The organism is Oribacterium sp. C9 (assembly GCF_002007235.1).
GTDB lineage: Bacteria > Bacillota > Clostridia > Lachnospirales > Lachnospiraceae > Oribacterium.
Genome location: NZ_MUHW01000007.1, coordinates 1 through 57,671 on the forward strand (window position 1 = coordinate 1; position 57,671 = coordinate 57,671).

A 57,671-nucleotide genomic window follows, 5' to 3' on the forward strand; every position below is an offset into this window, starting at 1 on the left:
ATTCGGCAAATCGTTCTATAGCATATGTTTTACCTGTCTGACGAGCACCCTGAAGTACAAGGCATTTTTTATCTTTGTGTTCTGCCCAAAATTCAAGCTGTTTGAAAATCTTTCTTCTTAACATGATTTATACCCCGGAAATATTAGGATATAAAAATTATACACACCAATCAACATTTTGAAAAGGAATAATATGCTTTAAATCAACATTTTGGAACGGCGTAATGTAGGTGTATCAACATTTTGAACATAATAGCTTATTTTATATGTCTTTCAGCCTCTTCTTCATCCTATAGAATGTAGCTCTCCCGATTTGTAATTGTTCTGTGATTTCTTTCTCTCCAAGGCCATGATCGAGAAGCTCCTTAACCTTCGCAGCTTGTGCATCAAGCTTTTTTAGAATCAATTCAAACTATATCCCATCATGAGAGGAAGCCATGTAGTAAGGGGCTCATAAACCGAAATAGCTATGAGTACAAATACGTTACAGGCTATGTAAGGAACCGCATGTTTAAATATCTCTATGACAGGCATACCGTTTATCTTATTGCAGGCGTTGAGACACATACCTACCGGCGGAGTTACCAGTCCTATAGCGAGACCTGTTATCATCATCGCTCCGAACTGAAGTGTGGAAAAACCATATGCATGCATGACCGGAAGAAGTATCGGCGTAAGAAGCAGGATCGCCGGAGATACATCTATAAATGTTCCAATCATAAGTATCATTATTACAAAGATAAGTGCAATTCCATATCTGGGCCAGTTCAGATCCTGGAAAAATGCTGCAACTATCTGCGGCACTCCCTGCATTGTCAGAACCCATGTAAAGATGGTTGTAAATCCTATGATAAGCATGATCGATGAGCTTGAAATAAAGCTCTTTTTTAGTGCTTCCCAAACCTGTTTCCAGCTTAATTCATGGTAAATGAAAAATCCTACCAAAAGCGAATATAGAACAGCTACTCCGGCACTTTCAGAGGCCGTGCATACTCCGCCTGATACACATATTATTATAAAGAGCGGTAAAATCAGTGCAGGCAATCCGCCTAACACCGCTTCTTTAACTTCTTTTCCTGACAACTTTGTCCTTTTTGGATGCCAATGATTCTTTTCCGAAAAAACATACACCAGTATCAGCTGTGTAATACCTATAAGTACTCCCGGAATCGCTCCTGCCATGAATAAAGCTCCTACTGACCCTCCTGAGATCATGGAGTAAACGATCATGGGTGTTGAAGGCGGTATGATCATGCCCATAGTTGAAGATGCAACAGTGATACCTGTAGCTGTACCACTTGGATATCCTGCATCTTCCATTGCCGGAATCTCAATGGATCCAAGTGCAGATGTATCTGCGACCGAAGAACCTGAAATTCCGCCAAAAATCATGGATGCAACAACATTGACTTCTCCGAGTCCTCCGTTTATGGGATGAATGAGTACGGTACAGAAGCGCATAAGGCGTTCTGTCATGCCGCCTACATTCATAAGCTCTCCTGCCAGCATGAAAAGCGGCATCGCAATCATTAATTCGGAAAAAGCACCGTTCCAGATTCTCTGAGGAATCATGCTGAGAAAATTCGGTGAAAATGTTTCTATATAAGTCACACAGGCAGCCCCGATGGCAAATGCCAGTGGAACGCCTATTATGGCGAAGAAAATCAACAATAAAAGTAATATCAACATTGCCATAGTTTAGTTCCCCCTTACTTGTCATCTGTCTCATCAGGCAGAAATACTTCTATCAGCTTTACTATGATGCATACTGCACAGATCACTCCGCTGACAGGCATGATTCCATACATATATTTCATCGGAATCTCCATACCCATACTGATCTGTTTTCCTGCCATACCGACATACTTGAAGCCCTGAACTACAAAAACCATGTCTACAACGAACATGATTATGAGATTTATAACATTAAGTACTCGTTTCACCCCCGGCTTAAGCACGTTGTAGAGAATGTCTATCATTACGTGCTCACCCTTTATAACATTTATCCCCATTCCCCAGAAGGTTGTAAATGCAAAAAGAGTAACATTGAATTCAGACAGTTCTTTCCAGCTTATGGAAAAGAAATATCTCATAATAACAGCAAAACATACCAGCACAGCAAGAAACGCAAGCGCCAAAACTCCTATGTCAAAATATATCGTAAATAAACATTGTCCTATTTTCCGTATTTTTTTCACCGCGATCTCCTCACATAAATAGCGCACATAAATAGTGCGCTATTTCAATGAATTGTATGGATGTTTAATTGTTACTTTGCGTTGGCTACGATATCCTTCATCTTTGCCATCTCTTCCTGTGTGCAGATGCCCTCACTGATCATCTTGTCATATACAGGCTCAACTGCGTTTTTGAATGCCTCAAGCTCTTCAGCAGTCGGAACATATACTTCTGCACCTGAATCTATGATCTGCTGCTTTGCAGCCTCGGAATTCTCGTCAATAAGCTTATCGTTATACTCACCCATTTCAGTAGCGCACTCACTTATAACAGTACGGTACTCCTCAGGAAGAGTGTTCCACCATGCAGCGTTTACATAAAATGGATCCGGGTGGAACTGATAATTAACCTCTGTGAAATACTTCTGTACCTCATAGAACTTCATACCGAGAACATTGACCCATGGGTTCTCCTGTCCGTCAGCTACACCTGTCTTTAATCCCATATAAAGGTCTGCGTATGGAACTGAAACTGTTGAAGCACCCATCTGCTGAAATGTAAGATCTATGGTCTTCATACCGTTTGTACGCATCTTAAGTCCCTTTAAGTCATCTGGAGTCTTGATAGGATGATTGTTGTTTGAGAACTGACGGTAACCGCCCGCATCACAAAGATTGATGATAACTGTTCCTGTGGATTCCTCCGCCTCTGCACAAACGCTCTTTGCAAGATCTGACTGTAGCAATGCTGTCACCTCTGCTCTTGTATGTGTAAGGAAAGGTGCCGTAAACATAAGAAGTCTGGGTGAGAAATCAAACTGACCTCCACGCATACCCTGAACGGTTCCCTGAACCACCTGCTCAAGCATCTCCTTTTCTGTTCCCAACTGACCGTTGCCATATACTGTTACCTTCACATGTCCACCGGTCTTTTCTGCAACATCAGCAGCAAACTTTTCCATAGAAACATATCTTGGATTTCCCTCCGGCTGAGCATGTCCTACTATCATTTCAAAATCACCAAGATCTGCTGAAGCCTTATCACCGGACTCCTTGGCTGCTGTTGTTTCTGCTGCTGAAGCTGCCGGAGCTGCAGTTGTTGATTCTGTTTTAGTTCCTGAACCACATCCTGTAATCATGACAACAGACATGGTTGCTGTAAGTAATGCTGCTAAAAATCTTTTTTTCATTTCTTTTTCTCCCCTTCCATTTGTATAAAACACGAACCAGCTTGTATACAAGCTCTTATGATTCAATTCTAGATCGCAAGCTTTTTCTTGTCAATATGACATATATGCACAGTATTTTAAATTCTTATTTGTGCACTAATGACTATAGAATTATATCTATAATGAATTATGATGGATAAAGCAGATCCAATATACTTGTATACATACTCCTGTTTCTTATGAAGAGAAATGCCTGCGTCTAAAAAAGACATTAGCCTGCAAATTAATTTTGTACTGTTTTGTGTTCATTTTTTTAAGGAAATCAGCGCTATGACAAAATATAGCTCAGAAGAAATTTATAATATTCTCGAAAGAGAACTTGTGACATTACAGATAAAGCCTAACGAAATACTTAGCGAAAACACCTTGTGTACAAGATTTGATGTATCCAGAACTATCGTAAGAAGCGCACTTCAAAGACTTTCACAGACAGGCTTTGTAGAGATCATTCCTCATGTTGGAACCAGAGTTACCCCCATAGATCTTGAAGAAGTAAATCAATTTATTTATATGAGAATTGCAGTAGAAGCAAGAGTGCTCAGAGATTTCATAAATACCATGACACCACCCCAAGTCGAGCGGCTCAGGTTCTGCAAAAATGCAATGGAAGAAGCCGTAAAAAACGCCGGGGACCTTTCGACCCTTACAGCCGAGCAGTCCAATACTCTGCTCACAAAGGATCTGGCATTCCATGAGGTATATTTTGACTGTATGGGCAAGCGTATATTATGGGATATTTTAACCCAGCCAAAGCCCGGCTATTCACGTTTTATACGTCTCGATATGCTCGGTGGCAAAAATCTTCCGGACGTAATAAATGAGCATGCAGAACTCATGAACGTTATAGATAAAGCAGACCTAAGTGCCGTAGAAGAAGTAGTTTCCCGCCACCTCTACGGAGGTATTCGGCGGCTTGGATCAAAAATCTATTCAGATCAGTTTGAAAGATATATAAAAATCAAGTAGGGTAAAGCACCCTACTTGATCCACGTTATCCATTGTATATGCCTTTTTGCAAGCACGATGCTTACGTTACGGTTTTATCTCATGTATTAAGCAAACACTACCATCCCGAATATCGCAGATAACACTATAAGCTGAATTGGTGATATTCCTTTTTTAATTATCTTAGCTGAGCCGAAATAGCAGATCGCCAGAAAGACGGTTAAAAACATATTCAGGTGATTCACCTGAAAGGCAGATAATGCTGTATTCAGGCTGTTCAACTGAACGACTGTATTTCCTTCCTGACAGTTTTTGCCGATAAACATAACACCGGTAGCAAGTATTATCCCGATCATACATGGTTTAAGTCCGCCCAGTATGACTTTTATATATCTGTTATTTTCCACTTTTTTGAACAAAGCAGCAAGCAGAAGTATGATAAAAAACGACGGAAGGACCACTGCTGATGCCGCCAAGATGGCACCTGCTATGCCGGCCTGAGAAGCGCCGACATAAGTCGCCATATTTACCATGATTGGTCCCGGGGTACTTTCACTTAGTGCCACCATGTATGAAATCATCTCATCATCCAACCATCCATGTGACATCACCACATCTCGTATCAGAGGGATGACAGCATATCCGCCGCCAAAGGCAAAAAAACCAACCTTAAGAAATCCCAAAAAGAGTTCCAGGTAAATCATTTTCCCTTACCTCCGTTTTTTATCAGAAATACCATAAGGTTCACCACGGCACCTGTGAGCATCACTGCTATAGATGAGATTCTTACCGCAGTAATTCCTGAAGTAAGCATTATCAAAAAGGAACCTGCAACTAACATGCGCTGTAGTGGTTTGAATGTTTTTTTCCTGAGCATCTTGATCGCTGCATCAACCATCAGTATACCTACTGCGATCTTTATGCCCCTGAATGCATCGGCAACGATTTTTATTTTTAAAAAATCACTGAGAAAAGCCGATAGTAATAAGATGATACAAAAAGATGGTATGATAAGTCCAAGTGTTGAAACAACTGCTCCTATCATACCGCTCTGCCTGTAACCGACATAGGTCGCACAGTTAATGGCGATAGGACCGGGTGTGGATTCAGCCATAACAGTCACATTCATAAGCTCTTCATCCGACACCCATTTTTTCCTGTTAACACATTCCTCCTGCATAACGGATATCATGGCATATCCGCCCCCGAAGGTGAACAGTCCTATCTTTGCAAAAGTCAGGAAAAGATCTGTCAGCTTATTCATGATATCAGTGGTGGCATCCGCCGTGACCGCAGGAATGTCCCTCACCATGCTCATGATGGCTGCAGTTTGCTTCACTTCCTGCTTCAAGAGTTCCCTTTATAAAAGCTTCTACCGCTTCATCAGTGTTACCGCTGACACCTGCGCAGAGTCTGATTCCGGCTTCCTGAAGTGCTCTCTGAGCTCCTCCGCCGATACCGCCGCAGATAAGTACATCTACCTGTGCAACATTGAGTATACCTGCAAGGGCTCCGCATCCCTCACCGTTTGTTCCGACTACCTGAGAACTGATGACCTTTCCATCCTCGATGTCATAGACCTTGAACTCTTCTGTTCTTCCGAAGTGTTCAAAAACGTTTCCATTGTCATAGGTAACTGCTACTCTCATTATCTTTTCTCCCTTTTCATCCATTTCGATGCCAAAGTGGTTCTTATTTCTGTCTATCTGAACATGTCCGCCTTCGATGCTTAGCCTTTTTCCTTCGACTATAGCCGTTGCCAGCTTTTTCCTGGCGCTCTCATATATGGCTGTAACTGTTGTTCTTGCAACTCCCATGCTCCCGGCACATTCTTCCTGATTCATTCCTTTATAATCAAGAAGCTTTATAGTCTCATATTCATCCAGAGACATGCTTATATTTTCAATGTCTACCACGTCAGTATCTTCTGGAGAAAAGATGAAATAATCCGGAAACCTGCATATCTTACGATATTTTGGGGATCTTGGCATTTGGAACCTCCTTTGTTTAATTGACATATGTCAGTAACATTTTACAAAGCATTATGACATATGTCAATTAATATCGGATGCAAAGATGATTTCAATATTATCTTTCCTTTCCATAACTCATTTTCAGCCTATAATCTCATCACCTACTGTCGAAATCATATTTTTTATTTCGTGAACCATACTTAAGCATTATCCCCGAAAAACAGCTTGAGATCATCGTCAACACTTCCAATTCCGGCGATGCCGAAGTTCTCAACAAGTACCTTCGCTACATTAGGTGACAGGAATGCAGGAAGTGTAGGTCCAAGATGAATGTTCTTAACCCCAAGATAAAGAAGTGCAAGGAGCACTATAACCGCCTTCTGCTCATACCATGAAATGTTATAAACGATAGGAAGGTCATTTATATCATCGAGACCGAATACCTCTTTCAGCTTCAGGGCGATAAGTGCCAGAGAATATGAGTCGTTACACTGTCCTGCATCAAGAACTCTCGGTATTCCTGCGATGTCTCCAAGATTCAGCTTGTTGTACTTGTACTTTGCACATCCCGCTGTAAGGATCACTGCGTCCTGTGGGAGTCGTGATGCAAATTCTGTATAGTAGTTTCTTGATTTCATTCTGCCGTCACAGCCTGCCATGACAACGAACTTCTTTATGGCACCGGACTTTACAGCATCAACTATTTTATCTGCAAGGGCAAATACCTGCTCATGGGCAAAACCTCCTACTATACTTCCGGTCTCGATTTCCTTCGGAGCCTCGCAGTTCTTTGCCTGTTCGATGATTGCAGAGAAATCCTTTACCTCACCATACTTGCCATCTATGTGGCGGCATCCCGGAAAACCTGCAGCACCTGTAGTCCACAATCTGTTCCTATAGCTTTCAGATGGAGGAACGATACAGTTAGTGGTCATAAGAACAGGACCATTGAAGGACTCAAACTCTTCCTTCTGCTTCCACCATGCATTTCCGTAGTTACCGGCAAAATGAGGATACTTTTTAAATGCCGGGTAATAATGTGCAGGAAGCATCTCAGAGTGGGTATAAACATCAACTCCTGTTCCTGCGGTCTGCTCCAGAAGCTGCTCCAAATCCTTTAAATCATGTCCTGAGATAAGGATACCCGGATTGCTTCTTACTCCGATGTCAACAGTAGTGATCTCCGGGTTACCGTATGCGCCTGTATTGGCGGCATCAAGAAGAGCCATTCCATCTACGCCAAACTTACCTGTTTCCAGAGTAAGTGCCACAAGATCGTCAACAGACATGCTGTCATCCAGAGTCTTACTGAGGGCTTCCTGCATAAATGAGTCGATTTCAGCATTGTCCTTGAGAAGAGCATTGGCATGCTTTGAATATGCAGCAAGTCCCTTTAGTCCGTAAGTGATGAGCTCGCGGAGAGAACGTATATCTTCGTTTTCTGTAGCGAGAACACCTATACGATGGGAGGCTGCAAATGTTTCAAACTCGCCTTCCTCACCACTCCATAAAGCTGCTCCAGGAATAGCTTCCCTGTTTTCAAGCTGACCAAGAAGCTGATTCTTCACCTTAAGTGTTTCTTTTATTTTAGAAACTATCGCAGTCTTGTCGAAATTCGCATTAGTTATAGTTGTGAAAAGGTTAATGCTCACAAGATGATTTACATCTTCACTGACCTCTTTTCCTTCCTTACGAAGTTCTGTAGTTACTGCAGAAAGTCCCTTTGTCACATAAATAAGTAGATCCTGCATAGCGGCAACATCTGCGGTCTTACCGCATACACCCGCCTTAGTGCAACCTGTTCCGCAGGCTGTTTCCTGACACTGATAACAAAACATCTGATTCTCCATTCTACATATCCTTTCGAAATAGTATAAGACTCTTTCTATTGTTCTCTCGGATCTGCTCTCTCACAGCCTTCTCTTTCACATATCTCGCAGGCTGTAAGGGGGAACTGATCCGACGAATGATGCCGTTCTATACAGGCATCACAGTTTTGATAAAGATCACATTCTGTATTCAGGCATGGACATGTCTCTTTGCAATAAAGCATATTTACTCTCCTTGTCTCATAAAGTGTTCTCTCGATCAACAGGACAGATGATACTATGTCAAAAAAAGAAATCGTGTTGCGCAGGCAACACATCCACTTTCCCATTTTTCCTATATGCTTTGGCGTGTTCAAAACAAATAACAAGGAACCATGATGCACCAAATCATATTTAACATAAGAAGGTCTCCGACTATGAAACCGAAACTGAGAAACGTGGCATACAGAAACATTATCAGGATATGATAGCTGCCATGCGAGAGAAGTATGGTGAAATTGAAGATCAACATGACATCAATAGCTGATTTTTTTATCTTTGTATGTCATAAAACAACCGTACTGACGGATGCTTCAATTTCTCTTGTTACCCCCCCTCAAAATGATAACTTATAAAAGTCCCTGTACTATGTCCAGACATAGTACAGGGACTTTTTTCTATTGCTCCGCGGATTGAAATTTTCTGGTATCTTCAAGATGGAAGAATGATAATATTAGCTTATACTGATGTTTTAATTTATCATCATCGACAGTGAGCTCTTTCTTTGAGAAAGTTTTCAAATCATCTGCACTCTCGAATACATGAACTGCAAATTCATGCAGATCCTTCTTTAAAGATTCTGTTTCCGCAGGACTTACATTTGATAGATTATTGAATATCTCCTTCTCCTTCCGTGTAACATTCCTGTCAGGGTCCAGCATCTTAAGAAGGATACGAATCATTTTTCTTCTTGAGAACTTTTCAAAAACTATGTTTCTTCTTTCCCTGCACCATGCAGTAACGAGGACAATAAGCAGCAATGTACCCATGTACCCGAGAACCGGATACATAATTCCTATGAGCTGACTGAATCCTCCAAAACTGAAAGCATACCCTATAAGGACAACAAAAATCATGATGATTCTCATTCTTTTGGTACTACTTCCGGAGAATCTTCGTGCAATAGAATAAAAAAGTGAAAATGCTGTATTAAATATCAGAGCGAATACTGTAACCGCGTAAAGAAGTGAAAATGCAGGATGAATATCACTTACTATTTTAAGCATTGGCATTTCTGAATCCCTGACATAATCTATGTTTAAAAATAAAGATACTGAAGCAGCCATGATGATAATACCGATAAGAATTCCTCCTATGAGCCCCCCTTTTTCAGCAGTATCAATACGTACCAAAGAGCCGCCTAGTATAAATGCCATAGAAACACCGGACATGGCACAGAGCGCGTAGTAATTTATTACCGATAACCACACATTGCCCATGACAGGTTTGACGGTCCTGGCCGAGGCATCAAGTGCTTCCATGTCATGCGATCCTGTTAAAAATGAATATACTGTAATAAGCATGATCATGACAATCATAATAGGTGTAAATATTCCAAGAACACCGGTGATCTTTTCAAAATCAAAAAAGGCAACGATAACTATCAGGACCGAGCAGATCAGTGCACCAAGCCAGGGAGCAATACCAAACTGCTGATTAAGATTTGAACCGGCACCCGCCAGCATAACAAAGCCCATGCAAAAACTTCCAATGTTAAGAACGACATCCAGAAGTTTGGATAAAACCGGATGCGTGATCTCTGAGAAAACCATTTCATGATTATACGCACGATAATAACTTCCCAAAGTCACCATAATCTTTCCAAAAACAGCATTTAATATACCTAAAAGGAAAACACCTATCAGTCCAAGTTTTCCGAAACCAAGGAAATATTGCAGTAAATCCTGACCGCTGGATAGACCGGCTCCTATGATTACTCCGATATAAGCAAACGCAATTTTCAAATAAGCATACTTCAATAAATGCCTCCTTTCAGACAAGACAATAGTTACAAAAACAATAATGGTGATCTTTGAATGATTTTTTTGATTAGTTGATGAACAATCCGTATTTGATGCAGATTAAGAAGTTCTGCGATGTTGAACACTATATCACACATAGGGTAATAAATCAACACCTGTTTATTTTTGTATCAAGAATGATCATACCACAATTTTGTAATTGTATTTCTGAAGTATACTTGAACTTAGATGTAATCAAAGTACCATGGCAACTATAAAATTGTACAGTGCACAGCAAAGTACACTTATTGGAACAGCTACCATAAGTAGTCTGTTGAAAAGCGTATTTCTGTCCTCTTCCTTAGGGGTAGATCCAAGGATAAGTGATCCTCCTGAAGAAAACGGACTGATAGCGCTGGACTGGGCTCCCAGTACTGTGCATGCAAAAAGTACAGGGGCGGAAAGACCTGTTGATGCTGCAAGCGCCGGAATAAGGGGAAAAAGTGCCGGCGCTACAACACCTGTTGTTGAGCTGAAGAAGCTCATGATTGCAGCGATGATTGAGAAGGCGATCGGGATGAGAGGTTTTGGAACATTTGAGCCAACCCAATTACTAAGCATATCTATAGTTCCTGCCTCAACAGCGACTGCAATGAGCATTCCCGCACCTGCTATCATAATGATAGTGTTCCATGGAATTCTGGCGATTGCCTCCTTCTGAGGTGCAAGCTTCAGTAACAATGCTATAACCGCGAAAATGATGGCTACGAGACCTACGTCTACCTTACCGGCAATGTATTTGATCGCTGCATTACCCGGCATAATCATCTTAAGAAGCGGAAAAATGAGTACGACCACCATCATAAGGATCATGAGATTCAATGTGGTCTTCTGCTCCTTTGAAAATGCTTCCGGCTTATTAAATACAACACCCTTTCCGATGTTTCTGTTCTCCTTGAAGCCAAATCTGAAGATGGCTACAAGAATGAGTGAGAACATCATTGAAAAAAGGAAGATCTGCATTTCCATTCCGAAACTTTCAACAGCTTCGAGGTTAGGATTTGCTTCGTAAGCTGTATCCGCAAGACCTCTGAAAACAACTCCAAGATTTGATGTAGGAAAGTTTCCTCCGCATAGAGCACCGCAGTTAATGGCTACAGCGCCTGTTAACTTATCCATCTTTGACTCATCACAGATAACCAGCGTGATAGGTGCAAGAAAAGCAAGAACTGTAAAATAGGTAGCTCCCATTACGGAAAGAATGACTGCTACCGCAAAAAGTGCGAAGGGAAGAAGTCCCGGAAATTTACGACAGGCATAGAGAAGGGCTCCAGACATCTTTTCAAGTGTTCCGTTGATTGCGGCAACATTATAAAAAAGTGACACTGAAAGAATAACGAACATGGTATTCGTTGGCCAGAAAGCAATAACTTCTTTAGGCTTCATACCCATAACAAAGCATCCGATGATATAAGCAAAAACTATACAAAAAAGACCGGTATTGATCTTGGTCCTGTATCCGAGAAAAATCGCCACCGCTATGGCGAGTATAATAAATGCACTTAACATGTTTTTATCTCCTGAAATTAATTATTCTTCACTTCCTTCAGTTATTCCGAGAAGTCTATATGGAATGGTCTTTGTCATATGATATATGTGTTCTATAGGAATCCCATATTCCAGAAGATAATGCATATATTCATACATCTCTGTCTCCCAGTCTGGATTCTCTGTCTGACCGCCATCTGTATCTACCATCACATGCTCGTAGCCCACTTCCTTAATAAGCTCTGCATTCTCTTTAAGGTTTAGATGATATGGCTTACCCTTACCCATGTTCTGAGCATAACAGCGTTCCAGAATTACATCATAATCCTTGACCAGCCTTATCTGATCTTCTATGGAATAGTCACATACCCACCATTCAGGATGTGTGATGACTATCTTCTTAACACCTGCATCTCTTGCAGCTTCAACTATGACAAATGCCTCCTCCGGTGATACATGTGCTGTACCGAGCGCCACATCATAGTCTCTGATAAGATTAAATACATCTTTTAACTCCGGAATGACCTTTCCGTCTCTTACAAGTTCTATACCATCAAGCGGGTTCTGACCCATTTTCTCAAGATGTCTCCTTGCGGACTGGGTCGGAAGCCAGATCTCCTTTGCCCCAAGCTTAAGTCCCTTTTCCACAGCTTCAGGATTTACTCCGCCTATGACTTTGTTCATTACAACTCCGCCATACATAGTAAAGCCTGTGTTTTCGCCATAAACTTTCCGAACGTATTCATTGGCAATTTCAGCACGATTTACGGTAAATCCCATATGAGACTTGATAACTATGGCTCTTGCTCCCACTCTTACGGCTGCATCCGCTAGCTCCAGGTCACTGTACGCCCGTAGTCTCAGATCAGGATTCGTATGTACATGCATGTCGCATATGCCCTTCAGTGAAACTCTGCTCATTTTCCCTCCTTCAATTTTTTTACTCTTTTCAAAACTCTTCGAAATAAAGTATAATGGGTCGGAAGCTATCGCAGAATGCATTAAATCGATATATGTCGTATCGGTTTTTCCGATATCAATCGATAAAACGATGTGTTTTGATAAAATCAATACTGATTATTATTTTGTTACTTATTTATCATTTTTTCGCTGCATTACACATTATTATGACAGCTATATTCATGATATATGGATGAATTATAGAGGTAAAAATGGAAATTAAAGAATTGAATTATCTGATCGCAATTGCAGAAGAAAAAAGTATTTCAAAAGCGGCAGAACGCCTATATATGGCCCAGTCAAGTTTATCTCAGTTCCTTACAAACTATGAGAGTAATCTGGGTTACAGACTTTTTGTACGAACTTCAAACGGGGTACGCCCAACAGAATCCGGACAGCTGCTACTTGAATATGCATACCACACCATTTCCGAATATCACAGAGTACAGGATAAGATGCAGGATGTATCAAAGCTTAATGCCGGGCATGTCATCCTTGGTATCAGTTCATTCCGTGGCTCATATCTGCTCCCTCCTGTTCTGAACGCATTTCACATGACCTATCCAAATATACATGTACAGATAGTTGAGAAGAATTCCATGGCCCTTGAACAGTATCTGATGAACGGAGACATTGACCTCGCACTTCTTGCGCGTCCGGAAAAAGGAAGCAGGCTTCACATCTTCAATTTGCTAAAAGACGAAATATGCCTGGTTGCAAGTCCTAACCATCCTGTTTTGAACAAGGCTAAAGATAATACGAAACATGCTTTTTCGCAGATTCCTAAATGTGTAAACATAAAAGATACAGAAAATTATGAATTTCTGCTTAGTGACTATGACACCATCCTTGGTCGTGAAGCCAGGAAGCTTTTTATGAAAAACAAGATGACACCGTTGGCTTACAACAACACCCTTTCCGCACTCTTCGCCGCGTCCCTTGCTGCAAGCGGTCAGGGACTGGCTTTCACCTACTACAGCTCCAGACACTACTTTCGAAATGCAGAGTTTCTTTCACTGGGAAAAGATGCCCCAAGCATCGAACTGGTCACGGCCATGTCTCCGGAAAGATATCATTCCAAGGCTGCCATAGCCCTTAACGATGTCATACATCAAATACTGAATACAGACGCATCATGAAGTAATATTGAGGTATCAACTCTGTTCAAACCGGATGGTCTGTTAAAACCCTGTTGACCTTATGATGATCAATATAAGTAACATATACAGTCAAATGTGCCTGATTAGCTGGTTTTTGTAATAAAGGTTTCAGCCTCCTTCATGATATTTTCAACATCAGCCCCGTAGATGTCCAGTCCTTTTGCTTCTATCTTCCTGATATCATTTATGCCGTAAAAATTCTGTGCCAATGCTTTTATATATCCGAAACCAAATTCTTCCGGAACATATTGTCCCCCGGCAGTAGTAACATAATAGAGCCGGTCAGCCTTGCACAGTCCAACCGGAACTCCATCTTCCGAATATCTGAATGTGATCTCCACGACATTTATCTGCTCGATATACTGTTTTAATGCCGCAGGAAATGAAAGGTCCCAGTAAGGGGCTGCAATCACTATGATCTCTGCCTCGGAAAAATCACGGGCCAGATCAAACATAGGATCCTGAAAATCACGTTCTGCAATAAGCCGGTCACGTTTTTTCAGGAAATCCTCATTAACCGCCGGGAAATCAATATCGCCGATACGTATTTCCTTAAAGGGTCTGTCTAACTTATGCAGTAGTTTTTCAGCAAGCTTCCCGGTTCTGGAATCTTTCCGAACACAAGCATTTATATACAATACTGATTTTTCCATATTGCACCTCTACTGATCTTATTTATCAGCCTATTATCTCATATTGCAGCATCTCATACTTGAGTTTAGTCCCTACCTTGATATCTTCCGGCAGTAGTGCTCTGGCAACAAGCAAAAGGTCGTCCACCTCTTTATCAGTTCTTTTAAGATTCGCATAATCGCCGTCTATTGAATCGACAACGTAGTACATGGTTTCCATAAAGATATATACCTCCAATTATTTGATGTGAGTGTAAAAAGCGAATTTCGAACCGTTTCGCCTTCCTCCCACATTATATTTCGTCTGCTATTCTTAAAAATATACCATTCGTTTGTTAATGTTCCATAAAACCGGGTATAACATGAGTCACGCAGGATTCGATCTCAACCAGATTTGTATGCTGAGGATTTCCGTTGCAGAGCGGTGTCGGGTATGCAGTGGAGGTTAGAACATTGATACAGCCTCTTGTATCCACGCCATTCTTGTCAGGTGTGTACCAGGCTCCCTGAGCCATGGATACAACTCCCTGCCGTATTCTTCCTGTAACCACCGCCGGAATCCTTACACGGCCTCTGTCATTAAATATCTCCACCAGATCACCATTCTTGATGCCTCTTTCTCCGGCATCCTCAGGATGGATCCACACTCCCGGTTTTTCAACCTCATCCTGCCACTCATTGTTATCATGGATGGAATGGGTGCGACGTCTGGTATGCCAGCCTATAAGCTGTAAAGGATAAACTCTTCGCATAGGGTCTTCAGGTCCTTCAGGGCATGGCACATACCCCGGTATCGCCGGCACTCCGGGGCGGTTCATATCATAAAGCCTTTGAGAGAAGATCTCTATCTTTCCGGACGGTGTCGGGAAGGGATGATTCTCAGGGTCGGAAATCTCCTTTTCATAGGCAACACACTTTATCTGTTTTTTATACTGCCAGCCCCCCTCTTTACAGAATGTCTCATAGTCCGGAAGCTCAGGCTCCTTACTTCTGATAAAGTTGTAGTTTTCTTTAAGCCAGTCTGAAAGCTCGGATCTTCCGGCCGTAAAGCTCTCATAAACACCGAGCTTCTCTGCCACTTCCTTCATCCAGTCCCACTCGAATCTGCATCCGAATATAGGACGTATAACTTTATTATGCCTAAGGTAATAGTTAGTGCCTGCCCAGGAGCCTATGATATTTTCGCCTTCAAGGAAGGAAGTTGCCGGAAGCACCAGGTCGGAATGACGGGCACTGGGAGTCATAAAGACATCCGAACATATTATCATCTCACACTTGCTGTCGTCCCCGAGGATCCGCAGAGTATCATTAACATTACTGTGCTGGTTGATGAGAACATCGCTGGCCATACTGAATAGGAGCTTTATATTGCTGCGAAGTTTCTGAACTTCCTTTAACCCGTCCTTTACAGGATCCATATCGGTTCCCTTCTCAACGGCCTTTGTCCACAGGAAGGTTGGTATCCTTCCGGGATATGGATTTTGCACAGGATCAAGATAATTCTTCATCGCAGTATGTTCCATGATCCTGCTGGTGTTGCCGCAGCTGCTTCCGCCGCTAATGCCTACATTACCCGTAAGACATGAAAGCATCATCATGGCTCTTGCTGACTGTTCGCCATTTCCGTGTCTCTGAGCTCCAAAACCTGCATCTATGCAGGCAGGCTTCGTGGTGGCATATTCACGGGCAAGCTTCCTTATGCGTTCTGCTTCTATTCCTGTGATCTCCTCAGCCCATTCAGGTGTTTTTGCGATGCCGTCCTTTTGACCGGACAAATAGGAACGATAGCTTTCTTCCTTAGGAACACCCTCCGGCATGTGATCCTCATCAAAACCTATACAATATTTGTCCATGAACTTCTGATCCTGCAGACCTTCTTCAAAGATAACATAAGCCATGGCATCCGCAAGAGCAGCATCTGTTGAAGGCCGCAGTGCAAACCACTCGTCTGCATAGCTTGCTCCGGTCTGGCTGAGTCTCGGGTCTATAACGATGATACTGACTCCCTTTTTTTTCAACTGAGAAAGGTAGTAGTTTCTCTCAGGACCGAAAATGGTTTCGGCCGGATTGCTTGACCAGAGGATCATGAGCTTTGTATCCAGCTGACATGCCGCGCTGTGCCCTCCTGTGGCATTACCGTATACATATTCGGAAATGCTGGTAACACAGGCTGAACTGTAGGAATTGTAGGCATCCAGAAAACCTCCGGTGAGACTCAGAAGTCTCGTCATCATCTGCCCCGGGTTCATGATTCCGCATACACCGGTTCCGTAAAGAAGAAAACGGCTTTCCGGACCGTATAGCTTCTGTGTTCTCTCAATGCTTTCCGCCACAAGATCAGTGGCCTCCTCCCAGCTTATTCTTTCGAACTTTCCGCTGCCTCTTTTTCCTATTCTTCTCATAGGATAATGAAGTCTTTCAGGGTTCAGATAGGTCTTTCTGTAGCCTCTTCCTCTCACACAGGCGCGAATCTGCGGTGAATGTTCTTCACAACAGTCAGATTCGATCTGAAGAAGGCAGTTTTCCTTCACATGTGGACGGATAACACAGATTCCTCCGCAGTTATTCATTCCGCCTGTGGGAACGATCCTTTCGGCTTCATTTTCTATAGGTGAATTAAGCTCATGGCTTCCCTCACCGAAATCCTCCGCCACCGGTTCCCAATTGCTAAGCATTGACAGAAGATCTTCAAAAAATGTCCTGATTCCTGAAAATGCTTCGGAATAATCACATAGACTTCTATACAGCGCACGAAGACCAAAAAGCAGGTAGTTATCGAGAAAATCCACAACCTCTTCTATACGAGATGAGACTTCACCCTTTGCTCCGATAAGATACTCAAGGAATCGAAGCTGTTCTCCGAGATAATCCGGTGGATTTCCTTCAAACCATTCGGGTTCATAGCCGAAGCGGTGATAAATCTCTATGATTTCAAGAGTCGTATGATTCAGAAGAACCTTTTCCCCTATATATACAGATGCCCATAAAGGAGCATGAAAATCCGCATCGGTCCCACGAAAACAGAAATCATAGACAAGTTCCCACTCTCTTTTACTGTGAAGAGACCAGTCAGAGAAACTGCTGCATATTTCCATGGCCTTATCGCGACTTTCCAGAAAATCCGCGCCGGTTCTTATTTTGTTAAGTATGTTAGTTTTAGTCATTGCATAACCTCTTTAAAGATTAACTGGAACAGTACGCATTTCGCTAATGTCTCCCATCAGCACAATACCGCACAGCTTTCCGTCCCTGTAAAAACGTTTCTGATAATTCTGTGAACCGCACCGGTTGTGATTGACCCTGAACATGTAATTCTCATCCCCGAAGGGTGTACTATGACTGACTTCTGTTGTGATTCCGGGTTCTTCCTGAGTAGTACCGCTTGCAAACATTCCCATACCCATGGCTGTAAGTATAACAGGAAAATTCCCCACCCGGAAAGAACGCATACTTTCAGAGTGAACCGCATTATATCCTGCTGTATCGCCGGAAACCTTGGCGTATTTCCATAGCCCCGGATTTGGAATGCTGCACTGCACGCAGTCACCGGCAGCAAGTATATCAGGATCACTGGTCACAAGATAATCGTCTGCCATAACTCCACGGTCACAACTTAGTCCTGCCTCCTTTGCGGGAGCAACTACCGGACGTACACCGGTGGAAAGGACCACGAGATCAGCGGAAAAACGACGACCATCCGAAAGAATGACTCCGGTAACATTTTCATCACCTGTCAGCTCCCGGATCTGCACAGCTGTATGGATTTCTATCCCCTGTTTTTCAATGCTTATTCGGAGTATATCAGAGGATTCCTCATCAAGCTGGCGTGCCATAACACGAGGTGCTGACTCCAGAATAGTGCAGTGAATGCCCATTTCATGAAGCTCCCAGGCCATTTCCATGCCTATGATTCCACCACCGATAAATACAGCTTTTTTTGCAGTCATGGTCTTACGTCTAAGCTCATGAAAATCCTGTACTGTACGAAGTGTCAAAACACCCCTCTTATCTTTTCCGGGTATGGGTGGAACAAAACAGGTGGCACCCAGAGCATAGATACATTTCCTGTAGCTTAGGACGGTGCTGCCATCCAGTATCACCCTGTGATTTTCACGGTCAATTCCTGATACTGTCCTTCCCTTTAAAACTGTGATACGATTCTCCTCATACCAGCTGTCTTTCGCTGTATATATCTTATTCTTTCTGAATCTGGAAAAATCAGTTTTACTTAGAAGGGGGCGAAGATACGTACTCTCTTTTTCTTCTCCTATCATGATGATCTCACAATCGGTATCCTCACGACGTATGGAACGTGCTGCTGAAAAACCCGCAATTCCGGTTCCGAGTATCACATATGTGTCAGTCATCATTCTCCTCCTTTTTAAGTATCATAAGGTGAGGTCTAGTCATGGAAGGATCCGGCAGGAATGGAAGTGCACTGGTATACTTACTTTTTTCCTCTTCCGTCAGAGTATCGAGATCCACGAATTTAAGGCAATGGGTAATGCAGGCTTCCACACACAGTGGCTCTTTTCCCTCCTGTCTTCTGTCAAAGCAGGCATCACACTTCATGGATCTTCCGGTCACATGGCTCAGCTTAGGAGCTCCGTATGGGCATACCCATGTACAGGTCCCGCATCCGATACACATCTCGGGATCCGGGGCGATGGTCCCGTCACTTTGTTTATGCATGGCACCCGTCGGACAGTTGGCGGCGCAAAGAGCGGATGAACAATGATTACATGCACCGGAATAATGAACTGTCCGGAAATTTCCTTTTTCATCTGTATATTCTATTGACTCAACACGTCGGAAAAACAGTCCCAATTCCAGATCATGCCCGTCCTTACATGCCATCTGACAGGCATTACAGCCGATACATCTGGTTTGGTCATAGAGGAAACCGTAGGTTGCCATAACTTTTAAACTCCTTGCTTAATTGATAAAAAGGCACCTGCATATAACAGGTGCCCGAATGATGATCAGTACAATGTCTTTTTATGCCGTTTTTTTAATTATGTTCTTCTTCTCAGCCTTTACTGCACGCTCATCCTTTTCGATGCTCTCATCAAGACCTACAGCATATGATACTGCGGCAGAAACAACGAATGAGATTGCAAGTCCGATCAGCATGGTAGGTATACTTCCGGTATATGCAGGCAGTGAAATAATTGCCGGCATCGCAAAAGTAATTGCCTTTGCACCTGAAGCTGCAACAAATGCACCGGATACGGCTCCTCCTATGATAGCACCAAGAAGAGGTTTCTTAAAGCGGAATCCAACGGCATACAGAGCCGGCTCGGTTATTCCGATGAAAGCAGAAATAAATGCAGACATGGTTGAAGTCTTGTTCTCAGCTTTCTTTGCTCTTAAGAATACACCGAAAGCCATTCCGGCAACAGCCATTGTGGCAACACAGTTTACAGGAGCGATCATATCATATCCAAGAGTAGCAAAGTTGTTCATCATGATAGGTGACATTGAGAAGTGCATACCTGCAAAAACCAGGAACTGTCTGGTTCCTCCAACGAACAGACCGGCAAGGAGCGGTGAGAAGTTAAAGAGAGCCTTGATCACTTCACCTACATATATACCGATGTAATAACCGATAGGTCCAAGTACAACTATTGCAACAGGAGCCATGACTGTCAATGTAAGCAGAGGTACAACAACGATCCTAAGGAAGTCAGGAACGATCTTGCTGAAGAACTTGTGTACGTGATTCATTACATAGACACTCATAAGAATAGGAATAACCGATCCTGAATACTTAACCATGGTAAACGGTATTCCAAGGAATGAGCTTGACTCACCTGCACCTGCAATGATCGTAGGATATATCAGGATTCCCGCAAGGACCATAGCCATTCCGATATCGGCCTTAAGCTTCTTTGCTGCAGTGTAGGCGAGAAGCATTGGCAGGAAATAAAAGATAGCGTCGGAAGCTGCATTCATAACGGTGTAGAAACCGGTCTCTGTACTGATCCAGCTATAGGTTGAAGCCATTACAAGTAAGCCCTTAAGGACACCGGCACCGGCCAGTGGCGCAAGGATCGGTGCAAAGCAGGAAACCATGAAATCCATAAGACGGTTTCCGAGACTTACCTTACTTGCAGCTTTCTTGTCCTCTTTGGTATCTGCATCATCTTCTACTGCAGCCTGTGCTGCGATGCCTGCAGCAGTACAAACATCAGGATAAACCTTATTAACGTGGTTTCCGATAATGATCTGAAGCTGACCTATTTTTTTGATGCATCCCAGCACTCCCGGGATCTTTTTGATCTCAGATTCATCTGCCTTATCCTGATCAACCAGTGTAAATCTGAGACGTGTAGAACAATGAATCACTGTGTTGATGTTCTCTTTGCCTCCTACGGCAGCAACAATGGCCTCTGCCAGTTCCGTATAATTTGCCATTTTTTTATCTCCTTTTTTCTTTTTATCATTCAGTCAAACCTTGTTGACCTAATGTTCGTCAGAATTGCATTAATTCAGATCCTCGCCGTTAGATGCTATGACTTTCTTATACCAGTAGAAGGAATCCTTTCGTTCCCGGCTGAGATCCCCTGTTCCGTCATCAAACTTATTTACATAGATAAAGCCGTAGCGCTTTGCCATCTCACCGGTGGATGCCGCCACCAGATCTATGCATCCCCAGGGGGTATAGCCGCGAAGATCAACACCGTCTTTGACAGCCTCTCTCATCTGTTCGATATGCTGACGCAGGTACTCGATACGATATGGATCATGTATCTTTCCGTCCGCACTTTTTATGTCGTACGCCCCAAGTCCGTTTTCTACCACCATCATGGGAAGTCCGTATCTGGAATAGATTTCATTAAGAGTATATCTTAAACCTACAGGATCTATCTGCCATCCCCAATCACTGGATTTAAGATAAGGATTTTTGGTTCCTCCTATCATATTGCCTGCTACCTGCTCTACATCCTTGTGTGTTGTTACACAGGTACTCAGATAATAACTGAAGGTGTACAGATCTACTGTTCCATTTTTGAGAAGCTCCGTATCTCCCGGTTCCATCTTAATGTTTATATCATGCTCTTCGAAAAAGCGTCTGGAGTAGTATGGATATTCTCCGCGACACATTACATCTGAGCAGAACCAGTTCATATTGTTCATGTTCTGCTGATTTGCCAGTACATCTGCAGGGTCACAGGTAAGGGGATAGCTTGTTGCCATCAGTATCATATTACCCATGATAAACTTAGGATAATGCTCATGGGCATATATTACAGCCTTTGCAGATGCAACAAACTGGTGATGCAGTGCCTGATAACGTATCTCTTCATTATCCGGCATCAGATTTCTGGGACCTTCGTAACCGCGGCAGGTACTAAGGGCAACCAGATTACCGTTTGGCTTTGTTCCGCAGTTTATTTCATTAAAGGTCAGCCAGTATTTTACGAGATCCTTATATCTTTCGAAAATCGTTCTGCAGAAGTTCATGTAGAATTCTATACATTCACGTCCCTGCCAGCCGTTGTATTTTTCAACAAGCGCATAGGGCATCTCATAGTGAGATATGGTGACCAGGGGTTCAATGCCATATTTTTTGCAGCAGCTGAACACCCTGTCATAAAATTCCAGGCCCTTTTCATTAGGCTCCTCTTCCATACCTGTAGGAAATATCCTGGTCCAGGCGATGGAGGTACGAAAAGTCTTGAAGCCCATCTCTGCAAAGAGAGCAATGTCTTCTTCATAATGATGATAAAAATCTATGGATTCGTGGCTTGGATAAAACTTGTCCGGTCTCTGTGCTGTGGTAATCCACTTCGGAACCTTGAGGCTTCCGTTAGTACACATATCCGGAACTGAAGGTCCTTTCCCGTCCACATCCCAGGCACCTTCAAACTGGTTGGCTGCACAGGCGCCGCCCCAGAGGAAATCATTGCGAAATACACTCATATCGGTTCTCCTTAAAACTTAACTGTCTCCGCGTGATCTATCGCATATTGTGACAGATCCTGACCGATACCCGGAAGTTCCGGTACCGAGAAGTATCCGTTTTCCGGCTGATAGTCATACAGGCATTCTCTTATGGTACCTGAAGTAGTATTTGCGATGTGATGCTCATGAATGATAAAGTTCGGAATTGCTGCCTCAAGGTGAAGGGCAATGGCAACACTTATAGGACTTGAGCATACATGCATCTGAGCTCCCACATCAAAGATATGAGCCATATCACATATCTTCTTTGCTTCAGTGATTCCGCCACAGTTTCCTATATCCGGCTGTATCAGTGAAAGGCTGTGATTCTCCAGAAATGGGAGGAATCCCCATCTTGTGTAGGTTCTTTCTCCCGTTGCAAGTGGAATGGAGGTTTTGTCTGCGATTTTACGCATAACAGCAGGATTCAGCGGTGTACACCCCTCCTCCAGAAACATAATGTCATAGGGCTCTGCCATATGAGCGAACTGAATCGCTGTATTGGCATCGGTCATGGCGTGATTCTCTATAAGAATGTCCATATCAGGTCCCACTGCTTCACGTACTGCCCTAAGTCTTGCTTCAGCAGTTTTCATAGTTTCACGACTGAGATGGCTTGTTGTATCAAGATGAGAAAGCATCTTTCCATTCTTATCGAATCTGAGGAAGTTGATCTTGATGGCTGTGTAGCCCTGTTCCTTAGCCTTAAGTGCTGCTTCTGCATACTCCTGAGGATCGTGAAGTGCATCCGCAGGATTGAAGGAATCAACTCCCCAGCCGAACTGAAGCTGACTTGCATAGGTCCTGAGCTTTTCTCTCTGCTTTCCGCCAAGAAGCTGATAAAGAGGCATATTTGCAGCTTTTCCCTTTATATCCCAAAGGGCAGTATCTATTGCAGAGATGGCAGCCATCATAACCGCACCGTTCCCCTGTGCCCAGAAGGAACACTTAAAGAGCTTTTCCCATATAACCTCATGTGCCATGGCATCCATGCCTATGATCATAGGCGCAAAATCCTTCAACACTTCGAAAGCACCCCGGGAACCACAGGCAATAGCGATAGCCGCTTCACCAATTCCGTAAATACCTTCATCAGTATATATCTTGCAGATAATAGGACGTGAACCTCCGCAGCCCAGATCCTTTTCCAGTGCCATTATGTCAATGTTGGTAATCTTCATTTAAGTTTCACCCAGTATCTTTCTCGTAATATTCTGTAAGCTGTATTACAACTTACAGGTTACAGATTATATTTGTGCATATAGTATGTCAACATAAATATAAAAAAAGTATAAACTTTAGCGATATGCATATGTTTTCACACGATAATATGTGAAAAAAGCCACTAGACACAACGCTTCAAAGCTATTCTTGATTGTAAGCTGTATTACAGCTATAATGGTCACATAGCATAAACTGATATCCAGTTATAGCCATAGACTTTATTACACCATATGGATATGGAGATTACTTTACATGGAAAATTTGGCAAAAATAAAAAAAACAAATATATCTGAGCAGGTCTTCGATCTTCTCAAGACACATATAGCACAGGGCAAACTCAAGGCCGGCGAAAAACTCCCCTCTGAAAATGAACTGTGTGCCATGCTAGGTGTCAGTCGTCCTCCTGTAAACGCTGCAGTGAACCGACTAAGAGCCATGGGGCTCGTTGAAGTACGTCCCGGTGACGGAAGTTATGTAAAAGAATTCAGCAGCAGTGACTATTTCAAGACTTATGCTGATATGGTAATGGATATACAGGATATCCCGGAGATTCTGGAAGTACGACGGGCGCTTGAAATCGAGAGCTTCCGGCTTGCCATGGAACGTGCGGAAGAATCAGATATAACAAAGCTGGAAGAAATGACTGAAAGGATCATTAAGGCCAGGAAGTCAAAGGATTATAAGAAGCTTGCAAAAAATGATTATCTGTTCCATCTGCACATCTGTGAGTGTTCCAAAAACAGGTATTTCCCCATGATGTTCAACATGCTGGAGGGCTTGATCTATAAGCAGGTGGAGATGTTTGCCATCTCCATAGAAAAACGCACTGCCATCGATGAAAAAACCATCGATGATCATACTCTTATCTGCAAAGCACTCCGTGAAAAAGATTTTGATACCTATATTCGTATCATTTCAGAACATACCAATTATGAAGCCCACATGAAGGAAGTATAAATATCATGAAAGATGTAGCTCAGGTCTGTACCGATACACCTGTTTTCCCTTTTACTCAAAGGAGATTTAACATCATTTCTGAAATAATAAAGGCCGCGGATCATCTCCGCGACCTTTATTTTATGACGTGAATGTCAAAATTCTATATCAAATCGTTATAGCTTCTGACTTACATCTTGGTTTTTACTCTTTTATATGCTGTGATACAGCGAGAATATATCCGGATTCAGACACCATGATATTGAATCTGGAGGATCCGGTATCTACGGTTTCTTTTGCAGCTTCATGTCTCGCTTTATGGAATCCATGATCCTCGAGAAATTTCACAGTTTCATCCAGATCTTCAACATTCATACGAATCATCGTCCAGTCTTTTTCACCCTCAGCTATATCTACGTGAAAGCCGTTCGCATCCTTCATCCTGACACTGGTGCGATTACTAATGCTTATGCCCTCTTTTGTATGGCGTTTCTCAAAGCCTAATTCCTCAAACAGCTTGATTGCTGACTCCGGGTCTGTGGTCACGATCAGCGGATTAAAACTTGTAATTTTCATTCTAATTCCTCCTAAACATGTTATGTAATCTTTCTGTTACATCGACAGTTATAGGATTACTATAAGTATATAATTTTAATTATTTACAACACTTGATAGTATGTCGGAACATGTATTGATGTGCTATGATATCACTAAAATTCAGATGCAGGAAGTAAGTATGAAAGCAGAATATAAGACAAAAGCAAGAACAGCCTTATTGGATTTCTTGCAGAAAAATTCAGATAAAAGTTTCAGTGCAGTTGAACTGTTGGCTCACTTACAGCAGAACGTAGGTGGAATAAATGTAACCACCGTTTATAGAAATCTGGACAGACTCTGTGATCAGGGCGTAATTTTTAAATTCAGAGAACCGGATCATGACGCCTGGTTCTATCAGTATTCTGCCGAACACGAACACTGTGATTCACATATGCACGGACAGTGTTCAGAATGCGGCAGGGTCTTTCATCTGGAGAATGACTTTGTGGAAGCATTTGAAAAGCTTGTAAAATCTTCATACGGTCTGGATGTAGATCCCGGAAAAACGGTTATAGTAGGGAAATGCGAAAAATGTAAGAAGAAATAAACAACAAAACAACATCTTACTATAAGCTGATTCCCTGTAAATTGGAGGTACTGTATGAAATTACTGATCATTCGACATGGAGATCCCGATTATGAACATGATTCACTTACGGAAACAGGATGGGCAGAAGCCACTCTGCTTGCGGAGCGTCTGTATAAAACAGAACGCATAAGTGAGTTTTATGTATCCCCCATGGGCCGTGCCCGGGATACCGCTTCTCTTACATTGAAAAAATATGAAAAAACAGCAGTGATGATGCCATGGCTACGAGAATTCAATGAAGCTTTGATATCCCGACCTGATGTGGCAGAACGCAAAATGATCTCATGGGACTGGTTGCCACAGGACTGGACAAAGGAACCTCTTTTTTATGATGCGGACCATTGGATGGATGCTGGTGTCTTCAAAGAAAGCTCTGTTCCTGAGACATTTCTTAAAGTAACATCCGGTCTCGATGAATTACTTCTGAATCATGGGTATCGTCATGACGGAAACTTATTCAAAGTTGAACATGCCAACTCAGATACCATTGCTTTATTCTGTCACTTCGGAGTTGAATGTGTCCTTTTATCACACCTTCTACACATCTCTCCTATGCAGCTTTGGCACGGATTTTGCGCCGCACCATCTTCTGTAACCACGATATATACAGAAGAACGAAGAAAAGGTATCGCTCAATTCAGAGTATCTTCCTTTGGTGATATATCACATCTTTATGCCGGTGGTCGCGAGTCTTCCTTTGCCGCCAGATTTGCAGAAGTACACGGTAACGGAGATCGTATAGACTGATGATGGGATGGCAAACTACAGATTCTTAATTCCAAACTTTTTATTAAGCCATTTAATTATTGACGATAATTTTTAAGTGATTTTATAAGTCAATGATAATTTTCGCAGTAGTCTGCATACATCAACCTTTGCTAAACTACCCGAGCAAAAAACGAAGGGAAATGTATAGAGAAATGGGAAGAGAAACTGAAAGAAAATGTGATACCTGCAAATACTGTATGAGCAACTACTCAGGAACATTCTGTGGATGTGTACAGAGCTCTGAGTATGGATTATTTTCTGTTTACGGTTGGTGTGAACAGTATGAGCGCGACGTTAAATACGGCGGTGTTGACAAAACAAGTCTCCGTAAGGAATTCTACATTAACGATATGAGTATAACTTTCAAGGAGTCGATGACTCATCAGCAGATGAGCGAGTTATTTGAAAAGGCACTTAAAAGTATCGGCGTAGTCAACCAGATCGGATCACCTGCTTAAATATTGATTCCAGAGAAAAACCCATTATATCAGCATTGAAATAAACGAGTAGGGAAAAGTACCCTACTCGTTTTTGTGTTGGCTGTCAAATTCAGTTTACAAAATATTGTGATGTAGGTGTCAAAAGTCTATCCTCCTTTTGTGCAAGCACAAATGAAGAAATACTTATGACACTTATATCATATTATTCTCAGATCTTCAGTGATCCGCTGCAGATCAGCTTTCCTGACCTTCTGTCAAAGAGCAGGATATCTTTTCCTGTTATATTGATCTTTTCTTCCTGTCCGATCTGATAGATCACACCGCCGAAGATAACGCTGGTGAGAAGAAAATCACCGACTCTCAGCTTAAGTGTGGATTCCATACCTGTAGGCATGGCACCGTAAATAGTAGTGTCAATGCTTCCGTTGTCATCTATGTCGATGGCTTCAGGTCTTATACCGATAACATAATCCTCATCAGTGATGACAGGCTCATCCAGCAGGCTGTCGTCCTCTTCATTGACCTTCTGGATATGGTACTTGAAGACTTCATCCTTGTTGGTCTTTTCAACAGCACCCTTCTGGCTTAATCTCTGGCGTTCAAACTCAAGCTTCTTCTGCTCTTCATCATCACGATTTCTACGCCACTCGACTATATCCATCTTATCATTAGGAACAAAGCTTCCCTTTATTCCATCAAGCATAGTCACAGAAAAGCTTCCGTCACTCTGCTGAGTGCCCTTGGCATCTATGAAATTCATAGATGGATTTCCAACGAAATCGGCAACGAAAAGATTGGAAGGTCTGTTATAAACTTCAAGTGGAGGTGCATACTGCTGAAGTACACCATTGTTAACGAGACAGATCTTTGTAGCAAGAGTCATGGCCTCCATCTGATCATGAGTTACATAAACAAAGGTACTTCCTGTTTCTACATGAAGTCTCTGAAGCTCATATCTCATCTCGAGTCTCAGCTTTGCATCAAGGTTTGACAGAGGCTCATCCATGAAGAGAACCTGCGGCTGAGGTGCCAGGGTCCTTGCGATGGCAACTCTCTGCTGCTGACCTCCGGAAAGCTCTGCCGGATATCTGTCCATGAACATACCGATCTTAACGATTCTGGAACATGCTCTGACTCTTGAATCTATCTCTTCCTTTGTGAGCTTTCTCTTCTCTTCAAGAACCTTGCCATTCTTGGTCACCTCACACTTATCATTGAGAGCCTTACCCTCGTTCGCATATTTGTTCTTTATGGTTTCCAGCTTTTTCTCATACTCACTAAGCTTACTCTTGGCAGAAACATTGGGATCAGATGACTCATGTATCTTCATCTCGAAAAGCTCCTTTGCGGAGTAAATGGATAATCCAAAATTATCGATGAGTTTGATATAGGCTTTTTTCTCATCAAGCTTTCGATTCTTGTCGAAGCACTCTTCTACAACTTCCTTTACCTTATTTCCGTTCTGAAGAGCTTTTATAAGATCAACCGTCTGCTTTGCTTCAACATCCAGAATCGGCATCTCTTCGTTGATATTCTTAAGTCCGAAGGATATATTCTCATAAACGGTCATGTTAGGCCAGAGTGCGTAGTTCTGGAAGAGAAATCCTACCTTACGCTTATTTGGAGGTACGTTGATTCCGGCATTTGAATCAAATACAACTGTATCTCCTATTTTGATCCTTCCTTCTGTAGGTGTTTCAAGACCTGCGATCATTCTGAGGATCGTAGTTTTACCACATCCTGAAGGTCCAAGTAAAGTAATGAATGAATTATTCGGGATGTTGAGACTTACATTGTCCACACCGAAAAACTTCCCCCATCTTTTTGTGACATTTTCCAAAATAATCTCAGGCATGATTATTTACCTCCAATTCCACTGTCCAGGCTAGCTCCTGTCAGCTTATTTACAAGTGTATTAAATACTAAGATAGTGACGATCAAAATCAGGTTGATGGCACTTGAGAATGCATAAAGTCCCATTTCATCGAAGTAATCAAGGGTCGTTGAAAGGATGAAGCCCTGAGTACACAGAAGCAGGAACAGTGAAAGCTCACGAAGACATGTCATGAACGGAAGCAGATATCCGCTGATGATAGATGACTTCTGAATAGGAATGATGATCCTCAGCATTCTCTTGATCCATGGTGTGTCCTGAATGATCGCTGCTTCTTCCAGCTCATTACTGATCTGAAGCATGGAGTTCAGTGAACTTCTGGAAGCAAACGGAATATATTTAACTACACCTGCGATGATCAAAAGTGTGTAAGTATTGAAAAGATTGATGTGCTCGTTTGAGAACAGGATGAAGAACGCAGCGCCAACTGCAATTGACGGCATAAGATACGGAAGGAATGCTACATTGTTCACATAGTTCGCCCACTTGTTTCTTCTGTTCTTTGCAACCGCATATCCGATAAGTGTTCCTATGGTTCCTGCTATAAGTGCGCAGACAACTGCAAGGAACAGTGTTCCGAAGAAGGCATGCCAGATAGTGTTATTGTATAGGATTCCTGACTGTCCGTACATACCGTTTTCGGTAATGTTTTCATTAGTCACCCACCATTTAGTTGTGAGATGCGCAAAGTTTCCTGTGTAAAGGAAGCTGTAATCTCCGGGGTTCGGAAGGAAGGTTTCCAGCGCGAACAACAGAATAGGCCAGATACTTGTAAAGAATGTAATGATGATAAATATGATTCCTACTATATACTTTCCGGCATTTCCTATGGAAAGCTTCGTAAGCTGTCCTGACTTACCTGTTACGGTGGTGTAGTTCTTTCTGCTCTTAAGACTCATCTGATTCATACCAAGTATCAGTACACCAAATACCATCATGATGATTGCAAGGATACTTGCCTCACCGGTATAGGTACTGTTCATGGAAATGTACTTCGTGGAAAGAGTCGTAAGATTCAGATAGTGTGGAACCGGGTAACTTCCCATGGCGCTTCCGAATACCAGAAGTATGGTTGAAAGGATCGCCGGCTTGATCATAGGAAGTGTTACCTTAAACATTATCTTCCACTTAGGTGTATCGAGAATTGTTGCCGCCTCCTCCAGGTTCGCATCCATGTTTTTAAAGATGCCTCCGATGAGGATGTATGCAAACGGTGCATAATGAAGTCCAAGTACCATGGCACTCGGAAATGCGCCCTGACACCACCAGTTTGGAAAATAGATATTGAATATAGCTGCCAGAAGTCCGTCTGCTGTTCCTGTTACCTTGTTGCTGTAAAACATGTGCTGCCAGACAACGGCCAGTGTCCACTGTGGCATGATGTATGGGAAAATGAAGATGGAACTTAGATATTTCTTGAATTTCATGTTTGTTCTTGTTACCAAGAACGCGAACAATCCGCCGAATAAGATGGAGATCACACAAGTGAGAACCGACAGAATGATGGTATTTAAGAGCGGTGTCCACAGATTAGCTTTTGCAAGTCTGCTGGTAAATAAGTCTGTATAATTTACGATTGTATATCCGTCTACCCTGCCGGTCAGATGCTGGTCGATGGTACCCGGATGTATCTGGAATGTATCTTTTACTATCGCCACAATGGGGGCAACAGTACTGAATGTCAAAACTATGCCAAATAAGAGCAATATTATGTTTTGAGGCTGAGAAAACCAGGTTTTCAGCTTGTTTCTGAATATTGCACCGTTATCCGGTTGAATGCTTCTATCCATTACCTACCTCACTGTATAGTCATCCTTCCATATGCTGCATAGGATAATGTCTCCGCCGCGAGCACCTGTGAAGATGATCTTTCAATATTTTTTAATCCTATTCATAATGTGTTTTCATTAATAAAGGATGCCGCTTAAAAGGATATATATTTCTCTATCAAGCGACATCCTGTAGTTTATCTCTATAAGTCCTGTGCAGTTCTGATATATATGTCTCTTTCCTTGTACGTTGACTTATATTTTTGATTGTGCCAAATTATAGTATTTATGAATTAGGCGCCCGGTGTGTACTTATCAAGTACATCGATCCAGCTTCCTACTGAGAATGAAACCTCTGCGCAATATGCAGGATCCTCGAGAACCAGCTCGCCCTGGCCTTCGCCTGTCCACCAGTCATAACCACGGTCGTTCTTTGCAGGGAACTCATCTCCGCCGCCTGTGCTGTGGCTGTACTTGGCCTCAACGTCAGCTGCTACCTTAGGATTTGCTGAATATCCGCCCATATCCTTGCCCCATGCATCGAAGCCTTCTTCTGTACATGTCATATAAGCGATAAATGCACATGCTGTCCATGGAAGCGGGCTGTTCTTTGTGAGGAAGAGATAGTGGCAATATCCGTATCCGCCGATACCTGTGTAGCCATCCTCGTAAGCTGCAACCTTGATGTTGTTTACAGAAACAGTAGCTGACTCTTCAACTGAACGAAGCTTTGAATATACAAGGAGACCTGCCTGATCCTTTGCTGAAGCATCAACAAGTGTGTTACAGATAGGACCGTCATCAGTCTGCTCGTTGTAGTTGTTTACCCAGAGCTTGATCCATGCAAGTGCATAAGCACCGTTTGCACCGAGACCTAAATCTGAAGCATCTGACTGCATAGCCTGAATTGTAGGCTCGAAGTATGCCTTCTTTGTATCGTCAAGCTTGTCGAAAGCCTCCTTAAGCCATGTAGCGTACTTGTCTGATGTGAGCATCATAAGGAAGTTCTTTCCAACGATCTCGGAATCAACGCCCATGAACAGAGGATGTGAACCTTCATATACGAAATCCCAGCAGTTTGTGTATGCAGCGCTGCCTGTGCAGTTGTACATAAATACCTTGTTAAGTGTCTGAAGTGGAAGGAATCCCTTATAATCAGCCGGTGTTGTACCATTAGCCTCTGCCCACTCCTTAGGAACGAACTTCTTCAGGATGTTTGTTTCCACCATCTTGGACTGAATCTGGTTACCGTCCTGAATGAGAGTCATGGCAAATGTTCCCTCACTCTTAAGTGAATCAGATGTGAGCTGCTCAAAGATCTTGTTGTTCTTTGGCTGCTGCCACTCGAACTCCATGTTGTAGGATGGATCGATTGTCTTCAGGTACTCGATGAATACCGGAAGAGCTGATTTTCCTCGGCTGGAGTTACCTACGCCGTAAAATGTCTTGCCGTTTGACTCTTCGATAGCCTTCTTTGCAAGTTCTTCAAGTGACATGGTCTGAGCTTCAGCTATGATAGCGTCGATACCTGTAAGCTCCTCAGCCTTTTCTTCCTTGGGACTTTCCTGCAGTGCAGCTGTTTCAGCAGCTGATTTTGTCTCTGCAGCAGCACTTGTTGTAGCTGTACTTGACCCGCCGCAGCCTGCCAGTGAGGCAACTACCATAGAAACAGTCAAAATTGTTGATAAAACTCTTCTCACGTTTACCCTCCTTTGATTTACATCACGTAAACTGATCTAATGATGTGTTTAATGTTTAGATCGCGACAATATGTGAGATTTTCGCGCAATCACATCATTTATTACTTATACACATATTTTAGTTGTGCAGTTTGATGTTTAAAATAGGGCAATTCTGATATTTGTTGTAAAAAAGCGACATCATTTTCGCAAAGAAAACGATGTCGCTTGGTTAATATTATACATGATCATTTCTTGAGACCGTATGCCTGATAGTCCGATGGTGATGTGCCCACCAGCTTTTTAAATGTGTTGGAAAAGTATGCTATATCCTGATACCCTACCATTTCCGCTACTTCATAGACCTTTATCTTTACATCCTTAAGCTCATCCATGGCCCTTTTTATACGGTACTTCACCAGATAGTTGTTGATGCTGTTGTTTGTCTCTCCCTTGAAAAGTCTGCTTATATGACCTTCACTTACACCTATGGATTCGGCAAGAGCTGTAAGTGAGAAGTCCATATTCATATAATGCTTCTCTATATACTCTATGGCACTTTGCACATACCTGTTGGAGACCTCTGATCTCTTTTTGAGACCTAACAGTTTTTCCTCCTCCGATTCTTCCTGCTCACCCTTTTCCTCAAGTGGATTCAGATGTATGAGTCTCTGTATCGATGCCTCCAGTTCTCCGTCCTCGAAGGGTTTCAGAAGGTAATCGGAAACGCCTATACGAAGAGCTTGTCTCGCATACTCGAAATCACTGTAGGCAGTCAGGAGAATAAGCTTTATATCAGGAAACATCTCAACCAGATTCTGTGATAGCTCAAGTCCGTCCATTTCAGGCATACGTATATCGGAAACAACAAGATCGGGATGAACTTCCCTTGCCTTTTCCAGAGCCTCAACGCCGTTTGTGGCCTCTGCCACAACTTCACAGCCTATAAGCTCCCAGTCTGTTTCCTGTATGATTCCTCTTCTGACAAATCTTTCGTCATCAACTATCATTACCTTAATCATTAAATCATCTCCTCTGTTACAGGTATTTCTCCGTCTGAATTTCAGACTTGATCAGACCGCTCTTTTCATCACTGTGTACCGGATTTCGGCTCCTCAAAAGAAAGTGGCAGCTTCACTGTGATAAGGGTGCCTCTTTCAGTAAGTCTTGAAGCATGAATTCCATAATCCTTTCCGTAATACATGCGGATGATGGTATTGACATTATTCATTCCCAGATGTCCTTTCAATGTCTCCACATCATCATTTTCAAGCGCCCGTATGTATTCGTCTGTGATGCCCTTTCCATTATCCCGGATCTCTATGTAGAGATCACCCTGTTCATAAGCTCTTACATCTATGTGTCCGTTTTTCTGTCCATCGAGTCCGTGTATGATGGAGTTTTCTATAAGGGGCTGGAGTATCAGCTTAGGGACTATGGCATCCAGCAGCTTTTCTTCCACCTTTATCTCTATGTCAAAACAATCGTCGAACCTTATCCTTTGGATGTCACAGTAGTTCCTGATCATCTGTATTTCCTGCGAAAGCTTGCAGAACTGCTTCTCGGAAATACTGCTTCTGAGTATTCCGGCAAGTGAAGCTGACAATGTTGCGATCTCAGGAACCTGATTGGCTTTACCCACCCACTTGATGGTGTCCAGTGTATTGTACAGAAAATGCGGGTTAAGCTGCGCCTGCATCATAGCTATACGGGTCTCGTTGACCTTCCTTTCAGACTTGACCTGATCTTCCATGGTCTGTTTAAGCTGACTGGTCATCTTGTTGAAACCGACAGCAAGCTGCTCGAACTCGTCCTCACGGTTCAGCTCTATCTTCGTATCAAAATCACCCTTTCTGAATCTCTTCATGGCCTGATAGAGTTCGCTTATAGGCTTGGAAAACGCGATACTGAATCGGGATGCGACCAGAAGACAGACAAGTACACTGAGCACCGCCAGAAGCATTATCACGCGATAGCCCGCATTGATGGCACTCTGCTCTAGGACAGGCGGAGTGATGTAAATGCTCAGGATATCCGTGCCGGGAAGCTCTGACATGTATATGTTGTCTTTAAGATCGTGATTGTAATTCTTTGCTGTCAGAAGATTTTCTCTTATGGACGAAAGGACCTTGCCGTCAACTGCAGTTCCAAGGAGGCAGAATGGTCTCAGATATCTGTTCACAAGTATGAACCCGTCTCTTGCATTTATACCGTCCTTTATCTGATTTTCTATTTCGGTCTGTCCTATCCTGACAACTACAAATCCAGGTTCTGATGCGGAAACTATCTCACGAACCATCAAAAGCTCAGAACCTGAAATGCTGGCATGTCCGGGATTCAAAGAATATATGGTCGTGCCGGCTCTTCTTGACGCTTCACTGAGTGCTGAGTAATAATCAGGAAGTGAATCAGAGCTGTTGCCGCTTTTCGTGCTGTATCTGCAGTTACCGCCTCTGTACAGCTCGATCACTGAAAAGTTTCTTATATCGTTGGTGATCTCATACAGATCCGCATAGACATTGAAAGAATTACGTCTTCCTGTAGTCAGAGCTTCAATTATGGCATCGCTTTTCTGTATTTCATCGATAGCTGCATCTGCAAGACCGATCATATCCGATATGCGACCGGTCACATATTTCTGCTGTTCCAGATCCCTGTTCTCATAGTCCAGCACTACTCTCGCCTGGAATGTCTGAACCGTCACCATTCCGCCAATTATAACAAGAAAAAGAGAAACAGAAAGGAACACCGCAAATATCTGTCGTTTGAAGGATTGTCTGATAAATCCCATATTAGTTTCCTTCCTTTTTTGTGACTTCACGCCAGATTCCTATGGCTTTCTTTTCTTCTGCAGCAGATTTTTTTATATCGAAATCCATGAGATCGATTCTTCCGTATTCACTTAGAAGCTCGACATCTGTTCTGACAGGACGTCTGTGAAATTCTTCCATGGCAAATTTCTGTGTATCGAGACTCACGATGAAATCTATAAACTTTCCTGCATTGTAGCTGTGAGGCGCATTCTTAACTATGGCACATGCATCAGGAATTGCGCAGGTACCGTCGGAAGGATAGATCATGGCTATATCATGACCGCTCTCGATATATTTTTTTGCAGTTTCCTCCAGAGTTATCCCCACAAGATATTTTCCTGACTCTACAGATGGAAGTATGTCACCTGATGATGAGAGAATGTTTCCGTTCAACTGCTCATAAAACCTCGGAATGAGGCTCTCCGCACCTTCATCAAAAAGCTGCTCCATGGTAGATATGATGGTATAGCTGGTTCCTGATACTTCCATATCTGCAAATGCTATAAGTCCTTTCCATTTTCGGAGAAACAGATCATGCCAGCTTTTGGGAGCATCTGTTACTGAGACAAGCTTTGGGTTGTAAACAAACACGATGGGAAGCTCTGTAAAAGGAGTCCAAAGATTTTCCTGAGACAGGTATGCCTGATTCAGTTTTTCATTTTCGGATGAACTGTAAGGTACGAAAAGCTCTTTTCTTGCTTCGTAGCTTTCCGCACCGCCTCCAAACATGATGTCACATTCACCCTTTTCCAGACCGGATTCGATCTTGTCCATCATCTCGGCAGTTCCGCCGGTCCTGATCTCTACCCAGATACCGGTTCTTACTTCAAATTCCCTTATGATGGGAAGATACACTTCCTCTTTATGTGAGGTGCAGATGACCAGCTGCTTTTCTTTAGGAACACTGTACTTTTTTGAAAGCTGCTCTATTTCAGTTCCCCTTGCATCCTTTCCGCACCCCGAGATCACGATCATAAAACAGAATGCTGCAAGTAGAAACGAAGTTATCCTTTTGGAGAAATTCTTTCCTTTGGTTTTTTCAGCTTTCAAGTGTGCCATATCACGCTCCCGAATGTTAAATATCTCTCAACATTATGCTTCAAAATATTTCAGCCTTTCTTTTTGCTCCGCTATGGAACTTTATGAGATGTGCCTTTCCGAGAGCAACCATTATTACAGGAATAAGAACCAGCTGTAAAACAACTCCCGGAAGTGTGTTTACAAAATATCCGGTCATAAAAGCAGCAAGACTATACTGTCCTCCCAGTAATACAGCCTGTACAGCACCGCCTACGATACGTCCGATGATCATGGCAGGGATCAGAGCCTTATATACAGCGATGATGCACTTATATTTTGATCTCGTGTAGAGATAGCCTGTGACCAGACCATATGTCAGAAGCTCAAAGGCCATGGCGATGGCTCCGGGAAAAAGCTTTGGCATCCCAAAGGTAACTGAACGTAAAAGAGGAACTACAAAACCGACTATGGCACCATAAACAGGACCGCATATAAGTCCGCACAAAAGTACAGGCAGATGCATAGGCGAAAGCAGCTGGCCTAAAGATTTAAGCTGCATAGTAGCAAATGGAAGAACCATACCCAGCGCTATAAACATTGCCGATAGAACAATTTTCTGAATATCAATCTTTTTCATACCCCATCCTCCGAATATATAGTAGCTGACCCGATGTCTCTTTTCACGCTGCTGCGTGGTTGAAAACATCAAACGAGAGTGGAAAATTTTATTCCACTCTCATTATAAGATATCAAATCAAAGATATGTATTCAATTAATTGCTAACAATCTATTTTAAAAAACAGATTTCTTATTGCTTCCGGTCTGATATATCTTTCCTCCAACCATCACTTCCACAACATTCATATCTCTGTCCATCAACACCATATCTGCCTGTTTTCCGGCTTCGATACTGCCGCATCGGTCATATATCCCTATAGCCTTTGCCGGATTTTCAGAAGCGCATCTCACTGCATCTTCAAGAGAGATACCCATATTTTTTACAGCATTTTTCATGCATGCCATAAGATTTGTCACAGAACCTGCTATGGTGCCATCCGAAAGTGTGGCGAGAGAGCCTTTTACCGTGACCTCCTGTCCTCCCAGAGTATACTGACCATCCTGAAGTCCTGCTGCTCTCATGCTGTCACTGATGAGGCATATCTTTTCAGCTGTGAAAAGCTTAAACATCGCTCTCACCATGGATGGATGAATATGTATGCCATCACATATCATCTCGACATAAGCTCCCATATCCGCGGCGGCGCCTATAACTCCCGGTTCCCGGTGATAAAGCGGCGGCATGGCATTGCAAAGATGTGTCACATGCCTTGCACCTCTTTTAAATGCTTCCACAGCCACATCATAATCAGCATCCGTATGGGCTATGGATATCGTCACTTCGGCCTTCATCTCGTCTATAAATTCCATGGCTCCGGGTTCCTCCGGCGCGATATCCACGAGACGTATCCTCCCCCTCGCTTCCACCTGAAGCTGTCTGAAAAGTCCTATATCACAGGGGATGATATTCTTTTCTGCCTGGGCACCCTTCTTCTTTCTGCTTATAAAAGGACCTTCCATATTTATCCCCGCAAAATGTGCTCCGGACTTTTCTTCATATTCACCTGCGTTTTTCATTATTCCATGAAGCTCTTCCGGAGACATGGTCATACTTGCCGGACAGATAGTAGTCACTCCCTGTGATGCCTCGTATTCTGCCATGGTTCTCAGGCTGTCAGGATCCCCATCACAAAGATCCACTCCCATGCATCCGTGAAAATGTATGTCCACAAGTCCCGGTATCACATAGTACCGGCACTCATCAGAGCTTTTCCCTGAAGGAATCACCTGATGTATGATACCGTCTGAAATCTCTATGTCCGATGGATGAAAGTGATGATCCGGGCTATATACCAGCATATTCTTTAAATACATATCTTGACACCCTTTCTGTCTTATGAAATAAACATTATCCTATAAGCGATAACGCAGCTTCATCAGCCACAAGTGTTACATCATTATGCATTTGAAGTATGGAGGCAGGTATCTTCGGTGTCACAGGTCCCCAGAATGCCTTTTTTACGATCTCAGCCTTTTCCTCACCGCTGACTATCACAACTATCTTTCTTGCCTGCATGATGGTCTTTATACCCATGGTATATGCCTGTTTCGGAACGTCATCAGCAGAAGCAAAAAATCTTTTATTAGCCTCTATGGTTCTCTCCTGAAGATCAACGCAATGAACCTCTTTTTCAAATGCCTCGTCAGGCTCATTAAAACCTATATGTCCGTTATGACCGAGCCCCAGAAGCTGCATATCAACACCTCCCAGCCTGTTTATAAGCCTTGCATATCTACTGCATTCCTTTTCGGGATCCTCTTCCATCCCGTCAGGTAGATATGTATTTCCTTCTTTTATGTTTACACGATCGAATAAATGCTTATGCATGAAATAGTGATAGCTCTGATCATTATCCGCAGGAAGCCCCTTATATTCATCAAGATTCACTGTGGTCACTTCTGAAAAATCCAGATCTCCCTTTCTGTACCACTCAACAAGCTGATCATAAGTACCTATAGGTGTGGAACCTGTTGCAAGTCCCAGAACGCACCATGGCTTCATGATGATCTGCGCCGAAAGAAGATTTGCCGCTTTTCTGCTTAAATCATTATAGTCCTTTGCTGTATATAATCTCATCGTTGTCCTCCATGCCCAATGCTTTAAGTGTGCTGTCATGCAATGTTTCTTTCATGTATTGATTCTGTTCCATATACTTCGTATAGATGATGTCCGACACCACAAGAAACGGGAACTGCGGAGAAATACTGTTGCCCTGATCCATTCTGTTGGTTGCCGGTACCAGAACAACCTCATCACAAAATGACTCGTTTCTTTCATTCCTGTAGGAGGTTATCAGCACTGTTTTCGCCCCGTTCTTATGAGCCATTTCCAGCATATAAAGAACATCCTTTGCAGTACCGCTCATACTCATACCTATGACGAGACATTTTTTATCCATAAATACAGACTGCATCCTCATACGATCTGAGTTGACCACAGAGTCCACATTTACGCCGACTCTCATGAGTCTTATCTCCATTTCTTCTGCAGCAAAGCCTGAGCTTCCTTTTCCGCAGATCATGACTCTCTCATATTTTCCTATGTAGTCCACTATACGGTCTATCTGCTTTTCATCTATCAGATTGTATTCCTTGTCGAGAAGATCATCATACACAGACAGTACCTTCTTGACTGAACATGTCACGGACTGTCTCGGCTTCAAAGTCTGATTTTTATATCTGTAGGCGAACTCTCTGTATCCCTTGAAACCGCATTTCTTTGCAAATCTGGAAAGAGTCGGTTCTGAAATGAACAGCTTCTCTGAGATCGTATGTGCAGAGAGATCCGCAGAATCATCACGATTTGATATAAAAAAGTCTGCCACCCTTCTCTCTGCCGGGGAAAGTTTCTGATAGTTGACCTCTATCATAGGAATAATCGAAACATTACTATCTGCCATAATCTGCCTTCCTGTTTGATGATATACGTTTAATTAGTATCTGCACCATTAGTTATCTGAACCATGTTTTTGCCTGAAATTGTAAAACGCTCCAAGCATCCCGGCGTCGTTTCCATTTTCTGCAAATTGAAGCTTCGTATGCTTTCTGATACCCGGTACGAGATAGATATCGAGATATCTTTCCAGAATTCCCCGTATCTTTTCACCCTGAGCCATGATTCCACCGCCCAGAACGACCATTTCCGGATTTACCACATAGCATATATTGGCGATACCCTTTGCTATCTCATGACACATGATGTCAATGTTTCTCTTACATACTTCATCACCTGCCAGAGCCTTTTCGAATACCTTCCTGCCGTTCCATGAATCAGGAGATTCATTTTTTTCAGCCGCCACATTTTTCACAAGCACACTTGCGGCACCTTTACGCTCATAATTATCACCGTCTATTCTCATGTATCCTACCTCACAGGCTGCATTTGAAAAACCGTGATATATACGGTCATTTATGATGAGACAACCGCCGATTCCGGTACCTACCGTGAGCATGACGGAACTGCCGGTCCCCTTCGCAGCACCCGAGATGCTCTCCGCAAGCCCCGCACAGTTAACATCATTTTCCACTTCACAGGGCAGATCAAATTTCTCTTTTATCTCTTTTTTATAATTGATTCCTTCATAGCCCGGTATCAGATCCGATGCATAAAAAATCTCTCCCGAGTCAGGATTCACCATCCCAGCTGTGGATATGGCAACCCCTGTTATCTCTTCCTCATGTATTTTTTCTTCTACGATATCAAGTACCTTCAGTAGTATCTTTTCTCCTCCCTGAAAGCTGTTTGTTGCTGTTTCTTCTCTGCTTAAAATGCGGGCATCCTCATCTATGATCCCATACTTTATAGCTGTGCCGCCTATATCGATAGCCAGATATCTCTTCATTTGTCCACTTCTCCAACTAAGAAAAAGGTAAGATGCCATCCTGTCTCATCCCACCTTTTTCTATAATTACACCTCTTGATCCATCAGGCAATTCTTATCTTGAATATAGCCTTTTTAATTTTTTCCGGCTGATCGACCGCTACCGCCGTACGATGTGCATCATTGGGGTAGCACACCAGAAAGTCACCATTCGTAAGTATAACAGAGGAATTCTTCTCTCCCTTCATAGGAAGAAAATCATCCTTTTCGACATATTCCTCTGTGGACATACTGTGAACAAAACCGAGATCTATCTGTTCATTTCCATCAAGCATCAGATGAAGGTCCAGATACTTTTTATGGGCTTCCCAGAAACGATCTTCTGCATTTGTCGTACTGTACTCAACGATATTGACGAAGAGCTCATCTCCATCTATTTCATGAGTCCCTTTTTCAAACCCTGACAGATCATGCTCTTTCGCATAGGACAGACATTCCCGTATCCTGTCCGTAAGATATTCTCCTCCGTCAAGGTGATCTACATTACCAAAAATCATAATACTCTCCCGTTTTATGTGATTCAGTGCAAATAGTCTTTACGGCTATTTGCACTTACATCATCATACCTGTAATTTATAAATTGTGGTATTTGCTGCCACTTCTTCACTATGTCCCTTCATGCCTGACCACAGTATACTTGCAGGAATTCCTACAACAAGTGATACAGTGATTGAAATGATGGAATATGACCAGATAGAAACTGCACCTGCTGGAAGACCATACTTGATGACTATCATAACGACAGAAGCTGCGATAAATGCTGCAGTAACGCCGAAAGCATTAGCCTTCTTTGTAAAAGCGCCAAGGATGAAAGAGCCTACGAGGATACCGAGAACGAGACCCATGAATCCGTTGAACCACTCATATGCAGACTTGATACCTCCGTTTGCAAGTACCATGGAAACCACTATTGAAAAGATACCAACGATGAGTGAAACAGCCTGACCTATCTTTGTCTGCTTCTCGAAAGAGATCTCCTTCCTGGAAAGTGAATTCTGGATATCAAGTGTCCAGCTGGATGCCACTGAATTGAGTCCTGTTGATAATGTTGACTGTGCCGCTGCATAGATGGCTGCCAGAAGCAGTCCTGAAACACCTACAGGAAGCTGGAATGCGATGTATGAAGCGAAAATCTGATCCTGAGCTGCAGCAGGCGGAAGTGCATTGACCTGATAAAACTTGTACAAGCCTGTTCCGATGAAATAGAAAACTGTAGCGATAAATAATGAAAGTACACCGTTTGTGAGCATCATCTTGTTGAGCTTCTTTGTATCTGTTGTTGTAGAGAATCTCTGAACGATATCCTGGCTTGATACGTAGGAGCTCATGGTGTTCAATCCTGCTCCGACTACCATGATAAATACACTGTCCTTGAAGATGTTGATATCAAAGATAGGCTGATTAGCTGCGAGGAACTTCTGCTCTGTCGTAAAAGCTGAAAAGATGGTGCCGATTCCGTTATCAAGATGGAGAAGGAGATATACAAATGCAAATGTTACACCGATGATAAGTACCGAACCCTGAATGAAATCAGTCCAAAGCACTGACTTAAGTCCACCTGTATAGGAATAAATGATGGCGATGATTCCCATTATGATAATGAGGAGATTAACGCTGATTCCTGTGAGACTTCCCAGTACCATACATGGAAGATACATGATTATGGACATTCTTCCGATCTGATAAATGATGAACATGGCAGCACCGAGAACTCTCAGTCCCTTGCTGTTGAATCTCAGTTCCAGATAATGGTAGGCTGTATCGATATCCAGCTTACTGTATATAGGCAGGAAGAAACGTATTGTCAGCGGAATGGCGATCAGCATACCGAGCTGGGCAAACCACATGAGCCATGTGCCGGCATAAGAGTTTCCGGCCAAAGAAAGAAAAGAAATAGGGCTTAACAATGTTGCAAAGATGGACACCGATGTTACCCACCATGGAATGGTACCGTCACCCTTGAAATACTCTTTTCCCTTCATTTCCTTCTTTGCAAAATGAAGACCTACGAACAGAACTGCCGCAAGGTACACTATAAGAACTATTAAATCTATCACTGTAAATCCCTGCATGAAAAACCTCCTTTCAGATTAGAGAAATTTTTGTTTTGCTTCCTGTACCATTTTTGCCGCTTCCGAAACTACAGAGCAGTCTTCCTCGGACAATGGTGCAAGAGGCAGTCTTACACTTCCCAGTTCCAGACCTTCATTGATCTTGAGAATAGCTTTTATCACAGCGTACATGTTTCCGTGTGCGGAACACATCTTATATATGATCTCATTGACAGCATACTGGATCTCCATAGCCTCTGCCATCTTTCCTTCTTTCACAAGCTCGTTCATCTTCAGGAAAAGCTCAGGCATGACACCATAGGTTCCGCCAATGCCTCCGCCGGCACCTATGACCCTTCCGCTGATAAACTGTTCATCCGGACCGTTAAAAATGATATAATCCTCACCTGCCGCTGCCTTGAACATCTGTATATCCTGAACCGGCATGGATGAATTTTTGACACCTATTACCTTCGGATTCTTTCTCATGGTCTCAAACAGACTGCCTGTAAGTGCCACACCTGCAAGCTGAGGTATGTTGTAAATGATGAAATCCGTATTCGGCGCAGCTGAACTGATATCATTCCAGTACTGAGCGATAGCATGCTCCGGAAGATGGAAATATATAGGAGGTATAGCCGCTATAGCATCGACCTGAAGACTTTCCGCATGGGCTGCAAGCTCCATACTGTCTTTGGTATTGTTACATGCAACATGGGCGATGACCGTTAACTTCCCCTTTGCGATCTTCATTACATTTTCAAGTATTATCTTTTTGTCTTCCACGCTCTGATAGATGCATTCACCGGAAGAACCGTTCACATATACTCCCTTTACACCCTTGTCTACGAAGTACTGTGTGAGCTTCTGAACTCTCTCCGGGCTCACTTCTCCGTCATCATCGTAACAGGCGTAAAACGCAGGAATAACTCCCTTGTACTTCTCCAAATCTCTCATGTTCACTCTCCTTATAGCCTTAATGTTTTTCCAGTACCTGTGTGAATCTTTTTGTGATGAACTGTGGTCTGGTTATGATTGATCCAATTACTGCGCAGTATGCACCAAGATCGATTACTCTCTTTAATTTTTCAGGAGTATCGATATTTCCTTCCGCAATGACCCTTTTGTTCACTTTGGAAAGGATCTCTCTTAAAATGGCAAAATCCCCTTCATCGATCTTGTCATTTTCGCTTTGTCTCGTGTAGCCCACCATGGTAGTACCGATAAAATCAAATCCGATCTCATCTGCGTGAACTGCTTCCGAAACTGTCGAACAGTCTGCCATAAAGAGCTGATCCGGATACTTGCTCTTTACTTCTTTGAAGAATTCATCCAGCGACTTATTTCCCGGCCTTTTGGAAACAGTTGCATCCATGGCTATGATCTCAGGCTTCACCTCCATAAGCTCATCGATCTCTTTCATGCTTGGTGTGATATATACATTTGAATCATCATAATCGCGTTTTACTATTCCGATAATCGGAAGATCTACATTCTTTTGAATCTCGGAAATATCCTCTATAGTATTGGCTCTTATTCCACAGGCTCCGCCCTCCTGTGCTGCAGCTGCCATACGCCCCATGATGAATGATGAATGTAAAGGTTCATCAGGTAATGCCTGACAGGATACGATAAGCTGCCCTTCCAGAGATTTGATTCTGTCCTCTATTGTCCTGTTCATTATGCCCTCCCGGCTTATATACTCTTTATTTTCTGTACTTTTTATTCTCTTTGATATGTGATGATTATATGACTCACTGTATTTAATTTCTATATATGAAACCGATTCTGAAAGTACATGCAAGTTCTTTATCATTATGTCGGTTTTAAAGAAAATTTACGCCTTATTTTTTGTACATAACGCATAATAACGATTCATGATTTACATTGTTATCACCACCTCTTAAGAATCAGAAGTTCTCTCATATCACATCCGGAAGATCAGTAGTGTTCAGCTTGAAAATTTCATTTCAAAAAATAAAAAAACTCCTGTCCATTTGAACAGAAGTTTCAGTAGATATTTCAGGATATGAATATTAAAAGTCTCTATCAGCATTTCCCCAGACTCTTCCTGAGAAGAATGTATTCCATCTTTTTATCCAGAAGATCGTTGTAGTAGGCTCCGGTGGCTTTATTTTCAAGTATCAGTGCCTTGATAGGTACACGACCGTTTCGGTAGAGTTCTCTCCTTATAAGCTCCGCCATAACACTTCCGAGCCCAAGATGAGCCGGATCCACTCCCATATATAGATAGACCATTTCCTTGGGGTTTCTCTTTATCAAGAGCACTTTCAAAAGCTTAATGACAGTCATCCTTCCAAAGAGATTTTGATAGAAATTCGGCACACTTATGGAAAATGCAGCAAGCTTTTCGTCCTTGTAAATGAGTATCACATCATTAGCGGAAAGAATCATCTTGAGGTTATGAAACAGAGCATAAAACGCTTCGTAACTGATCCTTTTATATCCCGGAAAGGATGCGTACAGCTCTATCAACAGGTCATAAATCTCCCGGATAATTTCATCGAATTTCCTTATTTCCAGATTACGGAACTCATACCCCTTCTTCAGGAACTGCCCGACTCTTTCCACATATTTTGGTTTTCCTTCTTTTTCAGTGATTTTATGAAGCCTGAAGGAATAGTATTTTTTCCAGACTGAAAAGCCGCACTGCTCCCAAAGTTCTGTATAGTAAGGCTTATTCCATGGTTCTCCGGTATATGGTTTATATGAATCTATATACGTATTCTTTGAACAGTAATCAAATATCTTAAATCTGTAGCCTATCCATATGGATGAGTCAACCGGACCGATGATATCATTCTTTCCCTTATCTCTTACTATTTCCTCTGTTTTTTCCATGAGTGCCCTGCAGGCTTTTATATCTTCTATACATTCAAAAAATCCGAGATAAGCACTTTCCTCCTCATCATAAAAAGTCAGAAGCCCTCTTGCTGCAGCTTTATCTTTATCATCAACTACCACTATAGGAACAACAGAAAAATCTCTGCTCAAAGGATGCGTGCCATCAAGCAGCGCCTTCTCTGCGCCAAAATCCTGAGGACAGATCTCTCCCCTATACAGCTTTTCCGGCAGTTTCAGAAACAGGTCTTTTATTTTCTCAATATTTCCGGTTAAACATTTATATTCCAAAAACTCATCTCCTCAAAATACGTGTCACAGTTCCTTCATATGCATCGAGCTCTACCATGTCTCCCGTTCTAAGCACTCTTGCTGCGTCCCTGACATTGACAACAGAGGGCTTACCGAGTTCTCTTGTGATGATGGCCGTGTGACTGAGCATTGAGCCCTTTTCCGCAATTATCCCGAGAGCCGGTTTTATGAGGAAAACCCATCCGGGATCGGTCATTCTGGTCACTATGATCTTTCCACTTGTATCCAGCTTCTGATCAGCTTTATCTATGACCAGAACCTCTCCTTTCACTCTTCCCGGTGAAGACGGGATACCCTTAAGAACTTCAGAGCTCCTCACTATATCTGCACATATATTACAAACAGGCTTGTCTGTCACTTTGTCGCCATAGACCAGTCTGCTGTATGCAGGAATTTTTTTGAAGCCTTCATATCGTAGTTTTCTTTCCTGAATCAGTCTCAAAAAGTCTTCATTTCGTTGCGTTATTTCAGGATCACGAAGTCTGTCGATCTTTACTCCTGTACGATCCTCTGGTTCATGTGAACATCTTTCTGCTTCTTCTCTCACTTCCCAAAGAGTAAGATAGAACACATCCCGGACTTCTGAGATCCTTCCCTGCTCCTTCAGAATTTCACCTATCTTCATCATGATGCTTCTCACCATGCCGAAAATTCTGGTCCTGTTCATTCTGGATATTTCTCGATTCGCTATGCCCAGCTTTGCACGTTTCACAAGAAAAGAACCTCTTTCAACAGTCTCATGCCCAATCTCATCAGGAATATCATCCCGTAGATGAGTCATTACATATTCATCAAAAAGCTCCGGATCAGTACGATATGTTCTTGTTTCAAGCTTCAATTCTTCAAGACAGCGATCACCGTATTTTTCAATATAGTTTTGCTTTTCATGCAGATACTCCGATGAAAAACAGGCTTCATCATTTACCTTTGAAAAACCCGACTCAACTGTATCGGCAAAGGAGTCTATAGGACTACTGATAGAACATTCCAGGTTTTTCTTGGCAAGCCTGATGATACGGTTCAGAGCTTCCACCGGACGCATACTCTCAAGCTCTTTTATATGGGAGATCTCTTCGGGATGTCTTCTACCTGCAAGATACGTATAGATAAATGCATACATATCGTTAACAAGTGTGATATCCCAGAGAGGTATCAACTCTTCCTCTATATCGCTGTATATCTTCAGTAAACCTCTTATTTCTTCGTTGGAATTTCTTCCATATCCCTCTATCCTTTCCAAATAACCGGGATAAAGCTCGGAAAATTTATCATTCAGCTTTGTCATTTCCTCAGGTGTAGTATGAAGATATTTCAAAAAAGAAAAGAGAACATGTCCCTTTTCAAAAAAGCCTGCGTGAAAATCAACAGATATATCCTTATTGCTGACGCCAAGCATTTCCTGCCATACCGAGATTATCTTACCTGAAAACGGAAGGATGGAGAGGATGTTATACCAGTTTGTGATGTCATAGTATACCCGTCCGTTTGCCTCCCTCACCATGTTCTGAAATACAGGCTCCATCTTTTTCACAAGTGCTTCGTTACCTGTAAGACGTCTTACCATGGCTCTGAAGATGTCTCTGTATATTTCTTTTACAAAGCTTTGTGTCATAGGCAGAGATATCCCGGGATAGCTTTCTACGATGTTACTGTTATCAAGTATTATCCTGCGGTTGAAGGAAAGTGTAGTGATGGGACGGGCCTGAAGGACGTAGACATTGGCATCCTTTACTGCAAACTCTATATCCATATCCTTTTGAAATATCTCTTTTATACGTTTTCCGGTATCTACCAGAAGTTTTATGACTTCGTTTCCGGCAAGAACCGCATCCTCCTGCTGTTCATAATAAAACAGGTCGTCATCCAGGTTATAGTAATAGGCGGTGGTGTCACATCTGTCTTCCACCACATTCTCACCAAGTCCTTTTCCTATGACCACCACGGACTCATTAAGGATTCCGAGCGGGTTAGCGGTAAAAAGTACTCCCGAGAAATCAGCATCCACCATTTCCTGGATTATGACCTTCATGTGGGATCCGTACTGTTTTCCGCTTTCCAGAACTCTCTTTACAGCATCGGAAATATCGGATTTTTTCACATTAAGCTCTGTATGGAACTGTCCCGCATAGGACATTTGCTCTCCGTCTTCAAGATCTGATGAGGAACGTACGGCATATTTCTTATCAGGAAGCCCTTTTATTATCTTGTCTTCAGGACTTTCCACAACGACAAACTTCGGAACGGGAAATCCCTTTTCTTTTAAAATCCTCAGGTTTTCAGCTTTCATTATATATTCCTAAAATTCGATATCGTCCCGCTACCTATCTTATGGTATCAAGGTTAACCGTTCAGTCATGAGATCAGTGTTACAGTATCTTTCCAAATATCAGATACAGCACTACTGTCAGTATCATGGTGCTTTCCTGAAGATATGTATATCTCTCAACCTTTGTCACGATCCTGTATTTAAGAGGATCCTTTTTATATTCTATAAATTTCAAGCTCATCCAGAGTACCAGTATGAGAAGTGCCAGAACTGAAAGTTTATTCAGGTTCCACACCAGTATGAAGTTTGTAATGATATCGATCCAGGTGACTATAAAAACAAAATTCACAGACTGCTTATATCCGAAAAGCTTTGAATATGTGACATACTCTGTTTCCTCCTGAGGAGCTCTGATCTTTCTGGATACCTCCCATATAAGGGCAGGAAAATACAGGGTGAAACATGCAAGAACATTCATGAGATCCACCGGAATCACATTATATTTGATGACTGTGAATGAGATGATATAGATATTCATCAGTATCTGAACCGGATTGTGAGTCACCAGTGCAAGGGGCAGAGACTTCGCTATCTTATGCTTCTGAAAGAACCACACTGCCATAAGTGAACCGTAGGTATAGAGTATAAGACAGAATATGAAATTCGGCATGTACAGATAGTTTATGATAAGTGTAAATGCTATAAGAAGCCCTATAAATACAGCAAGGTCCTTTTTGTGAACTCTTCCTGATGGAAGTGGTCGTGTATTGAAAAGTCTCAGATCCAGTTCATAATCCTTGAAATCATCTGCTATTCTAAGCCAGAAAAGAAAGCTGAATACTGTAAAGCCTGCTATGACTTCCTGGATTCCGAGACTGAAGGATGTGATTCCATGATTAAGCAGTATTATAAAATATATCTCTGCCGCAACGATATATCCAAGAGCCAGTCTCGGCAGGATCGGATACATCTCCTTCTGATAGATATTCAGTCTTTTAATTGCATTGATCATTTCTTTATTCTCTTTCGTACTCTGTTTAATATGATATAAGTGTCATGAAGTCTATCCTCCACTTGTGCTTGCACAAAAGTGGAGGATAGACTTCATGACACGCCCCACATGACACGTGGCAGATTCCGCAGGAATCTGGCATACAGCGTCAGCCCTTCGCGAAACGAACTAAATGAGCTGACATTCCCAGAGAGCACGTAAGGACGATTTATCGGCCTGAGACTTCCGGAAACTTAAGCACATTACTCTACTACAGGTTTCTTCTCACTTTCAGTCTGTAAAGAACTAAATTTATCGATATATGTGTGAATCCCCCGACGATTATATATAGAAAATACTTCCACACCGGTATCCTGCTGGTGACAAACAGAATAAGCATCACTCCGAAAAGGCTGTCTATCTGGTCAATGACAAAAAACAATATGTTTTGAGTCTTTCCAGGCTCTATATCTATACGTCTTTTCACAAAACTGTTCGGAAGCTCAAAAAGCATATAGGAGAAGCCAAAGTACGCACCAACGGAGACATTGTACCAAAAGTCATTTCTGTAAATGACGTAAAGCTCATTCATTTTCTCTAGATCTGTCACCTTGCAAAACTCTCCCCACAGAACTGAAGTTAAGATGCTTATGACTATCATGCTGAAAAAGCCGATCCATGTTTTGTTGTCACCGAATATCCTCTTTCCGTCACTGAAACATCTGCCACCATCTATAGGATATTTCCATCTTTTATAGAACGGGGTTTTTACGAAAATCATATTGAGGATACCGGCAAGGATCACCGGCATCAGGGTAATATACATTCCCGGAATCATATTCATAAACCTTTGAATCACTTTCTTTGAACGGTCATAGATTTAATTGCAGCTCCCGGTTCATGGAATTTATGCGATCAAATCTTTATTTTTGTTTCATTTATACTTTGACACTATGGTTTATCTTCCCAAGGTCTCGATCAGGATCATGATCTCTACCGAAAAATATCCGAATCCCCAGAAAAGTACGGTGGCAGCAGCTATATCCTTTACTGTACCAAGAGCAGGATGCATATCAGTGGAAACAAAATCGCAAAGATGCTCCACAGCAGTGTTTATGAGCTCCGCAGAGATAACTCCGGAAACCACAATGGCATAAGCTATGTAAAAAACACTTCTTACTCCTATATAAAGATTGAATAACAGGAAAAAAATGGCGATAAAAAGATAATAAGCAAAGTTCTTTTCAGTTTTGAAGGCTGTGATCATACCTCGGGCAGCACAGATTATGCTGTCCAGAAAAGTCTTGTTTTTGAATGTTTTCGTAGACACTACTGTGGCTTCAAGCCCACAACTCTCGATATGTTTAACCATTCCCTTACTCCTTACCCACTACTTCAAAAAAAATCAGAGTCACAAAGACTTTCGCCCCGGATGAGGCAAAACTCTCGTAACTCTGACATCATATCACAGCTTTTTTCTACTCCAAAGAGAAAAGGAAATAGTGTAAGTTAACTGTAAATCTCTCCATATACAAAACTGCAGAACTCATTCAGTGTTCTGTAGTCAGGTTTTCTATAATACTCCTGAAGAAGTTCCCTGTATCTTTCATCATTCTCTCTTAAATGAATATCCGATATGCTCTGCTGTTTCTTTCTTATCTTGAAATTTTCTTTGAAATCTCTGAAGAAAAGCCCGTTTCCGTTCCTGTAAAGTTCAAAATACTTATAGGCAGCTGCACTTCTGAGAAGCACAGCATCTGACACATTTCTGAAATTACCGGGCTTTTCCTTCCTGAAATCCAGAAATCTGAACTGATAATCCGTAACACTGCTGTTCACCTCTTTAAGAAGCTTATCATCCGACCAGTCCAGACTGTTAAGCACCGAATCACAGACATCTATCACAAGCTCCCCTTTGATGGAGCTCTTATCTATAAGATATTCAAATTTATATGGGTGATACTTTTCGATATAGTTACTGAGACTCATATTGTAATCTGCAGCGACTTCTCTATAGCTTTCGGCCGAGGCAACACCTATATTCACAGGCTCACTGGCCATGGTGGACTTCTCCTGTTCAACCTTGTCTATAAGATAAAAAACATCTGTTTCGAAATAAAGTGCGACCTCAGGAATAGTCGGTGTCACGAGGCAGGCATTGATAAATGCGGTATCCATATGATCCGCATTGACACAATACACCGCATCAAATCCCAGGTAATCAAAAATAGCTCTCTTTTTAGTCGAATCTCTCCAGTCGTAGGGTTGAAAAGTCAGAAATCTCATACTGCCAATGTTTCCTCATGCTGTCATCACTAACCATTACCCTATTTATATCGTGAAGAAACGAAACATATATAAATGTACAGTATCTAAAATTCCCGGATATAATTAAAAATCACTGTAGACAATGAAATACTGATTTAACAATATACAAGCTGATTTTACTTTTTATTTTTCTTTCTCCACTCCAGCGGTGTACATCCGAATTCTTTCATAAACAGACGGTTAAAATAGCTCTGCTCTCCTATGCCACAGGCATTGGCGATATAGGATATGGGTTCATCGCTTGACAAGAGCAGCTTACTTCCCATCTCCAGCCTATAGCTGTTCAGAAAATTAACAGGAGTCTTCTGCGTGAATTTGGTGAATAGATTCCCGCACTTAGAACGGCTTACACCGGCTGCTCCCGCGATGTCATCCAATGTGATCTTTTCATTGTAATGCTCATAGATATATGCAGTCATCCTCCTCTGAAGCGCTATATCACTGTTGTATGAAACCGGTATATCCGTTTCGGAAATATAGACCTGATACAGCCTCCTGAAGATCATGTAAATATATCCTATCACATCAAGTTCGTAGCCAGCCGGTCGTTCGGCAATGAGATCATACAAGGCATCAAAGATGTCCGAGATCAGTTTTGCATAGCTGTTCCTTCCATCCATCTGAACATGAGCAAAATCCGGGTTTCGTATGATAGGAAGGATATACTTTTCATATATCTCCCTGTTCTGTGACAGCATCTCTGTTTTTACAGTCAGTACATCCAGATCTCCTGTCACATCTTCTGTATTATAAACTCTGTGGAGAGTATCATAATTTATGAAGCAAAGCTCTCCGGGATTCAGTAGAACGTCCGAATCATTTACATGACAATGTATACTGCCTTTTCTTATTCGGATGATCTCTATCTCATCATGCCAATGCAAAAGTTCCTCATGATTGATCTCGGAACGGACTATCTTCTGCTCAAGTTTGACAGGCAAACATCCAAATTCAAATACCGTACCTTTTCTTTCTATTTTTTTAGGTGATCCAGTAAAAGCTAAATCCACTTTTTTCCTCTTTCTGTTATAATAATGATATAAGTGTCATAAGTCTATCCTCCACTTTTGTGCAAGCACAAGTGGAGGATAGACTTCATGACACGCCCCACATGACACGTGGCAGATTCCGCAGGAATCTGGTATACAGCGTCAGCCCTTCGCGGTACGTGACAAGTTCCCGAAGGGGACTTGCCATATAGCGCCAGCCCACGCGAAGCGTATTCCAATGAGCTGACGTTCCCAACAGCGCATAGCGCGTAGCGGTCTGATATCGACTTTTGACACTCACATCATAATAATGAAAGCTACCGAAATTCATATGTCAGGTGTCATTTTTCTTTTGTATAACACACTTTTTGTTTTTACACAATATTTTAGAACGTACGATATTGTCCAAATTTTAAATTAAATATTGCAATCTTTATCCTTTCTCAAATGATATTATACAAACACAAGCGAAACAGATATCGCTGAGGCACCTGCTTCCCGGAGTTTAAAGAATCTGATTCGCATTAAATATGAACATCATTTTTACATTATCCATATATAAAAACAGGATAATTATTTAAAGAAAGAAGGTCTAAATATGAAAATTGCTTATGCATCAAGAATGGGACACGTAGAAGGAATCATCAAGAGACTTGGAATTAACAACGCTTTAAAGATCGTAGACGGAACCGAGAAAATCGATGGCGACTATGTTATTTTCACATATTCAGACGGAAAAGGCATCACCCCTAAGATCGTAGAAACTTTTCTGCAGTCTAATCCGGGCGTAAAGGCTGTAGTTGGAAGCGGCAGTATGGAAAGACATGCCGATACATTTAACTTCGGAGCTATCAAGATTTCAGAAAACTATGGGGTTCCTCTTATCGCGAAGCTTGATATGGATGGTACCGATGAAGACATTAGCATGATAAAGGCTGAACTTATAAAGCTCGGTGTATCATTTGATGAGGCTCCTGCAGCAAGGAAGAATCCTTATGAGGGCACACAGACTGCAAAGAATCTTGAGATAGCATTTGCCGGTGAGTCAGAAGCCAGAAACAAGTACACCTACTTTGCTTCAAAGGCAAAGAAGCAGGGCTTCGAGCAGATAGCTGCTCTGTTCCTTAAGACAGCTGAGAATGAGAAGGAGCATGCGAAGCTCTGGTATAAGGAGCTGTACGGAATCGGTGACACATCTGAAAACCTCGAGACAGCCGCAAACGGTGAGAACTATGAGTGGACAGATATGTATGATGGCTTTGCGAAGACCGCTGATGAAGAAGGTTTCCATGAGCTTGCAGAAAAGTTCCGCGGTGTAGCCGAGATCGAGAGACATCACGAAGAGAGATACCGTGCACTTCTCAAGAACGTAAAGGCTAAGCAGGTATTTGAAAAGAGCGAAGTCAAGGTATGGGAATGCCGTAACTGCGGACATATAGTAGTGGGCACAAAGGCTCCGGATGTCTGCCCTGTATGCGATCATCCACAGAGCTTCTTTGAGGTTCACAGTGAAAACTATTGAGGTTAAATACCCATAAACACATTCTTTACCGACCGGCAGAAGTCAGACCCAAAATCTGGCTTTTGCCGGTCGGTGTTTTGGTTTATTTATATACCATTTCCTATTACTTCCGCCCTTTTTCCCCTGTTTAAAATCTTGTGTATCTAACCGGCTGAATCCTCAAATCATAACAAGATATTGTATTTCCATATCGAAGCTCTCGGAGTTCATCACATATAAAGCTTATAAATATAATGTAAACTGACGTTATAAGTAATAAGTGTAAGCATTGACATGCACATCTTTCTGATTTCACGCAAGAAATTTGAATCATTTAACATAGAAAAAAGGAGTTACCTCATGGAATCAAAAGAATTTGGAAATGTACTCGTCATCGGTAATTCAGGGGTAGGTAAGTCCACATTGATAAATGCAGTTATCGGCACAGAAGAAGCCGCGACAGGCAGAGGTTCTGAGGGAACTACAAAAGATCTGAAGATCTATCCTGCCGAAGAGATCGGTCTCAGACTTGTTGACACAGCAGGTTTTGAACCATCATATCTCAAAAAGAGAAAGATCATCCATGACGTACAGAAATGGTCCAGAAAAAGCATTTCCGAGGAGGATCACACCATCAATGTTATCTGGTTCTGCGTTGACGGCACCTCCAGTAAGCTCTTCGGGGATACCATCAAAAGCCTGATGAAGGCCACAAGCCTGTGGAAATCCGTTCCCATAATTGTGGTTATCACCAAATCCTATTCTGTACCTGAGCGTGAAGAAAATATCCGTATGGTTCGGGCTATTTTCGAAAAACAGAAAAAGGCCGGAGAGAATCTTCGGGATATCATACCTGTTGTAGCATCGACATATGTGCTGAATGAGGATGCATTTGCAGCCCCATCGGGAATTCCGGAGCTTATCGAAAAGACCATAAACCTGCTTCCTGAGGGTAAAAAGGCAGCAGTGAACGATGTCAATGCCTACAAATTGCAAAGAAGACGTATCATGTCTCAGTCTGTAGTCGGTGCGGCTACTACCGCAGGTGTGGTCGTTGGAGCGGTTCCTATTCCCTTCCCGGATGCCTTCATCCTCTCTCCTACGGAAATTGCCGAGGTCAATGCTATTTCCTCTATATACGGGATAAAAAAGGACGACAAGAGCCGTGAATTTATAAACACCATCATTCAGGTGGGTACAGTCAGTGCAGTTGCCAGAACCGCGATCAGCGCCCTGAAGGCGATTCCCGGTGTCAATATAGCAGCAAGCGCAGCTAATGCTGTCATCGCAGGCGGAATAATCGCCGCAATAGGTGAAGGCTCCATATACGCCTTCGAACAGGTTTATCTGGGTAAAAAGTCTCTGGACGACATCGACTGGGTAAGAAAGCTTATGGAATCGAAGCTCACAAAAGGTTTTCTGGAAAAACTCACCAGGGTACTTGAAGAAGTAGCCGACGGCGCCGATAAGGAGCAGATAGCTTCCATCATCAGGAAGATCTTCACAAAGTGGTGATAAAAGTTATCCGATTATTTACTTGTTCACACAACAGGCACGATAGTTATCGACCAGTTTAATCAATTTGTTGTATCATTTGAACAGGATATACTTATGAATAAAATAAAACGTTTTGTGTCTCTTATTTTATTATGTTTGATTATACTCAGCGGAATTATAGATGTTCAGCTTTCTTTTGCGAGCGAAAAGGAGGTCTTTGCCCATCCGCGTCCTTCGGTAAACGGAAAGCTTCATGTTTCCGGCACACAGCTTGTCGATCAGTCAGGTGCCCCTGTTATACTTAGAGGTGTCAGCACTCATGGTCTCACATGGTTTAAGGGTTTTATAAATGATTCCATGTTCAAACAGCTTTCAACGGAGTGGGACTGCGATCTCATAAGACTTGCCATGTATTCAGAGGTATACTGTGAGATGCCTGACAAAAGTCTGTCACTTCTTCTCAATGGCATAGACTATGCCATCGCAAATGATATGTACGTCATAGTAGACTGGCATATTCTCAATGACGGTGATCCCAACATTCACATAGATAAAGCTGCTCCGTTCTTCGAGCTTGTGAGTTCAAAATATCCTGACTGTCCTAACATCATCTATGAGATATGTAATGAGCCTAACGGCGACACCATGTGGAGTGATATCTATACCTATGCGGATCAGATCATTCCCGTTATCCGGAAAAATTCTCCTGATTCAGTCATACTTGTAGGTACTCCAGAGTATTCCCGTGATCTCATTTCTGCCGTAAGAAAACAACTCCCCTATGAGAATCTCATGTATGTTCTGCACTTTTATGCCGGATCTCACAAACGTGATCTTCAGGACGAGATCTCAGAAGCACATGACAGAGGTCTTCCTATATTCGTTTCAGAATGCGGTATCTCGGAATCCAGTGGCGACGGCGAGCTCGATTTTGAGTCAGCAGCGGTATGGTTCGATCTCCTGCAGGATAAAGGCATAAGCTATGTTATCTGGAGCCTCTCAAACAAAGCAGAAAGTTCAGCCCTGTTCTCTCCTTCATATGAACCTGATGTTCCATTTACAGATTCCGACTTGAGTGACACAGGATCATGGATCAAGTCACTCATACAGGGTCAGTCTCCGGATTCTATTCCTGTGATAAGGACAGAAAATAAAACATTCCTCCCTCATTGGCTGTCCCTTTCGCTTACACCCAGAGATATCCTTGTATTAAACAGCTGGCCTGTACGTGCACTGCATGTATTTTTATTTCTGACCATATTTACAGCATTATATGCTCTTTACAGAAAAAACTCTTATAAGAAGTATCCTACTTATGAATCAGTCTCTGTAGCTCCCGGAGAAAAGCCTGAAGGTTTATTCGGTTCTATACATTCAGTGATCAAGTTCGTGATCTTATTTGTGAGTCTTTTCTTCATTTTGATGTATATATACTGGCGTGCCACCTACTCTTTGCCGTTAAAATACGGCATACTTCCTGTGGCAGCCAACCTGATCCTGCTTTTTATCGAAATTTTGGGATTGATAGAATCTCTGGTTCTCTACCTGCACATCATGTATTCAAAGCCGCATCCGCTGCCTGAGATTAAGGATAATGAGTTCCCGGAGGTAGACATCTTCATAGCCACATATAACGAGCCGACTGATCTTCTGGAACGCACAATCAACGGATGTAAGCATTTGAAATATCCTGATACCTCAAAGGTTCACATCTGGGTTTGCGATGATAACAGACGTCCGGAGATGAGGGCACTGGCAGAAAAAATGGAGGTAGGCTACTTCGACCGACCTGATAACAAGGGAGCAAAAGCAGGCAATCTGAACCATGCGCTGGTGCTTACACATTCTCCATATATAGCAACAATTGATGCAGATATGATAGTAAAAAGCGATTTCCTGCTGAAGACTATTCCATATTTTGTAGACCTCGAAAAAAAGAATGCTCTGAGACCTGAGAATGAACGTGCGCCTCTTGGACTTCTGCAGACACCTCAGTGCTTCTACGAGCCTGATATCTTCCAATTTGCACTGTATTCCGAGAACAATGCTCCAAATGAGCAGGATTTCTTCTACAGGACCATCGAAGTGGCGAAGACCTCTTCGAACAGCGTCATTTACGGAGGCTCCAATACCGTGCTTTCCAGAAAAGCACTGGAGACCATCGGCGGATTCTATACTAAGACCATCACCGAAGACTTCGCCACAGGACTTCTGATCGAGTCCAACGGCTTCGTGAGTCTCGCACT

The 57,671-nt window shown here is 42.4% G+C and carries 52 protein-coding genes and 1 pseudogene (1 of these 53 running past the window's edge); 10 read left to right on the forward strand and 43 right to left on the reverse strand.

Annotated elements, in window-relative coordinates; all coding sequences use genetic code 11:
- Positions 1-262: 262 nt before the first annotated feature.
- The 4 genes from BXO88_RS05830 to BXO88_RS05845 all read right to left on the reverse strand — a co-directional run bounded on the left by BXO88_RS05830 (position 263) and on the right by BXO88_RS05845 (position 3,367).
- Positions 263-406 (reverse strand): helix-turn-helix domain-containing protein, encoded by a 144-nt coding sequence (locus tag BXO88_RS05830; RefSeq protein WP_078036812.1) that lies wholly within the window; start codon positions 404-406, stop codon positions 263-265.
- Positions 403-1,695 carry a TRAP transporter large permease gene (locus tag BXO88_RS05835; RefSeq protein WP_078036813.1) on the reverse strand — a complete coding sequence of 431 codons (1,293 nt, stop codon included), beginning with the start codon at positions 1,693-1,695 and terminating at the stop codon, positions 403-405. Before BXO88_RS05835 ends, BXO88_RS05830 begins: the two co-directional genes overlap by 4 nt.
- Before the next feature lie 14 nt (positions 1,696-1,709).
- On the reverse strand, positions 1,710-2,198 hold the full coding sequence (locus BXO88_RS05840) for a TRAP transporter small permease (RefSeq protein WP_242945164.1): 489 nt from the start codon (positions 2,196-2,198) through the stop codon (positions 1,710-1,712).
- Between the two features lie 71 nt (positions 2,199-2,269).
- Positions 2,270-3,367: a TRAP transporter substrate-binding protein gene (locus BXO88_RS05845; protein ID WP_078036815.1), complete on the reverse strand. Its 1,098-nt coding sequence runs from the start codon at positions 3,365-3,367 to the stop codon at positions 2,270-2,272.
- A gap of 309 nt (positions 3,368-3,676) precedes the next feature.
- Between BXO88_RS05845 and BXO88_RS05850 the strand changes: the two genes are divergently transcribed.
- Complete coding sequence (locus BXO88_RS05850; protein ID WP_078036816.1) at positions 3,677-4,372, forward strand: GntR family transcriptional regulator; 696 nt, start codon at positions 3,677-3,679, stop codon at positions 4,370-4,372.
- An 86-nt stretch (positions 4,373-4,458) separates the two neighbouring features.
- Here BXO88_RS05850 and BXO88_RS05855 read toward each other — a convergent pair whose 3' ends face one another.
- From BXO88_RS05855 to BXO88_RS05885, 8 genes are all read right to left on the reverse strand, one after another.
- Positions 4,459-5,055, reverse strand: coding sequence for a chromate transporter (locus BXO88_RS05855; RefSeq protein ID WP_078036817.1), 597 nt, complete (start codon positions 5,053-5,055; stop codon positions 4,459-4,461).
- A complete protein-coding gene (locus BXO88_RS05860) occupies positions 5,052-5,690 on the reverse strand; it encodes a chromate transporter (protein ID WP_242945165.1) in 639 nt (212 codons plus the stop codon). The genes BXO88_RS05855 and BXO88_RS05860 overlap by 4 nt, the downstream gene beginning before the upstream one ends.
- The gene (locus BXO88_RS05865) at positions 5,620-6,342 is read right to left on the reverse strand and encodes a DUF134 domain-containing protein (protein WP_078036818.1); all 723 of its coding nucleotides are present in this window, start codon (positions 6,340-6,342) and stop codon (positions 5,620-5,622) included. Before BXO88_RS05865 ends, BXO88_RS05860 begins: the two co-directional genes overlap by 71 nt.
- Before the next feature lie 182 nt (positions 6,343-6,524).
- Positions 6,525-8,174: a hydroxylamine reductase gene (gene hcp / locus BXO88_RS05870; protein ID WP_078036819.1), complete on the reverse strand. Its 1,650-nt coding sequence runs from the start codon at positions 8,172-8,174 to the stop codon at positions 6,525-6,527.
- 35 nt (positions 8,175-8,209) lie between these two features.
- Entirely contained in the window at positions 8,210-8,377 is a 168-nt protein-coding gene (locus BXO88_RS16475) for a hypothetical protein (protein ID WP_168171630.1), read from the reverse strand.
- A 432-nt stretch (positions 8,378-8,809) separates the two neighbouring features.
- The gene (locus tag BXO88_RS05875; RefSeq protein WP_206099968.1) at positions 8,810-10,171 is read right to left on the reverse strand and encodes a YkvI family membrane protein; all 1,362 of its coding nucleotides are present in this window, start codon (positions 10,169-10,171) and stop codon (positions 8,810-8,812) included.
- Between the two features lie 237 nt (positions 10,172-10,408).
- Positions 10,409-11,722 carry an SLC13 family permease gene (locus BXO88_RS05880; RefSeq protein WP_078036821.1) on the reverse strand — a complete coding sequence of 438 codons (1,314 nt, stop codon included), beginning with the start codon at positions 11,720-11,722 and terminating at the stop codon, positions 10,409-10,411.
- Between the two features lie 21 nt (positions 11,723-11,743).
- Positions 11,744-12,622 carry a DUF6282 family protein gene (locus tag BXO88_RS05885; protein ID WP_078036822.1) on the reverse strand — a complete coding sequence of 293 codons (879 nt, stop codon included), beginning with the start codon at positions 12,620-12,622 and terminating at the stop codon, positions 11,744-11,746.
- A 251-nt stretch (positions 12,623-12,873) separates the two neighbouring features.
- Between BXO88_RS05885 and BXO88_RS05890 the strand changes: the two genes are divergently transcribed.
- The gene (locus BXO88_RS05890; protein WP_078036823.1) at positions 12,874-13,800 is read left to right on the forward strand and encodes a LysR family transcriptional regulator; all 927 of its coding nucleotides are present in this window, start codon (positions 12,874-12,876) and stop codon (positions 13,798-13,800) included.
- Between the two features lie 104 nt (positions 13,801-13,904).
- Here BXO88_RS05890 and BXO88_RS05895 read toward each other — a convergent pair whose 3' ends face one another.
- The 8 genes from BXO88_RS05895 to BXO88_RS05930 form a co-directional block, all read right to left on the reverse strand.
- The gene (locus BXO88_RS05895) at positions 13,905-14,474 is read right to left on the reverse strand and encodes an NAD(P)H-dependent oxidoreductase (RefSeq protein WP_078036824.1); all 570 of its coding nucleotides are present in this window, start codon (positions 14,472-14,474) and stop codon (positions 13,905-13,907) included.
- Between the two features lie 25 nt (positions 14,475-14,499).
- On the reverse strand, positions 14,500-14,673 hold the full coding sequence (locus BXO88_RS05900; RefSeq protein WP_078036825.1) for a chorismate--pyruvate lyase: 174 nt from the start codon (positions 14,671-14,673) through the stop codon (positions 14,500-14,502).
- A 115-nt stretch (positions 14,674-14,788) separates the two neighbouring features.
- Positions 14,789-17,617, reverse strand: coding sequence for a DMSO/selenate family reductase complex A subunit (locus tag BXO88_RS05905; RefSeq protein ID WP_078036826.1), 2,829 nt, complete (start codon positions 17,615-17,617; stop codon positions 14,789-14,791).
- Positions 17,618-17,629: 12 nt separating this feature from the next.
- A complete protein-coding gene (locus BXO88_RS05910) occupies positions 17,630-18,823 on the reverse strand; it encodes an NAD(P)/FAD-dependent oxidoreductase (protein ID WP_078036827.1) in 1,194 nt (397 codons plus the stop codon).
- Positions 18,813-19,370 (reverse strand): 4Fe-4S dicluster domain-containing protein, encoded by a 558-nt coding sequence (locus BXO88_RS05915; RefSeq protein ID WP_078036828.1) that lies wholly within the window; start codon positions 19,368-19,370, stop codon positions 18,813-18,815. Before BXO88_RS05915 ends, BXO88_RS05910 begins: the two co-directional genes overlap by 11 nt.
- Before the next feature lie 81 nt (positions 19,371-19,451).
- Positions 19,452-20,870: a PTS transporter subunit EIIC gene (locus tag BXO88_RS05920; RefSeq protein WP_078036829.1), complete on the reverse strand. Its 1,419-nt coding sequence runs from the start codon at positions 20,868-20,870 to the stop codon at positions 19,452-19,454.
- Between the two features lie 69 nt (positions 20,871-20,939).
- Positions 20,940-22,379: a glycoside hydrolase family 1 protein gene (locus BXO88_RS05925; protein WP_078036830.1), complete on the reverse strand. Its 1,440-nt coding sequence runs from the start codon at positions 22,377-22,379 to the stop codon at positions 20,940-20,942.
- Positions 22,380-22,390: 11 nt separating this feature from the next.
- Positions 22,391-23,581 (reverse strand): mandelate racemase/muconate lactonizing enzyme family protein, encoded by a 1,191-nt coding sequence (locus BXO88_RS05930; RefSeq protein ID WP_078036831.1) that lies wholly within the window; start codon positions 23,579-23,581, stop codon positions 22,391-22,393.
- A gap of 295 nt (positions 23,582-23,876) precedes the next feature.
- Between BXO88_RS05930 and BXO88_RS05935 the strand changes: the two genes are divergently transcribed.
- Complete coding sequence (locus tag BXO88_RS05935) at positions 23,877-24,581, forward strand: FadR/GntR family transcriptional regulator (protein ID WP_078036832.1); 705 nt, start codon at positions 23,877-23,879, stop codon at positions 24,579-24,581.
- Between the two features lie 183 nt (positions 24,582-24,764).
- Here BXO88_RS05935 and BXO88_RS05940 read toward each other — a convergent pair whose 3' ends face one another.
- On the reverse strand, positions 24,765-25,136 hold the full coding sequence (locus BXO88_RS05940; RefSeq protein WP_078036833.1) for a hypothetical protein: 372 nt from the start codon (positions 25,134-25,136) through the stop codon (positions 24,765-24,767).
- Positions 25,137-25,296: 160 nt separating this feature from the next.
- Here BXO88_RS05940 and BXO88_RS05945 point away from each other — a divergent pair, with 160 nt between their 5' ends.
- The 3 genes from BXO88_RS05945 (at position 25,297) to BXO88_RS05955 (ending at position 26,972) form a co-directional block, all read left to right on the forward strand.
- Positions 25,297-25,704 (forward strand): Fur family transcriptional regulator, encoded by a 408-nt coding sequence (locus tag BXO88_RS05945; protein WP_168171631.1) that lies wholly within the window; start codon positions 25,297-25,299, stop codon positions 25,702-25,704.
- A gap of 54 nt (positions 25,705-25,758) precedes the next feature.
- Positions 25,759-26,493, forward strand: a complete 735-nt coding sequence (locus BXO88_RS05950; RefSeq protein WP_078036835.1) for a histidine phosphatase family protein — start codon at positions 25,759-25,761, stop codon at positions 26,491-26,493.
- Positions 26,494-26,654: 161 nt separating this feature from the next.
- On the forward strand, positions 26,655-26,972 hold the full coding sequence (locus tag BXO88_RS05955; protein ID WP_139355524.1) for a hypothetical protein: 318 nt from the start codon (positions 26,655-26,657) through the stop codon (positions 26,970-26,972).
- A 190-nt stretch (positions 26,973-27,162) separates the two neighbouring features.
- On the opposite strand, the gene BXO88_RS05960 is transcribed toward BXO88_RS05955, so the two are convergent.
- From BXO88_RS05960 to BXO88_RS06065, 22 genes are all read right to left on the reverse strand, one after another.
- Positions 27,163-28,809 (reverse strand): ATP-binding cassette domain-containing protein, encoded by a 1,647-nt coding sequence (locus BXO88_RS05960; RefSeq protein ID WP_078036837.1) that lies wholly within the window; start codon positions 28,807-28,809, stop codon positions 27,163-27,165.
- A 2-nt stretch (positions 28,810-28,811) separates the two neighbouring features.
- Positions 28,812-30,638, reverse strand: coding sequence for an ABC transporter permease (locus tag BXO88_RS05965; RefSeq protein ID WP_078036838.1), 1,827 nt, complete (start codon positions 30,636-30,638; stop codon positions 28,812-28,814).
- 272 nt (positions 30,639-30,910) lie between these two features.
- A complete protein-coding gene (locus BXO88_RS05970) occupies positions 30,911-32,317 on the reverse strand; it encodes a hypothetical protein (protein WP_330395093.1) in 1,407 nt (468 codons plus the stop codon).
- A gap of 227 nt (positions 32,318-32,544) precedes the next feature.
- The gene (locus tag BXO88_RS05975) at positions 32,545-33,318 is read right to left on the reverse strand and encodes a response regulator transcription factor (RefSeq protein ID WP_078036839.1); all 774 of its coding nucleotides are present in this window, start codon (positions 33,316-33,318) and stop codon (positions 32,545-32,547) included.
- Between the two features lie 68 nt (positions 33,319-33,386).
- Positions 33,387-35,087: a sensor histidine kinase gene (locus tag BXO88_RS05980; RefSeq protein WP_078036840.1), complete on the reverse strand. Its 1,701-nt coding sequence runs from the start codon at positions 35,085-35,087 to the stop codon at positions 33,387-33,389.
- Between the two features lies 1 nt (position 35,088).
- Positions 35,089-36,168: an extracellular solute-binding protein gene (locus tag BXO88_RS05985; protein ID WP_078036841.1), complete on the reverse strand. Its 1,080-nt coding sequence runs from the start codon at positions 36,166-36,168 to the stop codon at positions 35,089-35,091.
- A 40-nt stretch (positions 36,169-36,208) separates the two neighbouring features.
- A complete protein-coding gene (locus BXO88_RS05990) occupies positions 36,209-36,766 on the reverse strand; it encodes an ECF transporter S component (protein ID WP_078036842.1) in 558 nt (185 codons plus the stop codon).
- 155 nt (positions 36,767-36,921) lie between these two features.
- Positions 36,922-38,061: an N-acetylglucosamine-6-phosphate deacetylase gene (gene nagA / locus BXO88_RS05995; RefSeq protein WP_078036843.1), complete on the reverse strand. Its 1,140-nt coding sequence runs from the start codon at positions 38,059-38,061 to the stop codon at positions 36,922-36,924.
- Positions 38,062-38,095: 34 nt separating this feature from the next.
- Entirely contained in the window at positions 38,096-38,824 is a 729-nt protein-coding gene (nagB, locus tag BXO88_RS06000) for a glucosamine-6-phosphate deaminase (protein WP_078036844.1), read from the reverse strand.
- Positions 38,796-39,647, reverse strand: coding sequence for a MurR/RpiR family transcriptional regulator (locus BXO88_RS06005; RefSeq protein ID WP_078036845.1), 852 nt, complete (start codon positions 39,645-39,647; stop codon positions 38,796-38,798). Before BXO88_RS06005 ends, nagB begins: the two co-directional genes overlap by 29 nt.
- Before the next feature lie 48 nt (positions 39,648-39,695).
- Positions 39,696-40,589, reverse strand: coding sequence for an ROK family protein (locus BXO88_RS06010; protein ID WP_078036846.1), 894 nt, complete (start codon positions 40,587-40,589; stop codon positions 39,696-39,698).
- Positions 40,590-40,672: 83 nt separating this feature from the next.
- Positions 40,673-41,125, reverse strand: a complete 453-nt coding sequence (locus BXO88_RS06015; RefSeq protein ID WP_078036847.1) for a YhcH/YjgK/YiaL family protein — start codon at positions 41,123-41,125, stop codon at positions 40,673-40,675.
- A 63-nt stretch (positions 41,126-41,188) separates the two neighbouring features.
- Positions 41,189-42,700 carry a sodium:solute symporter gene (locus BXO88_RS06020; protein WP_078036848.1) on the reverse strand — a complete coding sequence of 504 codons (1,512 nt, stop codon included), beginning with the start codon at positions 42,698-42,700 and terminating at the stop codon, positions 41,189-41,191.
- Between the two features lie 18 nt (positions 42,701-42,718).
- A complete protein-coding gene (locus tag BXO88_RS06025) occupies positions 42,719-43,636 on the reverse strand; it encodes a dihydrodipicolinate synthase family protein (protein ID WP_078036849.1) in 918 nt (305 codons plus the stop codon).
- A gap of 19 nt (positions 43,637-43,655) precedes the next feature.
- Positions 43,656-44,360, reverse strand: coding sequence for an N-acetylmannosamine-6-phosphate 2-epimerase (locus BXO88_RS06030; protein ID WP_078036850.1), 705 nt, complete (start codon positions 44,358-44,360; stop codon positions 43,656-43,658).
- Positions 44,361-44,728: 368 nt separating this feature from the next.
- Positions 44,729-45,832 (reverse strand): hypothetical protein, encoded by a 1,104-nt coding sequence (locus tag BXO88_RS06035; protein WP_078036851.1) that lies wholly within the window; start codon positions 45,830-45,832, stop codon positions 44,729-44,731.
- 4 nt (positions 45,833-45,836) lie between these two features.
- Entirely contained in the window at positions 45,837-48,140 is a 2,304-nt protein-coding gene (locus BXO88_RS06040) for a PEP/pyruvate-binding domain-containing protein (protein ID WP_078036852.1), read from the reverse strand.
- Between the two features lie 79 nt (positions 48,141-48,219).
- Positions 48,220-49,131: a prenyltransferase gene (locus BXO88_RS06045; protein WP_078036853.1), complete on the reverse strand. Its 912-nt coding sequence runs from the start codon at positions 49,129-49,131 to the stop codon at positions 48,220-48,222.
- Between the two features lie 250 nt (positions 49,132-49,381).
- On the reverse strand, positions 49,382-49,954 hold the full coding sequence (locus tag BXO88_RS06050; protein ID WP_078036854.1) for a CDP-archaeol synthase: 573 nt from the start codon (positions 49,952-49,954) through the stop codon (positions 49,382-49,384).
- A 114-nt stretch (positions 49,955-50,068) separates the two neighbouring features.
- Positions 50,069-50,482, reverse strand: a complete 414-nt coding sequence (locus tag BXO88_RS06055; RefSeq protein WP_078036855.1) for a diacylglycerol kinase — start codon at positions 50,480-50,482, stop codon at positions 50,069-50,071.
- A gap of 137 nt (positions 50,483-50,619) precedes the next feature.
- Positions 50,620-51,396 (reverse strand): hypothetical protein, encoded by a 777-nt coding sequence (locus tag BXO88_RS06060; protein WP_078036856.1) that lies wholly within the window; start codon positions 51,394-51,396, stop codon positions 50,620-50,622.
- 158 nt (positions 51,397-51,554) lie between these two features.
- Entirely contained in the window at positions 51,555-52,448 is an 894-nt protein-coding gene (locus BXO88_RS06065; RefSeq protein WP_078036857.1) for a helix-turn-helix transcriptional regulator, read from the reverse strand.
- A gap of 577 nt (positions 52,449-53,025) precedes the next feature.
- Here BXO88_RS06065 and BXO88_RS17135 point away from each other — a divergent pair.
- The 4 genes and pseudogenes from BXO88_RS17135 to BXO88_RS06080 all read left to right on the forward strand — a co-directional run.
- Positions 53,026-53,349 (forward strand): annotated as a pseudogene (locus BXO88_RS17135) (class Ib ribonucleoside-diphosphate reductase assembly flavoprotein NrdI); the annotation flags it as partial.
- Between the two features lie 3 nt (positions 53,350-53,352).
- A complete protein-coding gene (gene rbr, locus BXO88_RS17140) occupies positions 53,353-53,949 on the forward strand; it encodes a rubrerythrin (RefSeq protein ID WP_168171634.1) in 597 nt (198 codons plus the stop codon).
- A 339-nt stretch (positions 53,950-54,288) separates the two neighbouring features.
- On the forward strand, positions 54,289-55,443 hold the full coding sequence (locus tag BXO88_RS06075) for a GTPase (RefSeq protein ID WP_078036859.1): 1,155 nt from the start codon (positions 54,289-54,291) through the stop codon (positions 55,441-55,443).
- Between the two features lie 96 nt (positions 55,444-55,539).
- Positions 55,540-57,671, forward strand: the 5' portion of a protein-coding gene (locus BXO88_RS06080) for a cellulase family glycosylhydrolase (RefSeq protein WP_078036860.1). It continues 1,060 nt past the right edge of the window; 2,132 of the gene's 3,192 nt are visible here — the first part of the coding sequence; its start codon is at positions 55,540-55,542; its stop codon lies beyond the right edge, outside the window.

Excerpts from the sequence above, each read along its gene's own strand:
- BXO88_RS05835 (WP_078036813.1), bottom strand. The coding sequence starts at position 1,695 with ATGGCAATGTTGATATTACTTTTATTGTTGATTTTCTTCGCCATAATA.
- BXO88_RS05845 (WP_078036815.1), bottom strand. The coding sequence starts at position 3,367 with ATGAAAAAAAGATTTTTAGCAGCATTACTTACAGCAACCATGTCTGTT.
- BXO88_RS05850 (WP_078036816.1), top strand. The coding sequence starts at position 3,677 with ATGACAAAATATAGCTCAGAAGAAATTTATAATATTCTCGAAAGAGAA.
- BXO88_RS05855 (WP_078036817.1), bottom strand. The coding sequence starts at position 5,055 with ATGATTTACCTGGAACTCTTTTTGGGATTTCTTAAGGTTGGTTTTTTT.
- BXO88_RS05865 (WP_078036818.1), bottom strand. The coding sequence starts at position 6,342 with ATGCCAAGATCCCCAAAATATCGTAAGATATGCAGGTTTCCGGATTAT.
- hcp (WP_078036819.1), bottom strand. The coding sequence starts at position 8,174 with ATGGAGAATCAGATGTTTTGTTATCAGTGTCAGGAAACAGCCTGCGGA.
- BXO88_RS16475 (WP_168171630.1), bottom strand. The coding sequence starts at position 8,377 with ATGCTTTATTGCAAAGAGACATGTCCATGCCTGAATACAGAATGTGAT.
- BXO88_RS05880 (WP_078036821.1), bottom strand. The coding sequence starts at position 11,722 with ATGTTAAGTGCATTTATTATACTCGCCATAGCGGTGGCGATTTTTCTC.
- BXO88_RS05885 (WP_078036822.1), bottom strand. The coding sequence starts at position 12,622 with ATGAGCAGAGTTTCACTGAAGGGCATATGCGACATGCATGTACATACG.
- BXO88_RS05890 (WP_078036823.1), top strand. The coding sequence starts at position 12,874 with ATGGAAATTAAAGAATTGAATTATCTGATCGCAATTGCAGAAGAAAAA.
- BXO88_RS05895 (WP_078036824.1), bottom strand. The coding sequence starts at position 14,474 with ATGGAAAAATCAGTATTGTATATAAATGCTTGTGTTCGGAAAGATTCC.
- BXO88_RS05900 (WP_078036825.1), bottom strand. The coding sequence starts at position 14,673 with ATGGAAACCATGTACTACGTTGTCGATTCAATAGACGGCGATTATGCG.
- BXO88_RS05905 (WP_078036826.1), bottom strand. The coding sequence starts at position 17,617 with ATGACTAAAACTAACATACTTAACAAAATAAGAACCGGCGCGGATTTT.
- BXO88_RS05910 (WP_078036827.1), bottom strand. The coding sequence starts at position 18,823 with ATGATGACTGACACATATGTGATACTCGGAACCGGAATTGCGGGTTTT.
- BXO88_RS05915 (WP_078036828.1), bottom strand. The coding sequence starts at position 19,370 with ATGGCAACCTACGGTTTCCTCTATGACCAAACCAGATGTATCGGCTGT.
- BXO88_RS05920 (WP_078036829.1), bottom strand. The coding sequence starts at position 20,870 with ATGGCAAATTATACGGAACTGGCAGAGGCCATTGTTGCTGCCGTAGGA.
- BXO88_RS05925 (WP_078036830.1), bottom strand. The coding sequence starts at position 22,379 with ATGAGTGTATTTCGCAATGATTTCCTCTGGGGCGGCGCCTGTGCAGCC.
- BXO88_RS05930 (WP_078036831.1), bottom strand. The coding sequence starts at position 23,581 with ATGAAGATTACCAACATTGACATAATGGCACTGGAAAAGGATCTGGGC.
- BXO88_RS05935 (WP_078036832.1), top strand. The coding sequence starts at position 23,877 with ATGGAAAATTTGGCAAAAATAAAAAAAACAAATATATCTGAGCAGGTC.
- BXO88_RS05940 (WP_078036833.1), bottom strand. The coding sequence starts at position 25,136 with ATGAAAATTACAAGTTTTAATCCGCTGATCGTGACCACAGACCCGGAG.
- BXO88_RS05945 (WP_168171631.1), top strand. The coding sequence starts at position 25,297 with ATGAAAGCAGAATATAAGACAAAAGCAAGAACAGCCTTATTGGATTTC.
- BXO88_RS05950 (WP_078036835.1), top strand. The coding sequence starts at position 25,759 with ATGAAATTACTGATCATTCGACATGGAGATCCCGATTATGAACATGAT.
- BXO88_RS05955 (WP_139355524.1), top strand. The coding sequence starts at position 26,655 with ATGTATAGAGAAATGGGAAGAGAAACTGAAAGAAAATGTGATACCTGC.
- BXO88_RS05960 (WP_078036837.1), bottom strand. The coding sequence starts at position 28,809 with ATGCCTGAGATTATTTTGGAAAATGTCACAAAAAGATGGGGGAAGTTT.
- BXO88_RS05965 (WP_078036838.1), bottom strand. The coding sequence starts at position 30,638 with ATGGATAGAAGCATTCAACCGGATAACGGTGCAATATTCAGAAACAAG.
- BXO88_RS05975 (WP_078036839.1), bottom strand. The coding sequence starts at position 33,318 with ATGATTAAGGTAATGATAGTTGATGACGAAAGATTTGTCAGAAGAGGA.
- BXO88_RS05980 (WP_078036840.1), bottom strand. The coding sequence starts at position 35,087 with ATGGGATTTATCAGACAATCCTTCAAACGACAGATATTTGCGGTGTTC.
- BXO88_RS05985 (WP_078036841.1), bottom strand. The coding sequence starts at position 36,168 with ATGGCACACTTGAAAGCTGAAAAAACCAAAGGAAAGAATTTCTCCAAA.
- BXO88_RS05990 (WP_078036842.1), bottom strand. The coding sequence starts at position 36,766 with ATGAAAAAGATTGATATTCAGAAAATTGTTCTATCGGCAATGTTTATA.
- nagA (WP_078036843.1), bottom strand. The coding sequence starts at position 38,061 with ATGTATTTAAAGAATATGCTGGTATATAGCCCGGATCATCACTTTCAT.
- nagB (WP_078036844.1), bottom strand. The coding sequence starts at position 38,824 with ATGAGATTATATACAGCAAAGGACTATAATGATTTAAGCAGAAAAGCG.
- BXO88_RS06005 (WP_078036845.1), bottom strand. The coding sequence starts at position 39,647 with ATGGCAGATAGTAATGTTTCGATTATTCCTATGATAGAGGTCAACTAT.
- BXO88_RS06010 (WP_078036846.1), bottom strand. The coding sequence starts at position 40,589 with ATGAAGAGATATCTGGCTATCGATATAGGCGGCACAGCTATAAAGTAT.
- BXO88_RS06015 (WP_078036847.1), bottom strand. The coding sequence starts at position 41,125 with ATGATTTTTGGTAATGTAGATCACCTTGACGGAGGAGAATATCTTACG.
- BXO88_RS06020 (WP_078036848.1), bottom strand. The coding sequence starts at position 42,700 with ATGCAGGGATTTACAGTGATAGATTTAATAGTTCTTATAGTGTACCTT.
- BXO88_RS06025 (WP_078036849.1), bottom strand. The coding sequence starts at position 43,636 with ATGAGAGATTTGGAGAAGTACAAGGGAGTTATTCCTGCGTTTTACGCC.
- BXO88_RS06030 (WP_078036850.1), bottom strand. The coding sequence starts at position 44,360 with ATGAACAGGACAATAGAGGACAGAATCAAATCTCTGGAAGGGCAGCTT.
- BXO88_RS06040 (WP_078036852.1), bottom strand. The coding sequence starts at position 48,140 with ATGAAAGCTGAAAACCTGAGGATTTTAAAAGAAAAGGGATTTCCCGTT.
- BXO88_RS06045 (WP_078036853.1), bottom strand. The coding sequence starts at position 49,131 with ATGATCAATGCAATTAAAAGACTGAATATCTATCAGAAGGAGATGTAT.
- BXO88_RS06050 (WP_078036854.1), bottom strand. The coding sequence starts at position 49,954 with ATGAATATGATTCCGGGAATGTATATTACCCTGATGCCGGTGATCCTT.
- BXO88_RS06055 (WP_078036855.1), bottom strand. The coding sequence starts at position 50,482 with ATGGTTAAACATATCGAGAGTTGTGGGCTTGAAGCCACAGTAGTGTCT.
- BXO88_RS06060 (WP_078036856.1), bottom strand. The coding sequence starts at position 51,396 with ATGAGATTTCTGACTTTTCAACCCTACGACTGGAGAGATTCGACTAAA.
- rbr (WP_168171634.1), top strand. The coding sequence starts at position 53,353 with ATGATAAAGGCTGAACTTATAAAGCTCGGTGTATCATTTGATGAGGCT.
- BXO88_RS06075 (WP_078036859.1), top strand. The coding sequence starts at position 54,289 with ATGGAATCAAAAGAATTTGGAAATGTACTCGTCATCGGTAATTCAGGG.